General features: G+C 71.8%; 58 protein-coding genes and 4 tRNA genes (1 of these 62 only partly in view). 36 read left to right on the top strand and 26 right to left on the bottom strand.

Annotated elements, in window-relative coordinates; all coding sequences use genetic code 11:
* The 11 genes from fliG to BIU91_RS01650 form a co-directional block, all read left to right on the top strand.
* A protein-coding gene (gene fliG / locus BIU91_RS01695; RefSeq protein ID WP_253183659.1) for a flagellar motor switch protein FliG crosses the window boundary here: on the top strand, window positions 1-941 show its 3' portion. Its footprint begins 112 nt before the window's first position; 941 of the gene's 1,053 nt are visible here — the last part of the coding sequence; the start codon falls outside the window, past its left edge; its stop codon occupies window positions 939-941.
* Window positions 934-1,608 carry a hypothetical protein gene (locus BIU91_RS01690; RefSeq protein WP_071403926.1) on the top strand — a complete coding sequence of 225 codons (675 nt, stop codon included), beginning with the start codon at window positions 934-936 and terminating at the stop codon, window positions 1,606-1,608. Before fliG ends, BIU91_RS01690 begins: the two co-directional genes overlap by 8 nt.
* Window positions 1,605-2,948: a FliI/YscN family ATPase gene (locus BIU91_RS01685; protein WP_071403925.1), complete on the top strand. Its 1,344-nt coding sequence runs from the start codon at window positions 1,605-1,607 to the stop codon at window positions 2,946-2,948. The genes BIU91_RS01690 and BIU91_RS01685 overlap by 4 nt, the downstream gene beginning before the upstream one ends.
* Window positions 2,948-3,379, top strand: a complete 432-nt coding sequence (locus BIU91_RS01680; protein WP_071403924.1) for a flagellar FliJ family protein — start codon at window positions 2,948-2,950, stop codon at window positions 3,377-3,379. Before BIU91_RS01685 ends, BIU91_RS01680 begins: the two co-directional genes overlap by 1 nt.
* Window positions 3,376-4,113 carry a C40 family peptidase gene (locus BIU91_RS01675; RefSeq protein ID WP_071403923.1) on the top strand — a complete coding sequence of 246 codons (738 nt, stop codon included), beginning with the start codon at window positions 3,376-3,378 and terminating at the stop codon, window positions 4,111-4,113. Before BIU91_RS01680 ends, BIU91_RS01675 begins: the two co-directional genes overlap by 4 nt.
* Complete coding sequence (locus BIU91_RS01670) at window positions 4,110-5,522, top strand: flagellar hook-length control protein FliK (RefSeq protein WP_071403922.1); 1,413 nt, start codon at window positions 4,110-4,112, stop codon at window positions 5,520-5,522. The genes BIU91_RS01675 and BIU91_RS01670 overlap by 4 nt, the downstream gene beginning before the upstream one ends.
* A 25-nt stretch (window positions 5,523-5,547) precedes the next feature.
* Window positions 5,548-5,991 (top strand): flagellar hook capping FlgD N-terminal domain-containing protein, encoded by a 444-nt coding sequence (locus tag BIU91_RS01665; protein WP_071403921.1) that lies wholly within the window; start codon window positions 5,548-5,550, stop codon window positions 5,989-5,991.
* Window positions 5,992-6,061: 70 nt separating this feature from the next.
* Window positions 6,062-7,237, top strand: a complete 1,176-nt coding sequence (locus tag BIU91_RS01660) for a flagellar hook protein FlgE (RefSeq protein ID WP_071403920.1) — start codon at window positions 6,062-6,064, stop codon at window positions 7,235-7,237.
* A 210-nt stretch (window positions 7,238-7,447) separates the two neighbouring features.
* On the top strand, window positions 7,448-7,621 hold the full coding sequence (locus BIU91_RS18715; RefSeq protein WP_171907749.1) for a hypothetical protein: 174 nt from the start codon (window positions 7,448-7,450) through the stop codon (window positions 7,619-7,621).
* A gap of 78 nt (window positions 7,622-7,699) precedes the next feature.
* On the top strand, window positions 7,700-8,026 hold the full coding sequence (locus BIU91_RS01655; protein ID WP_071403919.1) for a metalloregulator ArsR/SmtB family transcription factor: 327 nt from the start codon (window positions 7,700-7,702) through the stop codon (window positions 8,024-8,026).
* Complete coding sequence (locus tag BIU91_RS01650; RefSeq protein ID WP_071403918.1) at window positions 8,008-8,697, top strand: cation transporter; 690 nt, start codon at window positions 8,008-8,010, stop codon at window positions 8,695-8,697. Before BIU91_RS01655 ends, BIU91_RS01650 begins: the two co-directional genes overlap by 19 nt.
* A 25-nt stretch (window positions 8,698-8,722) precedes the next feature.
* Here the strand turns inward: BIU91_RS01650 and BIU91_RS01645 are convergent, their stop codons facing one another.
* The 3 genes from BIU91_RS01645 to BIU91_RS01635 form a co-directional block, all read right to left on the bottom strand.
* Window positions 8,723-9,013, bottom strand: coding sequence for a metalloregulator ArsR/SmtB family transcription factor (locus BIU91_RS01645; protein ID WP_071403917.1), 291 nt, complete (start codon window positions 9,011-9,013; stop codon window positions 8,723-8,725).
* A 120-nt stretch (window positions 9,014-9,133) separates the two neighbouring features.
* Window positions 9,134-9,289 carry a hypothetical protein gene (locus BIU91_RS01640; protein WP_017887460.1) on the bottom strand — a complete coding sequence of 52 codons (156 nt, stop codon included), beginning with the start codon at window positions 9,287-9,289 and terminating at the stop codon, window positions 9,134-9,136.
* Between the two features lie 89 nt (window positions 9,290-9,378).
* Window positions 9,379-10,014, bottom strand: a complete 636-nt coding sequence (locus BIU91_RS01635) for an isochorismatase family protein (protein ID WP_071403916.1) — start codon at window positions 10,012-10,014, stop codon at window positions 9,379-9,381.
* Window positions 10,015-10,129: 115 nt separating this feature from the next.
* Between BIU91_RS01635 and BIU91_RS01630 the strand changes: the two genes are divergently transcribed.
* Window positions 10,130-11,077, top strand: coding sequence for a helix-turn-helix domain-containing protein (locus BIU91_RS01630; protein ID WP_071403915.1), 948 nt, complete (start codon window positions 10,130-10,132; stop codon window positions 11,075-11,077).
* A gap of 122 nt (window positions 11,078-11,199) precedes the next feature.
* Here BIU91_RS01630 and BIU91_RS01625 read toward each other — a convergent pair whose 3' ends face one another.
* From BIU91_RS01625 to BIU91_RS01605, 5 genes are all read right to left on the bottom strand, one after another.
* A complete protein-coding gene (locus BIU91_RS01625; protein ID WP_071404013.1) occupies window positions 11,200-12,801 on the bottom strand; it encodes a Na+/H+ antiporter in 1,602 nt (533 codons plus the stop codon).
* 135 nt (window positions 12,802-12,936) lie between these two features.
* A complete protein-coding gene (locus BIU91_RS01620) occupies window positions 12,937-14,070 on the bottom strand; it encodes a DUF475 domain-containing protein (RefSeq protein WP_071403914.1) in 1,134 nt (377 codons plus the stop codon).
* Window positions 14,071-14,216: 146 nt separating this feature from the next.
* On the bottom strand, window positions 14,217-15,785 hold the full coding sequence (locus tag BIU91_RS01615) for a UDP-N-acetylglucosamine 1-carboxyvinyltransferase (protein WP_171907747.1): 1,569 nt from the start codon (window positions 15,783-15,785) through the stop codon (window positions 14,217-14,219).
* 108 nt (window positions 15,786-15,893) lie between these two features.
* Window positions 15,894-16,568 (bottom strand): ABC transporter ATP-binding protein, encoded by a 675-nt coding sequence (locus tag BIU91_RS01610; protein ID WP_071403913.1) that lies wholly within the window; start codon window positions 16,566-16,568, stop codon window positions 15,894-15,896.
* Window positions 16,565-17,650, bottom strand: coding sequence for an ABC transporter permease (locus BIU91_RS01605; RefSeq protein WP_071403912.1), 1,086 nt, complete (start codon window positions 17,648-17,650; stop codon window positions 16,565-16,567). Before BIU91_RS01605 ends, BIU91_RS01610 begins: the two co-directional genes overlap by 4 nt.
* 150 nt (window positions 17,651-17,800) lie before the next feature.
* Here BIU91_RS01605 and BIU91_RS01600 point away from each other — a divergent pair, with 150 nt between their 5' ends.
* Both BIU91_RS01600 and BIU91_RS01595 read left to right on the top strand, forming a co-directional pair.
* The gene (locus BIU91_RS01600) at window positions 17,801-18,979 is read left to right on the top strand and encodes a sensor histidine kinase (RefSeq protein ID WP_071403911.1); all 1,179 of its coding nucleotides are present in this window, start codon (window positions 17,801-17,803) and stop codon (window positions 18,977-18,979) included.
* On the top strand, window positions 18,976-19,596 hold the full coding sequence (locus BIU91_RS01595) for a response regulator transcription factor (protein WP_071403910.1): 621 nt from the start codon (window positions 18,976-18,978) through the stop codon (window positions 19,594-19,596). Before BIU91_RS01600 ends, BIU91_RS01595 begins: the two co-directional genes overlap by 4 nt.
* 76 nt (window positions 19,597-19,672) lie before the next feature.
* Here the strand turns inward: BIU91_RS01595 and BIU91_RS01590 are convergent, their stop codons facing one another.
* The 4 genes from BIU91_RS01590 to BIU91_RS01575 all read right to left on the bottom strand — a co-directional run bounded on the left by BIU91_RS01590 (window position 19,673) and on the right by BIU91_RS01575 (window position 22,579).
* Window positions 19,673-20,482, bottom strand: a complete 810-nt coding sequence (locus BIU91_RS01590; RefSeq protein ID WP_071403909.1) for an anti-sigma factor — start codon at window positions 20,480-20,482, stop codon at window positions 19,673-19,675.
* Window positions 20,479-21,024: a sigma-70 family RNA polymerase sigma factor gene (locus BIU91_RS01585; protein ID WP_071244624.1), complete on the bottom strand. Its 546-nt coding sequence runs from the start codon at window positions 21,022-21,024 to the stop codon at window positions 20,479-20,481. Before BIU91_RS01585 ends, BIU91_RS01590 begins: the two co-directional genes overlap by 4 nt.
* Before the next feature lie 68 nt (window positions 21,025-21,092).
* The gene (locus tag BIU91_RS01580; protein WP_084740419.1) at window positions 21,093-21,725 is read right to left on the bottom strand and encodes a class F sortase; all 633 of its coding nucleotides are present in this window, start codon (window positions 21,723-21,725) and stop codon (window positions 21,093-21,095) included.
* A gap of 14 nt (window positions 21,726-21,739) precedes the next feature.
* A complete protein-coding gene (locus BIU91_RS01575; protein ID WP_071403907.1) occupies window positions 21,740-22,579 on the bottom strand; it encodes a DUF4397 domain-containing protein in 840 nt (279 codons plus the stop codon).
* Between the two features lie 241 nt (window positions 22,580-22,820).
* On the opposite strand from BIU91_RS01575, the gene BIU91_RS01570 reads away from it, so the two are divergent.
* From BIU91_RS01570 to csrA, 13 genes are all read left to right on the top strand, one after another.
* Window positions 22,821-23,117 (top strand): flagellar FlbD family protein, encoded by a 297-nt coding sequence (locus BIU91_RS01570; protein WP_027465534.1) that lies wholly within the window; start codon window positions 22,821-22,823, stop codon window positions 23,115-23,117.
* A gap of 1 nt (window position 23,118) precedes the next feature.
* The gene (locus BIU91_RS01565; RefSeq protein ID WP_071403906.1) at window positions 23,119-23,943 is read left to right on the top strand and encodes a MotA/TolQ/ExbB proton channel family protein; all 825 of its coding nucleotides are present in this window, start codon (window positions 23,119-23,121) and stop codon (window positions 23,941-23,943) included.
* Between the two features lie 2 nt (window positions 23,944-23,945).
* Entirely contained in the window at window positions 23,946-24,875 is a 930-nt protein-coding gene (locus BIU91_RS01560; RefSeq protein WP_084740416.1) for a flagellar motor protein MotB, read from the top strand.
* Window positions 24,876-24,972: 97 nt separating this feature from the next.
* Window positions 24,973-25,851, top strand: a complete 879-nt coding sequence (locus BIU91_RS01555; protein ID WP_084740413.1) for a flagellar motor switch protein FliM — start codon at window positions 24,973-24,975, stop codon at window positions 25,849-25,851.
* Complete coding sequence (gene fliN / locus BIU91_RS01550; protein ID WP_071403904.1) at window positions 25,851-26,555, top strand: flagellar motor switch protein FliN; 705 nt, start codon at window positions 25,851-25,853, stop codon at window positions 26,553-26,555. Before BIU91_RS01555 ends, fliN begins: the two co-directional genes overlap by 1 nt.
* Window positions 26,556-26,562: 7 nt before the next feature.
* Window positions 26,563-27,123: a flagellar biosynthetic protein FliO gene (locus BIU91_RS01545; protein WP_071403903.1), complete on the top strand. Its 561-nt coding sequence runs from the start codon at window positions 26,563-26,565 to the stop codon at window positions 27,121-27,123.
* Window positions 27,120-27,956 (top strand): flagellar type III secretion system pore protein FliP, encoded by an 837-nt coding sequence (gene fliP / locus BIU91_RS01540; protein WP_027465540.1) that lies wholly within the window; start codon window positions 27,120-27,122, stop codon window positions 27,954-27,956. The genes BIU91_RS01545 and fliP overlap by 4 nt, the downstream gene beginning before the upstream one ends.
* Window positions 27,957-27,965: 9 nt before the next feature.
* Entirely contained in the window at window positions 27,966-28,241 is a 276-nt protein-coding gene (locus BIU91_RS01535; protein ID WP_027465541.1) for a flagellar biosynthetic protein FliQ, read from the top strand.
* Window positions 28,241-28,999 (top strand): flagellar biosynthetic protein FliR, encoded by a 759-nt coding sequence (locus BIU91_RS01530; protein ID WP_071403902.1) that lies wholly within the window; start codon window positions 28,241-28,243, stop codon window positions 28,997-28,999. The genes BIU91_RS01535 and BIU91_RS01530 overlap by 1 nt, the downstream gene beginning before the upstream one ends.
* Window positions 29,000-29,003: 4 nt before the next feature.
* Window positions 29,004-30,197 carry an EscU/YscU/HrcU family type III secretion system export apparatus switch protein gene (locus BIU91_RS01525; RefSeq protein ID WP_071403901.1) on the top strand — a complete coding sequence of 398 codons (1,194 nt, stop codon included), beginning with the start codon at window positions 29,004-29,006 and terminating at the stop codon, window positions 30,195-30,197.
* Window positions 30,194-32,248, top strand: coding sequence for a flagellar biosynthesis protein FlhA (locus tag BIU91_RS01520; protein ID WP_027465543.1), 2,055 nt, complete (start codon window positions 30,194-30,196; stop codon window positions 32,246-32,248). The genes BIU91_RS01525 and BIU91_RS01520 overlap by 4 nt, the downstream gene beginning before the upstream one ends.
* Window positions 32,223-33,188, top strand: a complete 966-nt coding sequence (locus BIU91_RS01515; protein WP_071403900.1) for a hypothetical protein — start codon at window positions 32,223-32,225, stop codon at window positions 33,186-33,188. The genes BIU91_RS01520 and BIU91_RS01515 overlap by 26 nt, the downstream gene beginning before the upstream one ends.
* 4 nt (window positions 33,189-33,192) lie before the next feature.
* Window positions 33,193-33,471, top strand: a complete 279-nt coding sequence (csrA, locus tag BIU91_RS01510) for a carbon storage regulator CsrA (RefSeq protein WP_071403899.1) — start codon at window positions 33,193-33,195, stop codon at window positions 33,469-33,471.
* Between the two features lie 91 nt (window positions 33,472-33,562).
* Here csrA and BIU91_RS01505 read toward each other — a convergent pair whose 3' ends face one another.
* Window positions 33,563-35,701: an acyl-CoA dehydrogenase gene (locus BIU91_RS01505; RefSeq protein ID WP_071403898.1), complete on the bottom strand. Its 2,139-nt coding sequence runs from the start codon at window positions 35,699-35,701 to the stop codon at window positions 33,563-33,565.
* Between the two features lie 198 nt (window positions 35,702-35,899).
* On the opposite strand from BIU91_RS01505, the gene BIU91_RS01500 reads away from it, so the two are divergent.
* Window positions 35,900-37,366 carry a peptide MFS transporter gene (locus BIU91_RS01500; protein WP_171907746.1) on the top strand — a complete coding sequence of 489 codons (1,467 nt, stop codon included), beginning with the start codon at window positions 35,900-35,902 and terminating at the stop codon, window positions 37,364-37,366.
* 166 nt (window positions 37,367-37,532) lie between these two features.
* Here BIU91_RS01500 and BIU91_RS01495 read toward each other — a convergent pair whose 3' ends face one another.
* The 5 genes from BIU91_RS01495 to BIU91_RS01475 all read right to left on the bottom strand — a co-directional run bounded on the left by BIU91_RS01495 (window position 37,533) and on the right by BIU91_RS01475 (window position 44,353).
* The gene (locus tag BIU91_RS01495; protein ID WP_139196716.1) at window positions 37,533-37,820 is read right to left on the bottom strand and encodes a hypothetical protein; all 288 of its coding nucleotides are present in this window, start codon (window positions 37,818-37,820) and stop codon (window positions 37,533-37,535) included.
* A 616-nt stretch (window positions 37,821-38,436) separates the two neighbouring features.
* Window positions 38,437-41,805 carry an SbcC/MukB-like Walker B domain-containing protein gene (locus BIU91_RS01490; protein ID WP_071403897.1) on the bottom strand — a complete coding sequence of 1,123 codons (3,369 nt, stop codon included), beginning with the start codon at window positions 41,803-41,805 and terminating at the stop codon, window positions 38,437-38,439.
* On the bottom strand, window positions 41,802-42,590 hold the full coding sequence (locus BIU91_RS01485; protein WP_071403896.1) for a DUF4194 domain-containing protein: 789 nt from the start codon (window positions 42,588-42,590) through the stop codon (window positions 41,802-41,804). The genes BIU91_RS01490 and BIU91_RS01485 overlap by 4 nt, the downstream gene beginning before the upstream one ends.
* On the bottom strand, window positions 42,587-44,167 hold the full coding sequence (locus BIU91_RS01480; RefSeq protein WP_071403895.1) for a DUF3375 family protein: 1,581 nt from the start codon (window positions 44,165-44,167) through the stop codon (window positions 42,587-42,589). Before BIU91_RS01480 ends, BIU91_RS01485 begins: the two co-directional genes overlap by 4 nt.
* Window positions 44,168-44,280: 113 nt before the next feature.
* Window positions 44,281-44,353: transfer RNA gene (locus BIU91_RS01475), tRNA-Val, on the bottom strand.
* Between the two features lie 215 nt (window positions 44,354-44,568).
* Between BIU91_RS01475 and BIU91_RS01470 the strand changes: the two genes are divergently transcribed.
* The 4 genes from BIU91_RS01470 to BIU91_RS01455 all read left to right on the top strand — a co-directional run bounded on the left by BIU91_RS01470 (window position 44,569) and on the right by BIU91_RS01455 (window position 45,422).
* Window positions 44,569-44,640, top strand: a tRNA-Gly gene (locus BIU91_RS01470).
* An 82-nt stretch (window positions 44,641-44,722) separates the two neighbouring features.
* Window positions 44,723-44,796: transfer RNA gene (locus BIU91_RS01465), tRNA-Cys, on the top strand.
* Between the two features lie 47 nt (window positions 44,797-44,843).
* Window positions 44,844-44,918, top strand: a tRNA-Val gene (locus BIU91_RS01460).
* 123 nt (window positions 44,919-45,041) lie between these two features.
* Window positions 45,042-45,422 (top strand): hypothetical protein, encoded by a 381-nt coding sequence (locus tag BIU91_RS01455; RefSeq protein WP_139196715.1) that lies wholly within the window; start codon window positions 45,042-45,044, stop codon window positions 45,420-45,422.
* 190 nt (window positions 45,423-45,612) lie between these two features.
* On the opposite strand, the gene BIU91_RS01450 is transcribed toward BIU91_RS01455, so the two are convergent.
* Window positions 45,613-46,173 (bottom strand): AAA family ATPase, encoded by a 561-nt coding sequence (locus BIU91_RS01450; RefSeq protein ID WP_071403893.1) that lies wholly within the window; start codon window positions 46,171-46,173, stop codon window positions 45,613-45,615.
* A gap of 103 nt (window positions 46,174-46,276) precedes the next feature.
* Here BIU91_RS01450 and BIU91_RS01445 point away from each other — a divergent pair, with 103 nt between their 5' ends.
* Entirely contained in the window at window positions 46,277-47,461 is a 1,185-nt protein-coding gene (locus tag BIU91_RS01445; RefSeq protein ID WP_253183658.1) for an MFS transporter, read from the top strand.
* Window positions 47,462-47,485: 24 nt separating this feature from the next.
* On the opposite strand, the gene BIU91_RS01440 is transcribed toward BIU91_RS01445, so the two are convergent.
* Complete coding sequence (locus BIU91_RS01440; RefSeq protein ID WP_071403891.1) at window positions 47,486-47,881, bottom strand: hypothetical protein; 396 nt, start codon at window positions 47,879-47,881, stop codon at window positions 47,486-47,488.
* A 226-nt stretch (window positions 47,882-48,107) separates the two neighbouring features.
* Between BIU91_RS01440 and BIU91_RS18710 the strand changes: the two genes are divergently transcribed.
* The 3 genes from BIU91_RS18710 (at window position 48,108) to BIU91_RS01430 (ending at window position 50,136) form a co-directional block, all read left to right on the top strand.
* Entirely contained in the window at window positions 48,108-48,254 is a 147-nt protein-coding gene (locus tag BIU91_RS18710; protein WP_163343646.1) for a hypothetical protein, read from the top strand.
* A gap of 76 nt (window positions 48,255-48,330) precedes the next feature.
* A complete protein-coding gene (locus BIU91_RS01435; RefSeq protein ID WP_071403890.1) occupies window positions 48,331-48,837 on the top strand; it encodes a hypothetical protein in 507 nt (168 codons plus the stop codon).
* A gap of 246 nt (window positions 48,838-49,083) precedes the next feature.
* On the top strand, window positions 49,084-50,136 hold the full coding sequence (locus tag BIU91_RS01430; protein ID WP_071403889.1) for a BLUF domain-containing protein: 1,053 nt from the start codon (window positions 49,084-49,086) through the stop codon (window positions 50,134-50,136).
* 3 nt (window positions 50,137-50,139) lie between these two features.
* Here the strand turns inward: BIU91_RS01430 and BIU91_RS01425 are convergent, their stop codons facing one another.
* The 6 genes from BIU91_RS01425 to BIU91_RS01400 all read right to left on the bottom strand — a co-directional run bounded on the left by BIU91_RS01425 (window position 50,140) and on the right by BIU91_RS01400 (window position 55,282).
* Window positions 50,140-50,640 carry a GNAT family N-acetyltransferase gene (locus BIU91_RS01425; protein ID WP_071403888.1) on the bottom strand — a complete coding sequence of 167 codons (501 nt, stop codon included), beginning with the start codon at window positions 50,638-50,640 and terminating at the stop codon, window positions 50,140-50,142.
* A 30-nt stretch (window positions 50,641-50,670) separates the two neighbouring features.
* Entirely contained in the window at window positions 50,671-50,973 is a 303-nt protein-coding gene (locus BIU91_RS01420; RefSeq protein ID WP_071403887.1) for a DUF4190 domain-containing protein, read from the bottom strand.
* 35 nt (window positions 50,974-51,008) lie between these two features.
* Window positions 51,009-51,647 (bottom strand): DUF1345 domain-containing protein, encoded by a 639-nt coding sequence (locus tag BIU91_RS01415; RefSeq protein WP_071403886.1) that lies wholly within the window; start codon window positions 51,645-51,647, stop codon window positions 51,009-51,011.
* A gap of 51 nt (window positions 51,648-51,698) precedes the next feature.
* Complete coding sequence (locus BIU91_RS01410) at window positions 51,699-52,874, bottom strand: zinc-dependent alcohol dehydrogenase (protein ID WP_071403885.1); 1,176 nt, start codon at window positions 52,872-52,874, stop codon at window positions 51,699-51,701.
* Entirely contained in the window at window positions 52,871-53,323 is a 453-nt protein-coding gene (locus tag BIU91_RS01405; protein ID WP_071403884.1) for a hypothetical protein, read from the bottom strand. Before BIU91_RS01405 ends, BIU91_RS01410 begins: the two co-directional genes overlap by 4 nt.
* Before the next feature lie 303 nt (window positions 53,324-53,626).
* Window positions 53,627-55,282, bottom strand: coding sequence for a catalase (locus BIU91_RS01400; RefSeq protein WP_071403883.1), 1,656 nt, complete (start codon window positions 55,280-55,282; stop codon window positions 53,627-53,629).
* Between the last annotated feature and the right edge of the window lie 145 nt (window positions 55,283-55,427).

Here is a 55,427-nt window from a genome sequence, read left to right as displayed (position 1 = left end):
CCGAGGTGATGAAGCAGTTCACCGAGATGGAGGCCGAGGAGATCTCCGCCGAGATCGTCCGGATGCGCCGCGTCGAGGACACCGTCGTCGACCAGACGCTGTCGGAGTTCCACCGGATCACGATGAGCGGCCGCCTGCAGAAGCGCGGCGGCAAGGAGACCGCCCTCGGGCTGCTCGAGGCGTCGTTCGGCGCCGAGCGGGCCGCCGGTGTGATGGACCGTCTGGCCTCGAACCTCGCCGGCCAGTCGTTCGACTTCCTCGACGACGCCGAACCCGGCCAGGTCATCTCCCTGCTCGAGGGCGAGCTGCCGCAGACGATCGCCCTCGTGCTCGCCCACCTGGGCGCCGGTCAGGCCAGTGCCGTGCTCGCCGGGATCGACGAGCGGGTCCGCACCGACGTCGCCCAGGCCTTCGCCACCATGGGCAGCGCGACCCCCGAGGCCGTCGGCATCGTCGCCGGTGTGCTGCGCCAGCGCGCCGGGGCCGTCGTGTCGCCGCGCGAGAGCGTCGAGGTCGTCGGTGGCATCGCGCCCCTGGTCGACATCATCAACCGCTCGGACGTCGCGACCGAGAAGGCCGTGCTCGAGGGACTCGAAGCCCGCGACCCGGAGCTCGCCGAGGACATCCGCTCCCGCATGCTGACGTTCGAGGACATCGTGAAGCTCGAGTCCCGCGACATCCAGCAGGTGCTGCGCGGCATCGACTCGAAGATCCTCGCGACCGCCATGAAGGGCGCAGCCGGGCCGGTCGTCGAGACCATCCGCGCGAACGTTTCCGAGCGCAACCGCGAACTGCTCGACGACGAACTGCAGGCCATGGGCCCGGTCCGCGTCTCGCAGGTCGAGGAAGCCCGTGCCGAGGTCGTCCGCTCCGTGCGCGAGCTCGAGGCCCAGGGCGTCGTCACCGTGCACCGCGCCGAGGAGGACGAGCTCGTTGACTGACACCGTCGTGCACCGCGTCGCCTTCCCGGTGCTCGCCGACCCCGCCGGACGCGAGCGCGCGTCGAGCGCGGACGTCCGCGGGCACGCGGCCGGCTACACCGCCGGCCTGCGGGCCGCGCAGGCCGCGACCGACGCCCTGCGCGCCCGGCTCGAGGCCGAGCACGCCGCGCGGGTCACCGCGCTGCAGGCCGACACGGCCCGCCGGATCGCGGTCCTCGACGCCGCCACGAACGCCATGCTCTCCACGGTCGCACCCGTCCTGGCGGACGCCGAGGCGTCGGTCGCGAGTGCGGCAGTCGATCTGGCCGAGGCGATCGTCGGCAACGTGGTCCGCGCCTCCAGGCCCGCGCACGACGCGACCGTCGCCGACGGTCCTGATGGACAGGGCAGCCGGGAGGCCCGGATCGCGTCCGGCGCCGAGGCCACCGTCCGGCGGGCGCTCGCGTCCGTCGACCGCACGGTCCCGGTGGCCGTCCGGCTGAGCCCGGCGGACGCCGCGCGCGTCGCCGGCCTCGACCTGCCGGTGCCGGTCGTCGCCGACGGCGCCCTGCGCGACGGCGACGCCGTCGTCGACCTGCCGGACGGCATGCTCGACGCGCGCATCGCCACGGCGCTCGACCGCGCCCGCACCGCCCTCGGTGTCGACGCGACGGGAGCCGACCGGTGACCGCCACGCTGCTCCGTCCGCGCGGCCTCGACGAGGCGCTCCTGCGGGCCGCACCCCAGCGGGTCGGTGTCGTCACGAGCGCCGTCGGCCTGGGGCTGACGATCGCCGGACTCGACGCCCGCGTGGGCGAGGTCGTCACGGTCGGCGCCGAGGACGGCGAGCAGACCGCGGTCGAGGTCGTCGCCACCGATGCCTCCGGCGTCCGCTGCATGCCGCTCGGCCGTCTGACCGGCGTGACCGCGGGTACCCCGGCGCGTCCGACCGGCCGCCCGGTGCTCGTGCCGACCGGATCCGGTCTGTTCGGCCGCGTGCTCGACGGACTCGGCCGACCGATCGACGACCGCGGCCCGCTCGAGGGCCCCGGCGGCGAACCGGTCACCTGGGTCCCGCTCGACCACGACACCCCGAGCGCGATGGCCCGGACCCGCATCGACACCCCGATGCAGCTCGGCGTCCGCGTGCTCGACACCCTGACCACCGTCGGCCGCGGGCAGCGCATGGGCCTGTTCGCCGGGTCCGGCGTGGGCAAGTCGTCGCTGCTGTCGATGATCGCGCGCGGGAGCGACGCGGCCGTCAACGTCATCGCCCTGGTGGGGGAGCGCGGCCGTGAGGTGCGCGAGTTCCTGGAGGACGACCTGGGACCCGAGGGGCTCGCCCGCTCGATCGTCGTCGTGTCCACCTCCGACGAACCGGCGCTCATGCGCCTGCGCGCCGCGTTCGTCGCCACCCGCATCGCCGAGTCGTTCCGCGACGCCGGCCAGGACGTCGTGCTCATGATGGACTCGCTCACCCGCGTCGCGATGGCGCAGCGCGAGATCGGGCTGTCGGTCGGAGAGCCGCCGGCCACCCGGGGCTATCCGCCGTCGACGTTCTCGGTGCTCGCCGGACTGCTCGAGCGCGCCGGGACCGACCGCGTCGGCAGCATCACGGGCATGTACACCGTGCTGGTCGACGGCGACGACCACAACGAGCCGATCGCCGACGCGGCCCGCAGCATCCTGGACGGCCACGTCGTGCTCGACCGCAGGCTCGCGATCACCGGGCACTTCCCGTCGGTCGACGCCCTCGGCTCGGTGTCCCGCGTCGCCTCGAAGGTCACCCGACCCGAGCAGCGTGCTGCCGCCACCGTGCTGCGGAAGGTGATGGCCGCCCGAGCCGGAGCCCAGGACCTGCTCGACGTCGGTGCGTACCAGCGCGGGTCGAACCCGCTCGTGGACGCCGCCGTGGACCACCAGGGATCGATCGACGCGTTCCTGCGCCAGGGCATGGACGAGCGGGCCACGGCTGATGCGTCCTGGCAGCGCCTCGGCGGCCTCGTGCAGCAGCTGGGGGTGTCGTGATGGCCCGCCGTTTCCCGCTCGCCGGGCTCCTGCGCCTGCGCCACACCGAACAGGACCGTGCCGCCGCCACACTGGCCACCGCGAACGAGCGCGTCCGCGACGCCGCCGACGCCCGGATCGCCGCACGCCGCAGCCTCGCCGACAGCGAGGACGCCCAGCCCATCCAGGACGCCGCCACCCTGAGCGCCGTCGCCGCAGCCCGTGCCGCGACCCGCGGGATGCTCGAGGAGCTCGACGCCGTGGTGCAGAACCGCCGTGCCGACGCCGACCGGGCGCAGCAGGACTACACCGCCGCGCGTCGCGCCGCCGTCGGCCTCGAGAAGCTCGAGGGCAAGCACACCGAGCAGCAGGCGGCCGAGGAACTCCGGACCGAACAGAACGCCCTCGACGAGATCGCGGCACGACGCCGCACGGAAGGTGGTGCACGATGAGCGTCGAAGCGGTGCTCTCCCGGATCTCGGAGATCCGGTCCCAGATCGACACGCTGCGCGGCGGGACGGCCACGGCTGCCCCGAGCGCCTCCGCCACCAGCGGTGCCGCGGGATCGTCGGCCTTCGCCGATGCCCTCGCCACCGCCGACGGCACGACCGGCGCCGCGAGCGCTGCCGGTGCGACCGCCGCAGCGACCCCGACGGCCACCCGTGCCCCGGCGACCTCGGTCGACGCCGGTGCCGGCACCCTCACCACCGGCAGCGGTGCGACCGGCGCCGATGTGGTGGCCGACGCGAAGAAGTACCTCGGCGTGCCGTACGTGTTCGGCGGGGAGACGACCGCGGGCATGGACTGCTCGGGCCTGGTGCAGACGGTCTTCAAGGACCTCGGGGTCACGATGCCCCGGGTCGTGCCGGACCAGGCGAAGATGGGCGTCGAGGTCGGCTCCCTGAAGGACGCGCAGCCCGGCGACCTGATCATCCCGAAGGGCGAGGGCCACGTCGTCATCTACGTCGGCGACGGCAAGGTGCTGCACGCGCCGCGCCCCGGCAAGGACGTCCGGATCGTCGACAACTGGTACTCCGACGCCGACATCGCAACCATCCGCCGGATCGTCCCCGCCCAGGCGGCTCCGGCGACCGTCGCCGCGCCGACCGCCTCGGCTGCGCGTTCCGCGCCCGACCTGCAGACCGCCGCGCTGCTGTCCATGATGCAGTCCGGGAGCGCCGCATGAGCCTGACCATCGCCACCCAGCCGTCCGTGCCCACCGCACCGGGCTCCACCCGGGGTGCATCGTCCGACCCCGCGGCTGCCGGGTCCTTCGGAGCGGCACTGACCGCCGCCGTCGCGACCGAGCGGCGCCCCGGCGATGGTGCTGCCGGGCGGGACGACGCCGACGGCCGCACGGCGGACGGGTCGGCGGCGACGCCGGGCACCGCCGCTACGCCGTCTGCGTCTGCGTCCACGTCCACGTCCGCGTCCGCGTCGGACCAGTCGGTGCCGAGCGACGCAGCGCCCGTCGACGCGCAGGCGCTGCTCGCCGCCGGACTCGTGGCCGTGACCGCACCGATCGCTCCGGCCAGCCGGGCCGCCGAGACCCCCGACGACGACCCTCACGCCGTCGTGGCCGCAGGGGCGACCGCCGGAGCAATCGACACCACGACCACGACACCGCCGTCGGTGGAGGGGGACGCCTCGACGCCGGTCCCGTCGACCCCGGCGCCGACCACCGCTCCCACAATGGCGACCCCGCAGCAGGCACCGTCGTCGGGCGCGGCACGGGGAACCGCTGCCGCAGCGACGACGGGCGCGGCGACCACCGCCGCGACGACCCCCGCCGTGACACCCGCTGGCACCGCGTCTCCGGCCGCGCCCGCGACGACCGTCGCCGGCGCAACCCCCACGACGACCGCTGCGTCGACGACCGCGGCCGCGACCGACCCGGCGACCACCGCCCCGACGGCAGCTGCCGCGATCGCGGCCCCCGCTGCGACCCGCACCGCCGACGGCGACACCGCCACCGTGACCCCGGGCCAGCCGCCGGTCGTGGCGGCCGCCGCCCCGGCAGCCGGTACCGGCTCCCGAGCCGGCCACGGGACGGAGCAGCAGGCGTCGACGCCGGGTGATCCGGGCCTCCCGGCCGTCGCCCCGACGCGCGGTGGCGAGACGCCGTTCGTCATGTCGACGACGCCGACCGCCGCGCCCGCCGCGCCGACCGCGCCGGCCCCGGCACCGCTCGCCCAGCAGTTGTCGCGACCGGTGTTCTCGCTCGCACAGGCCGGCCCCGGCGAGCACGTCGTCACCGTGCAGGTCGTGCCGGACAGCCTCGGCCCGGTCACGGTCCGCGCGCACGTCACCGCGCACGGCATGCACGTCGAGCTGTTCGCCGCGTCGGACGCCGGCCGCGAGGCCGTCCGCCAGGTCCTGCCGGACCTGCGGCGGGATGCGGCCGGCACCGGTGTGAGCACCACGCTCGACCTGTCGTCGCAGAACCAGCCGCAGGATGCGCCGGGTCGCGACGAGCGTCCGGCCGCGCGTGCGCTGCCTGGTGACCCCGGCCTGGAGGCGCGGGTCACCCAGCGTCCGCAGCCCACCGCCCACACGCCCTCCATCCGCACCGCGGGACTCGACGTCCTCGCCTGATCCGGCTCACGAACAGGAACGCACCATGCCCATCGACGGCATCACCGGCAGCGTCGACCCGACCGCGCAGGCCGCGGCCCTCGCCGCGAACTCCACCGCCCAGAAGTCCCAGACGATGGACTCCGAGGTCTTCATGAAGCTGCTCGTCACGCAGCTGCGCAACCAGGACCCGTCGTCGCCGATGGACACCAACCAGATGATCGGCCAGCAGACGCAGCTCGCGATGATGGAGCAGATCACCAACCAGACCACGACGGGGAACGAGAACTTCTCGCTCCAGATGCGCATCGCCGCAGCGAACCTCGTCGGCAAGCAGGTCAGCTACACCGACGCCGACTCGGGCAAGTCCGTCACCGGGACCGCCTCGGCCGTGTCGTACGCGAACAGCGTGCCCACGGTCACCGTGAACGGGAAGGAGGTCGCTCTCGACGTGATCTCCGGCATCACCACCACCGCTCCGGCGTCCTGACGCCCGCTCGTTCCTTCCTCGTTCCTCCTCGTACTTCCTCGTACTTCCTGCCTCTCCGAAAGGACGCACCATGCTCCGCTCGCTCTACTCCGGGATCTCCGGCCTCCGCTCCCACCAGCAGATGCTCGACGTCACCGGCAACAACATCGCCAACGTGAACACCGTCGGCTTCAAGTCGTCGACCACCGTGTTCCAGGACACCCTGTCGCAGATGACCCAGGGTGCCGGCGGACCGCAGACCGGCATCGGCGGCACGAACCCGGCCCAGATCGGCCTCGGCGTGCAGGTCGCCGGCGTCTCCACGAACTTCTCGCAGGGCTCGGCGCAGGCCACCGGCAAGGCGACCGACCTGATGATCTCGGGCGACGGGTTCTTCGTCACCCGCCTGGGCAACGACACCGTCTACACCCGTGCCGGTGCGTTCGACTTCGACGCCAACGGCCGCCTGGTCACCGCCGACGGCAAGATCGTGCAGGGCTACCCGGCCACGAACGGCGTCGTCAACGAGAACGGACAGCTGTCCGACATCACGCTGCCGCTCGAAGCAGCGGCCCCGGCGGTCCGCACCACCGCAGCCACCGTCGCCGGCAACCTGCCGTCCGAGACCGCCGTCGGCGAGACCATCACCCGCGAGGCCACCGTGTACGACGCCTCGGGTGCCAAGCACACGATGTCGCTCGCCTACACGCGCACCGCCGACGGCTGGGACGTCACCGGGCGCAACGGCCAGGGCACCACGGCGACGACCTCGCTGACCTTCGGCACCGACGGCAAGCTGACCGCCGGCGGCACCCTCGCCGTCGGGGGTATCCGGGTCGACATGGGCGACCTGACCGGGTTCGCCTCGCTCGACACCGCGGCGATCGGCTCGCAGAACGGCCGCGAGGCCGGCGCGCTGCAGGGCTACTCGATCTCGAAGGACGGCACCGTCACCGGCACGTTCTCGAACGGCGCGTCGCTCGCGCTCGGTCGCATCGCCCTCGCCACGTTCGCCAACCCGGCCGGCCTCGAGAAGACCGGGGCGTCGGGCTACCGCGCCACGGCGAACTCGGGCGGCGCGACGGTCGGCGGTCCCGGCTCGGCGGGCGTCGGTTCGCTCGCGGCGGGGACGCTCGAGATGTCGAACGTCGACCTGTCGCAGGAGTTCACGAACCTGATCGTGGCGCAGCGCGGGTTCCAGGCGAACGCCCGCATCATCACCACCTCGGACGAGGTGCTGCAGGAGCTCACGAACCTGAAGCGCTAGGCGCGGGGGCTCGCGGGGCTCGCGGGGGCTCGCGGGCGCGCGTCGCGGGCGCTGCGCTCGCGTCTCGCGTCGCGTCGCGGGCGCTTGGTGAGCAGGAACGGTCGGGTGCGGAAGGGGGACTCGACCGTTCCTGCTCACCATCGTTCGTGGTCCAGGGAGTTCGGCGGCCGATCGTGACGAAAGGGTGCGTCGTGACGTCTCATCGGTGCGATGCACGAGAACCACGACACCGACCACCCGTCCGACCACCGCTGCCGCAGCGTCTTCGACCGCTGGCGGTGTGATCGACCGCGCGGCCACGACGGCGTGCACGAGTCGCGTGCTCCCGGCGGCCGCACGAGCTGGAACGACGCGCTGACCGGGCGGCGGCTCTCGGACGTCTGAGATCGAACGCTGCCCGGGAGCGCGACGCGTCGTCCGGATCGGCGGCGTTCTGGGCGTGGCCCGATGTATGGTCAGCGCATGCTGACCATTGCCTCGCGGTACGACGTGCTGAACCGTCTGGGGCGGGCGCTCTCCGACCCCACGCGTGCGCGGATCCTGCTCCGGCTGCTCGACGGACCCGGCTACCCAGCGCGGCTCGCCGAGGAACTCGAGTTGACGCGGACGAACGTGTCGAACCACCTGGCGTGCCTGCGCGGCTGCGGGATCGTCGTCGCCGTGCCCGAGGGGCGTCGGACCCGCTACGAGATCGCGGACCGCAACCTCACCCGCGCGCTCGAGTCCCTGGTCGACGTGGTGCTCGCGGTGGACGTTGCCGACGACGGCGGATGCGAGATCGAGCGGTGACCACGGCCGCGGTGTCGCTCGCACCGGCTCGTGTCGGCGTGCTCCGGCGACGGATCAGGTGGATCGTCGCGGCGGCCTTCGCCTACAACGTGATCGAGGCCGTCGTGGCGATCGCCGCCGGTTCGGTTGCCTCGTCCACCGCGTTGATCGGCTTCGGGCTCGACTCGATCGTCGAGGTCCTGTCGGCGGCGGCCGTCGCGTGGCAGTTCGCCGGGCGCGACCCGGAGACCCGGGAACGAACGGCACTGCGGGTGATCGCGGTCTCGTTCTTCGGGCTCGCCGTCGTGGTCAGTGTCGATGCCGTCCTGACCTTCACGGGTGTCCGGTCGCCGGAGCACAGTCCGGTCGGCATCGTGCTGGCCGCGGTGAGCCTGGCGGTCATGCCGTTCCTGAGCCTCCTCGAACGGCGGACCGGACGCGAACTCGGTTCGGCGTCGGCGATCGCCGACTCGAAGCAGACGTTGATCTGCAGCTACCTGTCGGCGGCGGTGCTGCTCGGCCTGCTGGCGAACAGCCTGTTCGGCTGGTGGTGGGCCGATCCGCTCGCAGGACTCGTCGCGGTCGTGTTCGCCGTGCGCGAGGGGCTCGAGGCCTGGCGCGGCGACGCGTGCAAGCAGCCGGTGTCGGCGCTGACGGGGGAGCGCGAGGGCGACGGCTGCGACTGCTGTTGAGCGAAGTCTGCCCGCGGCCGGCGGTTCAGTCGGCTTCGGTCTCGCGGACGTGGCTGACCGCATCGCCGACGATGTGCGCGATGTGCTCGTCGTGCAGCGAGTAGACCGCGTTCCGCCCGATGCGCTCGACCTGCACGATGCCCGCGAGCCGCAGCGTGCGGAGGTGCTGGGACACCAGGGGCTGCGACAGCTCGGTCGATTCGGCGAGGGAGCCGACGTCGGAAGGCTGGGAGATCAACGCCGACAGGATCCGGAGTCGGGCGGGCGAGGACAGCGCCTTGAAGAGTTCGGCTGCTGCTTCGATCCCGTCTGACATGGACTCATGTAAGCGCACGCGCATACGTGCATGCAACACGACGGCCCCGGCGCGGTGCGTCGGGGCCGTCGCGCAGGTCCGTCGATCGGTGCTGATCACGGGCCTGCGCTGATCAGGAGATCAGTGCTCGTCGTAGTGGTCGCCGTGCTGGGCGTGCTTGTGTCCGTCGTGGACGAAGTCGACGTGGTCCTCGTGCTGGACCGTCTCGTGGCCGCAGCCGTCCTGGTGGGTGTGCTCGGCGACGGTGTGCTCTGCGCTGTTCTCGTGCTCGGCCATGGTGACCTCCTGCTGATCGTCGGTTGGGATGCCCTCAGCGTAGATCCCATATGCAGAAGTAGCAATACATTTATAGATGAGAACGGATGTCAGCCCAGGAACCGCTGGGTTCCCGCGACGGCCGACGTCGGCAGCGCGTCCCCGGGGATCGCGACTCCGGCGGTGAGTGCCGACGTCCACTCCGCGGTCGGTGCGACCGCGGCGAGGTTCGACTGCAACAACGCCATCAGCGTGCGGTGCACCGTCTCGGCGGACACGGCCCCGCCGGCGTTGACGATGTTGATCGCGCCGGTCGCGTCGGACAGCACCTCGACCGAGACGCCGAGCGCCTCCGCCTCGGCTGCCGAGGCGATGATGCAGTTGTTCGTCATGAAGCCGACCAGGGTGACCGTGTCGATCGACCGCTCCTGCAACCAGGCGAGCAGGTCCGTGTGGGCGAAGACGGAGCTGAACTGCTTCGTGACCTGACGCCACTGGGGCGTCCGTCGTCGCTCGATCTCGGGGTGCAGGGCGAACGCCTCCGTCGTCGGGTTGAACACCGGCGCAGCGTCACCGGCGGTGTGCTGGACGACGACGATCGGCGTGCCGGCAGCCGTCGCGGCGTCGATCGCGGTCGTGATCTGCGCGAGCGCGTCGCGGACGGGCGGGAACCGGACCTCGAGTGGACCGCTGAAGTACTCCAGCTGGATGTCGACGAGGACGAGGGCGCGCTGGGGATCGGACACGGGAGCTCCTTGGGTCGGTGGGCGTACTCGACGATCCTCGTCCGTCGATGCGCTCGGTGCGATTGGCACGCGTGCGTCGGTACGATGGATCCAGGCCAAACCGGAGGAGTCCCGCGTGCGGATCGCCATCTACGCCTTCGACGGCATCACGATGTTCCACCTGTCGGTCCCGCAGATGGTGTTCGACGAGGTCACCCGGCTCGGGCTCGCCGACTGGGAGACCGTCGTCTTCTCCGACCGGCGCGGTTCGGTCCGGACCGCCGAGGGGCTGACGCTCGGTCCCGTGCAGGGGCTCGACGCCACGGCGGACGCCGACCTGGTCGTGGTGCCGTCCTGGACCGACGACGGCACCCGACTGCCGGCACCGACGGAACGGGCGGTCGTCGACGCGCACGCGCGGGGATCGGTCGTGGTCGGTCTGTGCCTCGGGTCGATCGCGGTCGCCGGTGCCGGGCTCCTCGCGGGACGCAGCGCCGTCACGCACTGGCGCGAGGTCGACCGGCTCGCCGCCGCACACCCCGACGTCACCGTGGACGCCGACGTGCTCTACGTCGACCACGGTGACGTGCTGACCTCGGCGGGCACGGCGTCCGGGCTGGACGCGTGCCTGCACGTCGTGCGGACGCGGCTCGGTGCCGGGGCAGCGAACCGGGTCGCGCGGAGCCTGGTCGTCGCGCCGCACCGCGAAGGCGGGCAGGCCCAATACATCGAGCGGCCGGTCGTGCAGCGTCGGGGCGACGACCCGGTGGCGACGGCATCGGCCTGGGCGGTGGAGCACCTGGACGAGGAGCTCGGCGTCGACCGACTCGCTGCGGCGGCCCACATGAGCCGCCGCAGCTTCGTCCGGGCCTTCAGGGCGTCGACCGGCACCACCCCGGCGGCCTGGGTACGGAGTCGCCGTCTGGACGAGGCCCGTCGGCTGCTCGAGACCACCGACCTGCCCGTCGACCGGATCGCCGCAGCGTGCGGGTTCGGCAACCCGGTCACGCTGCGGCAGAACTTCGCCGTGGCGTTCGGCAGCACACCCTCGAGCTACCGCCGACGGTTCGACGCGAGGCCCTGACCGGCCGGCTGAACGAGCGCGTTCCATCCCCTGACGGCTGCAATGGGAACGCGGAACGGGCATCCCTGGTCAGAACGACAGACCGAGTACGCCCGATTCGACCAGGCATGCCCGGAGTCGCCCTACGACGACGTGGGCGGCGATGCCACCGATTCGATGCCGTCCAGCCGCGCCTCTTCCGCGTCGTACCCGGCGCGCACCTGACGCAGCACCAGGTCGTCGATCTCGTCGGCGTCCCGCAGGCGCAACAGGGTGTTCGCCTTGTGCTGGACGAGTGCGAGCTCGAGGGCGACCGCGTTGTCGTGCCGCTGCAGCGCGGGGTGGTCGTCGTCGTCCCCTTCGCGGGCCTCGATCACGTCGAGGTGCGCCTCGTACTCCTTCCGCAGGCGATCGACGGTGGCACGATCGGCTCCGGTCGACCGTGCGAGACGGGGGAGTGCATCGAGCGCCTCCTCGATGGCGGTGCGCTCGGCGTAGCGACGTTCCTCGCTGACGGACTCGTCCTCGGGGAGCGCGGCGCGGCGCAGGACAGCCGGCAGCACGAGGGCCTGCCCGACGATCGTGACGATGACCACGCCGGCGGTGACGAAGACGATGAGGTCCCGCTCGGGGAAGTCACCGCCGGACTCGAGGGTGCGCGGCACGGCGACGGCCATGGCGAGCGACACCGCGCCCCGGAACCCGGCGAACCCGCTGACGAGCCGGTCGCGGTGCCCCTCGCGGGGTTCTCCGCCGGTGCGTCGGGTGACGAGCCAGATGGTCCCGCCCGCGGCGTTGAGGAACGCAAACCGCACGATGACGAGCAGCACCGCGACCGCGAAGACGATCCCGGTCCCGCGCAGCAGGTCGGCGGGGTCGAGTGCGCGTGCGGCGACCATCGCCTCGATGCCGACCAGGACGAACAGCGCGCCGTTGAGCAGGAAGGTCAGGAACGACCAGAACGCGCGCACCTGCTGGCGGGTCTCGGCACGGTCCAGCTTCGGGCCGACCTGGCTGACGACGATGCCGGCCGCCACGACGGCGAGCACGCCGGAGGCACCGATGGCCTCGGCGGCCAGGAAGGCTGCGAAGGGCACGAGCAGGGTGACGAGGTTCTCGAGCACGACGGTGTCGACGCGCCGCAGCACCATCGTCCCGATCCACGCGGCCGCGAGCCCGGCGGCGACCCCGCCGATGTAGGACAGGACGAGCATGCCCGACACGCCCCAGAACGTGAGCTCCTGCGTGCCGACGGTGACGGCCACCGCGATGCCGTAGACGACGAGGGTGGTGCCGTCGTTCACCAGGCTCTCGGCGCGGAGCACCGTGACGTTCCGCCGCGGCAGCATCTTCGTGAGCACGCCGACCGCGGTCGCGTCGGTCGGGGCGACCGCGGCGCCGAGCACCCAGGCCGGCCCCCACGGCATCCCGAGCAGGTGCAGCAGCACGGCGACGGCGCCGGCGGTCACCACGACGAGCAGGGTGCCCATCAGGACGATGCCGCGCAGGTTCTTCCGGATCTCGCGGAGCGACGTCGTCAGGCTCTCCCAGTAGAGCAGCGCCGGCAGGAACAGCAGCAGCACGGCCTCGGCGGGGAGCTCGACGTCCGCGAACTCCGGCACGAGCCCGAGCAGCGCGCCGAAGACCAGGAGCAGCACGGGTGGTGCGATCCGGATCCGGTCGGCCACGGCCGCCGTCAGTGCGATGGCGAGGCCGAGCACGACCACCAGTTCCGGTCCCAGCACGTGCACTCCGATCGTCGTCCGACCCGCCAGTCAACGCCGATCCACGGTGGATCCTTCCAGAACAGCCGGACGACGCGCCGCACACAGCCGGACGACGCGCCGCACCACACCGCACGACGCGTCACGACCCGCCGCTCACACCGCCCGCGGCCGCCGCACTACCCGCCGCCACCACGCGCGCCACGGCAGGGAACTCACCAGCGCCGACCCGATCACGACGGTCCCGAACCACCCCACGACGACGCCCGGGATCGGCACGAGCAGACTCGCCCACAGCAGCACCGACAGCACCCCGAGGACGTACGCCGCCCCGGCCTTCAGGTACCGCAGCCGCTTGAGCCCCGCAGCCTGGTCGACCCGCGAGGTCAGGCGGGCCAGGAACACCGCGCCCACCCCGATCGCCCCGATGGCGACCGCGGCCTGCTCGAGCGCCCCGAGCCCGTCCGACCCGAGCGGCCCGGACCCCGACAGGCTGTACACGCCGTCGAGGATCTCGAAGAGCATGAACACCACGAGCCCCCGCTCGAACACGACCGTCGACGCGTACAGGTGGATGCGCCAGGCTCCGCGGCCGACCCCGATCGACGCCGTGTCCGACCCGCCGCCACCGGGGCCGCTGCGCAGCGCCCACGCCGCGGTCCGCTTCGACACGAGGTACGCCGCGATACCGGCCACCCCGCCGAGCGCGACCGGCAGCAGCGCACCGGCGGCCCAGCCGGAACGCGACCCGACGAGCACGGAGGTCACGACGACCCCCGTCGCAGCGGTGACCAGCGACCAGACGCGCGGTCGCGCGACGGAGGCGAGCCGCGCCTCCAGGCTGCCCAGCCACGACCTGCGTGACGCGCGGTCGGTGTTGAACAGGTACTCGGCGAAGACCTGCCAGATGAACGCGGCGCCGAAGGCGGCGAGGGCGGGACGCACCTCGGCCAGGTGCGCGGAGAACGAGCCGGGCGCGAAGACGGCTTCCTCCACCGAGCTGGCCGGGTCGGTCGCGTCACCGACCGCGACGGCGGCCGGCGGCAGGAGCAGGCGCATCGCGAGCACGCCCGCGACGATCCCGAGCGACAGGAACAGCCGCCGGGCGGGGGAGTGCAGCCGGCCGGCGATGCCGGCCATCGGCACGGACGAGTCCGCGGCCATCGCGATCTCGAGGAACGCGAGGGCGACGAAGGCGAGCGCTGCGGCGGGGCCGAGCACCAGCCAGGTCGCCGCGGCGGCCGCGACGGTGATGAGCAGGGGGACGGTCAGGAGTGATCTCGTGGCCATCTGCCCATCCAGCACGGTCGGGCTGGGCGGCGCATGGAGCGCTCCTGGGCATCGGCCTGGAGGCCCGTGGGGACCCCGCAGAACGGGTGACGGCCCGTCCCCACTTGCGGGGACGGGCCGTCAGGTCGCGCGGGCGGGTGGTCGCGTCAGTCGTGGAACGTCTCGATGGACGCACCGAGCGAGTTGAGGCGCTCCTGCAGCTGCTCGTAGCCACGGGCGATGATGCCGACGTTGCGCAGGACGCTCTCGCCCTTCGCCGCGAGCATCGCCAGCAGGATCACCACGGCGGGCCGCAGCGCCGGCGGGCAGCTGATCTCGGCACCCGAGAAGTGCGTCGGGCCGGTGACGTCGAGGCGGTGCGGGTCACGCAGGGTGACGCTCGCGCCCAGGCGGGTGAGGTCGAGCAGGTGGATCGCCCGGCCCTCGTAGACCCAGTCGTGCACGAGCGTGGTGCCCTCCGCCATGGCCGCGATGACGACGAAGAACGGCAGGTTGTCGATGTTCAGGCCGGGGAACGGCATCGCGTGGATCTTGTCGATCGGCGCGTGCAGCTCGGACGGGTACACCGTGATGTCGACGAGGCGGGTGCGGCCGTTGGCGGCGGCGTACTCCTCGGTGACGTCGAAGCGCAGGCCCATCTCGGCCAGGGTCGCGAGCTCGATCTCGAGGAACTCGATCGGCGCCCGGGTCACGGTGAGGGTCGACGCGGTGACGATGCCGGCGGTCAGCAGGCTCATCGCCTCGACCGGGTCCTCGCTCGGCCAGTAGTCCACGACCTCGTCGATCTTGCTCTTGCCGGTGATGCGGAGCGTGGTGGTGCCGATGCCCTCGATCTGCACCCCGAGCAGCTCGAGGAAGAAGCAGAGGTCCTGCACCATGTAGTTGGGGCTGGCGTTCCGGATGACGGTCTCGCCGTCGCGGGCCGCGGCGGCCAGGATCGCGTTCTCGGTCACGGTGTCGCCGCGCTCGGTGAGCACGACCGACTTGGTGGGGACGGCCTGGTTCGCCACGTCGACCTCGTACCAACCGGAGGTCGCCTCGACGTCCACCCCGAACGGACGGAGCGCGATGAGGTGCGGCTCGACCGTGCGGGTGCCGAGGTCGCAGCCGCCGGCGTAGGGCAGGCGGAAGGACTCGTACCGGCCGCTGAGCGGGCCGAGGAACATGAGCACGCTGCGGGTGCGGCGGGCGGCGTCGGCGTCGATCGCGTCGAGGTGCAGGTCGTCGGGGGCGACGATCTCGAGGGTCTCGCCGTCCTCCGACCAGGTGACGCTCGCGCCGAGGCTGCGGAGCACGTCGATGATGCGGTCGACCTCGACGATCCGGGCGACCTTGTGCAGTCGGGTCACGCCGCGGTTGAGCAGCGAGGCGCAGAGCAGTGCCACGGCGGCGTTCTTGCTCGAGTTCACCGCGATGGAGCCGCTGAGCTTCCGGCCGCCCTGGACGCGCAGGTGGGCACGCTGCGGGGCGCCGCCGATCGAGACGATCTGCTGGTCGAGGGCGTCGCTGATGCGGGTGAGCATCTCGAGGGACAGGTTCTGCCCGCCCTGCTCGATGCGGTTGATGGCGCTCTGGCTGGTGCCGACGCGTTCGGCGAGCTGGGCCTGCGTCATGCTGCGGCCCTTGCGGGCGCCCCGGATCAGGGCGCCGACCTCACGGAGGGGTGCTGCGGTCGCCGGAGATGCCGGCGAGACGACGGTGGTGGTGTCGGTCATGTGCGCCACGCTAACACGCTCATGAGATAAAGCAGTGGAAGATCGACACCCGTTGCGCGTCCTGAGGTCTCGAATACGTCACAGTTGGGAATTTCGGGGGACGAACGCTCAGGCATCGGTCAGGCGGCCGTCGACGACGGTGACCAGGCGGTCGAGCGCGTCGCGGTGGACGAGATCGTGCGTGACGAGCATCGTCGCCGTGGCCTGCTCGTGCGTGAGGCGCGCGATCAGGGCCATGATCTCGGCGCCTCGCTCCTGGTCGAGCGCGCTGGTGGGTTCGTCGACGAGCAGGACGGACGGGGTGTTCACCAGGGCGCGGGCGATCGCGACCCGTTGCCGCTGGCCGCCGGAGAGCTGCGCGGGTCGCTTGCCGCGGTGCTCGGCGAGACCGACCGCTGCCAGCAGCGCACCGGCACGGGTGCGCACCGCGGTCCGGTCACGGTGGCCGCCGCCGAGCTCCGCCATGACGAGCAGCTGCTCCCGAGCGGTGAGCGACTCGATGAGGTTCGACTGCTGGAACACGATGCCGATCTGTCCGCGGCGGAGCGTCGTCGCCTCGTTCCGGGTCAGGGTCGCTGCGTCGACGTCGTTGATCCACACGTGCCCGGAGTCCGGGCGGATCAGGGTCGCCGCGACCGCGAGCAGTGAGGACTTCCCGGAGCCGGAGGGCCCGGTGATGCCCGTGACGACCCCGCTCGGAGCGGTCAGGGACACGCGGTCCACCGCCGTGACGCGGGAGTCGCCGTCGGGGAAGGTGAGGGTGACGTCGTCGAGGGTGATCATCGGTTGCTCCCGAGTGCGGCGAGGGGGTCGGCCCTGGTGACGGTGCGGAGTGCGACGGCGGCACCGGCGAGGCCGAGGACGACCATCACGGCGGCCGGCAGCAGGGTGGTGAGCGGGCTGAGCAGGAACGGCAGGACACCGTTCGCGAGCGTCCCCAGGACCGACACGAGACCGATCCCGACCCCGACCCCCGCGGCCAGGACGACGAGTGCTTGGCCGAGGGCATCGCGGACGAGCGACGCGTCGGAGGCGCCGAGGGCCTTCAGGACGGCGATGTCGTCGGCACGCTGCAGCGTCCACACGGTGAAGAACGCCCCGACGACGAGCGCGGAGACTCCGAAGAGCATCACGATCATGAGTCCGAGGGACCCGACCTCCGACTTGAACGTCTCGAGCGCGGTGAGGCTGGCGAGCGGCGACACGGCGACGGTGCGCGTGCGGTCCGCCGTGCTGCCCCAGTCCGGCGAACCGGAGACGGCGAGCACGGTCGCTTCGCCGTCCCCGCCGAGGCGCCGGTCGGTCGACGCCCACGCCGTCGGGGAGAGTGCGACGACGGGGGTGTGGCTGTACCAGGCGTCTCCGCCGACGGTGGCGACCCGGTAGGTCGTCCCGGTGATCGTGACGGCGTCCCCGACGGCGACGTCGAGGTCCTTCGCTGCGCCAGCGGACAGGCCCACCGTGTCGTCGGACCGCGGAGCCAGGTCGGTGACCGTCGACGCGGGGGCTCCCCGTGGGACGCCGAACAGGGCGACGGCGACCGCTGGTGCGGCTTCGGCGTGCACGGCGGCGCGCCCCTGTGCGATCCCGATCGGCGTGACGTGCTCGACGCCGGAGGACTCCCGCCACGCGGACACCGTCGCGGCGTCGATCGCCGACTGCGAGAACGATGGTTGCCCGGTCGAGGGCTCCTGCAGGACGAGCCGGTTCCCGGGGATGCCGAGGACCGCGGACACGTTCTGCGCGGCGAGGCCGCCGGTCAGGCCAGCGAGGAAGCCGACCAGGAGGGTGATCAACGACACGACGGACCCGATGAGCACGAACCTGCCACGGGCGGATCGGAGGTCGCGCCAAGCGACGAACACGATGGTTCCTTCCGACGGCAGGGACGCTCCCTGCCGTCGAGACGAGCCTCGCCGTCGCGGGGCCCGGTGCCATCGCCGGGAGGTTGACTGCTCTCGTCCGACTTCTGGTTGATGTCCGGTGGGTCGTGGCCGCCGTACGCTGCAACGGACATGGCACACAGCACCCTCACGCCCGTGTTCGTCGGGCTCCGCACCGGACTGCACGTGCTGTTCGCCGCGCTCGTGGCACTCGTCGTCGTCCGGGTCCTCGTCGTCCGTGACCCGACCATGTGGGCGGCGATCGCCCTGGTGGTCGGGTTCGCCGTCCTGTACCTGCTCGGCGCCGGTGTCGCCGCCGCGCCGGAGGCACGCCGAGCCGTGGTGGGAGCGGCCTGGATCACCGCCTTGACCGTCGTGTGGGTGGCGTTGCTCGTCCTGGTGCCGGAAGCGGCGTACCTGGTGTTCCCGTTGTTCTTCCTCTACCTGCACGTCCTGCCCCGGATCGTCGGGCCGGCCGCCGTGGTCGCAGCGACCCTGATCGCGGTCGTCGCCCTGGGCCTGCACGGCGGCTTCACCGTGGGCGGGGTGATCGGGCCCCTCGTCGGTGCCGGGGTCGCGTTGCTCATCGGCCTCGGCTACCGGGCGCTCGCCCGCGAGTCCGTCGAGCGGGAGGCACTCCTGGCGGAACTCCTCGCCACCCGCGACCGACTCGCCGCGACCGAACGGCAGCAGGGGGTCCTCACCGAACGCGCCCGCCTGGCACGCGAGATCCACGACACCGTCGCGCAGGACCTCTCCAGCATCCAGATGCTCCTCCACGCCGCCGAAGCAGCCGACGGCGGCCGGCGGGGCATCGAGCACATCCGCCTCGCACGCGCCACAGCGGCCGACGGCCTCGCCGACACGCGGCGCTTCATCCGGGAGCTCGCACCGCCGTCCCTCGATGCCGGCCTCCCCGCGGCACTGCGCCGCCTCAGCGACCAGTGGCACCGCGAGGGGCTCGGCATCACCGTGACGGCCGCACCCGAAGCGTCGGAGTTGACGATGGACGTGCAAACCGCTCTGCTGCGCATCGCCCAGGGGGCCGTCGCGAACGTCGCCCAGCACGCCGGCGCCACGACCGTCGACATCACCCTCGACGTCACCGCGACGCACGCGTCCCTGCGGGTGCAGGACGACGGCTCCGGCTTCGACCCCGACCGTGTCGGCACCCGCTCCGGCACGTCCGACGCGTTCGGGCTCCGCGCGATGGGTGAACGTGTCGACCAGCTGGGTGGCCGTCTCACCATCGACAGCGCACCCGGGGACGGCACGACCATCACCGCGACCGTGCAGGTCGGTCGCCCGTGATCCGACTCGTCATCGCGGATGACCACCCTGTCGTCCGCGCCGGCCTGCGCGCGCTCCTCGACGGGGCGGTCGACGTCGACGTCGTCGGGGAGGCCGCGACACCCGACGAAGCCGCAGCGCTCGTGGCGTCCCTGGCCCCCGACCTCGTGCTCATGGACCTGCAGTTCGGGCAGGACCGCACCGGTGCCGACGCCACCCGGCAGATCCGGTCGACCGACGCCGCGCCGTACGTCCTCGTCCTCACCAACTACGACAGCGACGGCGACATCCTGGGCGCTGTCGAAGCGGGGGCCAGCGGGTACCTGCTCAAGGACACGCCGCCCGACGAACTGCTCGCCGCGGTGCGCGCCGCAGCCGCCGGTGAGAGCGCCCTCGCGCCGGCGGTCGCGAGCCGCCTGATGGCGCGGATGCGTGCGCCACGGGTCAGCCTGTCCGCTCGCGAGATCGAGGTCCTCCGGCTCGTCGCCGAGGGTGCCTCGAACGTCGATGTTGCGGCACGCCTGCACATCACCGATGCGACCGTGAAGTCACACCTGGTCCACGTGTTCTCCAAGCTCGGCGTCGGATCCCGGACCGCCGCGGTGTCCGAGGCCCGGGCGCTCGGCATCCTGCGCTGACGGAGCCGACGGAGCCGACGGAGCTGACGGAGCCGACGGAGCTGTCCCGCTCGCGGACACCAGTGCCCCGCACTGCTCAGGGATCGGTCAGGGTGCCCCGGACGATCGAGTCACCGGAGTGCGCCGGATCGCCGTCGTCGGCCTCGGCCGAGACGTCCACGACCGGGAACTCCGCGGTGTCGACGCCGTCGGGCACCGTGAAGCGGCCCTGGTCGCCGTCGAGGTAGCCGACGCTCACCAGTCCGCCGAGGTCCGACCGCATCATCCAGACCTCGCGGAGCGGACCGGTGCCGGAGCGACCGCGCTCTCCGTGCAGGTCGACGAGCAGGGTCACCCGGCCGTCCTGGTCACGTTCGAGTTCGGCGCGGCCGGTCGTCCCCGACCAACCGGGCAGCGCTGCGAGCTCGGTGTTCGCCAGGACGGTCTCGGTGTCGCCGCGGGGGAGTCCGGGGACGACCCCCGACGCCACACCGATGCCGAGGACGACGGCGAGCACGCCGACGCCGGCGATCACCAGCGCCAGGACACGGCGACGACGCGGACGGGATCGGGGTCGGCGGGCCACGGCGTGGTGCTGCGCGTCGGACCGGCTGCCGCCGGCTGCCCCGCCGCACGTGCGTTCAGCCGCTCGTGCGGGATCGGTCGCCGGCGCCGCAGCCTGCTGCGGCGTCCGGGCGACCTCGGCCGCGATCCGGTCCCACACGTGCTCCGGGGGCGCGGCCAGCGTGACGTCCTCGGACGCCCGGGTCACCGCGGCGACTCGCTGCAGCGCGGCGACCTCGTCGCGGCACCGGTCGCAGGACGCCAGGTGCTCGGCGACGTCGTCCGCGGCGACCTGGTCGGAGACCGCGAGCATCGCCAGCGTCTCGTCGTCGACGTGCTTCATTCGATCACCTCCAGACGTGTTCGGAGCCGAGCCAGACTTCGGTGGATGTGGCTCTTGACGGTGCCCAGCGGCAGTTCGAGCCGTTCGGCGATCTCACGATGGCTGAGGTCGTCGTAGAACGCCAGTCGCATCACGCGCCGTGGGACCTCGTCGAGCCGCTCGAGCTCGCCGGCGACGAGTGCCCGTTCGGCCAGGTCGAAGGCCGGTTCCGGCGCCGGGGTGGTCTCCTCGACCACGTCCGGGTCGGCGGCGCTGGCGTGCCGTCGGCGCTCGTTCTGCGCGTCGGCGATGCAGTTCCGGGTGATGCCGACCAGCCATGCGCCGAGCGGGGCACGGCCGGGGTCGTAGCTCGTGCTGCGCTGCCAGGCCTTCACGAAGACCTGCTGCGTGACGTCCTCCGCGGCGGCCGGGTCGGCCAGGGCGCGCAGGGCCAGCGAGTACACGAGCGACGACCACCGTTCGTAGACGGCTCGCAGGGCGTGCTCGCCCCCGGCGCGGAACGCGTCCGAGAGCTCGCTGTCGTCCGGGAGGATGGTCGTCACGTCTTCCTGTCGCTGGCGCGGTCGTCGTCGACCACGATCCGATCGTAGGGGGCGGATCGTCGCCACGGTCAGGCCGGGACCGCGGTGACGATGAGGTTGCTCTCGTAGTGTCCGGTGGCTGCGTCGAACGTCCCACCGCAGGTCACCAGGACGAGCCGTCGTGGTCCGTCTTCGCGGAACACCTCGCCCCAGGGGAGTCCCTGCTTCTCGAGCATGCTGACGGAGTCGATCCGCCACGCGGTCTCGGCACCGTCCGCGTCGGTCAGGGTGACCCGGGTGCCGGTCGGGGCGTCGCCGAGCCGGGAGAACGGGCCGATGCCGTAGCCGACCGCGTCGACGTGGGCCGCGATGACGACGGTGCCCTCGGTGGACGACGGTGCGGCACCGAACCGGTACCAACCCGCGGTGGCCGGGTCGGGCGGGAGCGCCATGGCGCCGTCCTCGTCGACCCCCTCGGGGCGGATCGGCGCGCGGATGCCGGCGTGGTCGACCGTGATGGTGGTGGGGGCGGGGGCGTCCCGGACCGGGGGGATCGTGGCGGCCTGCTGCGGGACCTCGGTCGAAAACGCCGACGGGACCGGTGAGGGGGTGGTGGTCGGCAGGACGGACGGCTGCCCGCCGGGGGCGGTCCCGGCCGACGAGCACCCGGTCAGGGCGGCGGCCGCCACGGCGACGACGAGCGTCACCGTGGCGGACCGCACGGGGCGTGGCACGTTCAGCGGCGGGTCGCTGCGTGCCGGCGGCGGAGCACCACGGCCCCGATCGCGGCAGCGGCGGCCAGTGCGGCCGCCGCTGCGCCGACCAGGGGCAGGGGGTCCTGGTCGTTCGTGGCCACGAGACCGGCGTTCCCGGCGGGGACGCCGTTCGGCGTGCCACCGAGGTCCGCGATCGTCTGCGTGGCGAGGGCGAGGTTGTCGTCGTCCAGGCTGCCCCAGGCGTAGACGATGGTCGACGAGCCCGCGGTGACCGCGACGTCCGCCGGGCCGATCACGGGGTCGGTGGTCCCGGTGGCGGCGACGGTCGCCGACACGGTGCCGGCCGGCAGCTCGAGTGCCTGCTCGTCGGGGTTCGACAGGTTCGACACGACGGCCTTCCCGCCGGCGAGGACGTCGACGGCCGGTGCGGCGGCGACGTGCCGGACGACCAGACGTCCCTGGCCGGCCGCGACGGCCGACGTGTCGTTGGTGAACACCGTGGCGGTGGGTGACCCGTCCGTGGCGTCGTGCGCGACGGCGGTGTAGTTGCCGCCGGCGTCGAACGAGACGTCCGCCGGGCCGATGATCGGCTTCGACGCGTCGGTGGCGTCCGAGGCGGTGATCGCGAGCTGGTGCGCACCGGCCGGCACCATCATCGGGCCGGCGAGGGTGCCCGGGGTGAAGTCGTCGATGGCACGTTCGCCGTCGAGGTAGACGTCGACGGTGACGTCGGGGACGGCGTGGAGGACCGAGAGCGTCGCCTCGCCGGTGGCGGCGGTCGCAGCGGTCGCGGGCAGTACGGCCGCAGCGGCGGCGAACAGGACACCGGCGCTGAGGCCGGTGGCGAGTGTCTTGCGCATGACGTGTCTCCTTCGGGCCTGTCCGGGCCGGTGCGGACGACGTCGTCCTCGACGTCGTACCCCCACTACCGCCGGAGCACCCCGATCGGATGCAGCGATTTCCTGGGGATCAGCTGAGACGGCCCGAACGCGTCGCTAACGCACCCGTCACACCCGCCGATAGTCCTCCGTGCAGGCCCACGGACGGGCCCGCATCCCGCCCCACGGACGGCGGCGGGACGATCGAGAACCAGGACGGGCCATGATCGTCGTCACACGACTGAACGGCAGCGGATTCGCTGTGAACCCCGATCTCGTGGAGCGCATCCAGGAGACGCCGGACACGACGCTCATCATGGTCGACGGCGCGAAGTACATCGTGCGGGAGTCGATGGCCGACGTCATCGACCTGATCGCCGCGTACCGCGCACGCATCGTCGGGATGGCCTACGGCACCGACCAGGCCCCCCGCACGAACACCGGCCCGCAGCCGACGCTCGCCCCGGTCGCCGCACTCCGCTCCACGCAGCACGGTCGCGCGCTGGACGGGGGTCGCTGACGTGGACATCGCAACGATCGTCGGCATCCTGCTCGCCTTCGGCGCCCTGTTCGGCATGGTCCAGATGGAGCACGTCGAGCTCGGTGGACTCTTCCTGCCCGCCCCGATGCTGCTCGTGTTCGGCGCCACCATCGGCTGCGGCATCGCGAGCACCACGCTGAAGGACGCGATCGCCAGCTTCAAGGCCGTGCCGAAGGCGTTCACCGGCAAGGTCACCCCGCCGGCGTCGGTCATCGACGACGTCGTCGGGCTCGCCGAGACCGCCCGCGCCAACGGCCTGCTCGCCCTCGAGCAGGAGGCCGACAAGCACGACGACCCGTTCATGAAGAAGGCGCTGCAGAACATCGCGGACGGCACCGACGGCGACGAGCTGCGGATCCTGCTCGAGGACGAGATCGAGTCGAACGCGGCACCGACCCGGAGCGCGAGCGCGTTCTTCATGGGCCTCGGCGGCTTCGCCCCGACCGTCGGCATCATCGGCACCGTGGTCTCGCTGACCCACGTGCTCGCGAACCTCGGCAAGCCCGACGAGCTCGGACCGCTGATCGCCAGCGCGTTCGTCGCCACCCTGTGGGGCCTGCTGACCGCGAACTTCATGTGGCTGCCGATCGGCGGCAAGCTGCGCAAGCTCGCCCAGCTCGAGTCGGACCGCCAGACGCTCCTGATGGAGGGGCTGCTCGCGGTGCAGGCCGGCAGCCAGCCCCGTCTGCTCGGCGAGCGGCTGAAGGCCATGGTCCCGCCCGCCGCCCGCGCCGACACGGGCGGCAAGGGCGGCAAGGGCGGCAAGAAGGTCGACGCGGCCGACGACCAGCAGCTGGCGGCCTGACCGTGAGTGCCAACCCCCGGGGCCGCGGCCGCGGTCGCGCGAAGAAGTCCCACGACGAGGCCGAGCACCCCGACGAGCGTTGGATGGCGTCGTACATGGACATGATCACGGTGCTGATGTGCATGTTCCTCGTGCTCTTCGCGATGTCCACCGTCGACCAAGAGAAGTACATCCAGCTGAAGCAGTCGCTCGCCACCGGCTTCGGCGAGGTCGACTCGCAGAAGATCGACACCGCGAGCGGCACCGTCGTGACGAAGGACCAGGTCGAGGACGGCTCCGGCTACTCGACGGACAAGTCCCAGGCGGACCACTCGACCGCCTCGTCGGGCACGAAGGACACCAACGTCGACCCCGCGTCGACGGTGGTGCCGACGACGGCGAGCAAGCAGGACCTCGCCGAGGCGAAGCGCGAGCTCGACGACCTGACGAAGCTCGAGCGTGCGATCCAGCGCAACCTGGCGAAGGCGGGGCAGACCGAGAACGTCCAGTTCACCGTGGACGCCCGCGGCCTGATCGTCCGGCTGATCGGCAGCGAGACGTACTTCGGCACGAACAGCGCGGACCTGTCCGACCAGGCGCGGTCGATCATGGACGCCATCGCGCCGGTGCTGAAGACCTCCGACCACGACGTCAGCGTCGAGGGCCACGCCGACCAGCGGAACTCGACCGCGCCGTACGCCACCAACTGGGAGCTCAGCGCGGCGCGGGCGACCGGGGTCCTGCGCGACCTGGTCGAGCGGGGCGGGATGCCCGGCGACCACGTGCAGAGCGTCGGGTTCGGGTCGAGCCGGCCGCTGGCGAAGGGCGGCACGGACCGGGACCTCGCCCTGAACCGGCGGGTCGACATCGTGGTCCTGTCGAACGCCGACCAGGACGTCAGCGCCCTCATGCCGGCGCTGGCGAAGGCACAGGACGGAGCACAGCAGGGCTGAGACACGCAGCGGGCGGAGCGCACCAGCGCTGCCGCCACCGCCCCACTACGGGGTACAGCACTGACGGGTGCCCCACAGGTGACCGATAGACGCACCCGTGACCGAGACCCTGCCAGCGCCCGAGGTGTACGACTTCGCGCGCCCGTCGACGCTGGCCCGTGAGCACGCCCGGGTCCTCGAGCTCGCCTTCGAGACGTTCGCGCGCCAGTGGGGCACGCAGCTGACGGCGAAGGTCCGCGCGGTCAGCCAGGTCACCTGCGAGCAGGTGGAGATGACGACGTACGACGAGTACGCCGCGTCGCTGCCCGCACTCACCGGCATGGTGCTGCTGCCGATCACCGGCCTGACCCCGAAGGGCGTGCTGCAGGTCCCGCTCGACGCCGCGCTGACTTGGGTGTCGCACGCGCTGGGCGCCTCGAAGCCGCTGCCGACGCCGGACCGCACCTTCACGCCCATCGAGCAGGCCCTGGTCCGCAAGATCGTCGAGGACGCCCTCGACGACCTCCGCTACTCGTTCGGCGGGCTGCTCGCGCAGGACGTCACGGTCGGCGGGTTCCAGTTCAACAGCCAGTTCGCCCAGGCCGCGCAGAAGGGCGACCTGATGATCGTCGCCTCGTTCTCGATCCGGGTCGGCGACCGCATCGCCCCCGGCACGCTGGCCCTGCCGGCCGAGGCCGTCCTGCCGCAGCTCGGCGAGGCCGCCGCGCACGTGTCGCCCGCCGACGCCCGAGCCCTGCTCGACGCGCAACTCGAGAGCGTGCCCGTGGGCGTCAGCCTGCGCTTCGCCCCGGCCGCGGTCCTGCCGACGCAGGTCCTGCGGCTCGCCGTCGGCGACGTCCTGCCGCTGCCGCACCCGCAGCACCGGCCCCTCACCATCGCGGTCGACGGCGAACCCGTCGGCACCGCCGCGGTCGGCGCGAACGGCTCGCGCCTCGCCGGCATCGTCGTCACCACCACGAGCACGGAGCAGCACTGATGACCGAAACGACCACCCTCCACACCGCAGCGGCCGAGTCGCTCGCGGCGCAGCTCCCGACGGCCGCCCCCCTGACCGCGGTGCTCCTGCCTGGAGGCGCGACACCGGTCGTGCTCGACGCGGCGACGGACGCCGTGGTCGCCTCGTTCGTCGGCGGCCTGTCGGCCGACCTGGCGCTCGTGCTCACCGACCTCGAGTCGATCACGGCCGCCGGAGGCACCGACCACGGCATCGTGGCCGTCACGGACGTCCTGCGTCCGTCGCTCGAGGCCGCGGCCGGGGTCCTCGGCGTCGGGGTGCTCGGCGAGGCGAACCGCGAGTCGGCCGCGTCGCTGCTGGCCGACCCGGACACCGTCGTGTTCGAACTGACCGCCGGTGGCCTGCCCGCCGGGTGGTTCGGCATCCGGGTCCGCGAGAACGGCACGGTGTCCGCGCCCGTCGTGGCGAACCTGCCCGCCGGCAACCTCGGCCGGATCAACAACGTCGAGATGACCCTGACGGTCGAGATCGGCCGCACCCGGATGTCGGTCCGCGACGTGCTCGGCATGGAGCCCGGCGCCGTCGTCGAGCTCGACCGCAGTGCCGGTGCCCCCGCCGACGTCCTGCTGAACGGCCGCCTCATCGCGCACGGCGAGGTCGTCGTCGTCGACCAGGACTACGCGGTCCGGATCACCCGCATCCTCGACGTCGCCGAAACGGTCTGACCCGCACGTGGACACCCTCGTCGTCACCCTCCGCGTCGCGCTCTCGCTCGGCGTCGTGCTCGCCCTCATGTGGGTGCTGCACCGCGCGAGCCGCAAGCGCTTCTCGGGCAAGCCGTCGGGCCGTCGTGCCGCGACCGTCGAGGTCGTCGGTCGGCAGGGCATCGGCGGCAAGGCGAGCGTCGTCGTGGTCGACGTCGAGGGGGAGCGGCTCGTGCTCGGCGTGTCCGAGCACGGGGTCAACCTGCTCACCAGCGGGCAGGCGCCCGCGCCGGAACTCACCATCGTGACCGGACCGGTGGCGCTGCCCGTGCGTCCCGCCCCGTCGGCCGACGCGTTCGGTCGGGAACTCGCGCAGCAGTCGGACGCGACCACGGGCCTCCCGGCAGACACGGACGACGTGACCCGCACGACCGACGCGACCAGCGCCGTCGCGCCGCTGCCGATGCGCCCACGCAACCGTCGCCCGCAGCGCGCCGTGCCGAGCGCGCAGCAGCTGCAGGGCTCGATCCTGTCGGTCGACACCTGGCGCCAGGCCGCCGCCGCGCTGCGGAACCGGCGGGCCGGGTGACCGCGGCAGGGCCGCACCGGCTGGCACGGTCGGGTCGACTCGTCGCCCTCGTCCTGCTCGGCCTGGCGGTCGTGGCCGGGTTCCTGATGCTCACGACGACGGGTGCGCACGCCGCCGGTGTCGTCGAACCCACCGCCCCGGCGACCCCGACCGCCCCCGCGACCGGTGACTTCAGCGTCAGCGTGAACGGCCCGGACGGCACCCCGTCGTCGGCCGTGGTGACGCTCATCGGCATCACGCTGCTGAGCGTCGCGCCCGCGCTGATGCTCATGATGACGTCGTTCACGAAGATCTTCGTCGTGCTCGCGATGACCCGGAACGCGCTCGGGCTGCAGTCCATCCCGCCGAACCAGGTGATCGCCGGACTGGCGCTGTTCCTGTCGCTGTTCGTGATGGCACCGGTGCTCGGGCACATCAACGACGACGCCCTGCAGCCCTACCTGGCCGGGCACCTCGACTTCAACCAGGCCGTCGAGATCGGCACGAAGCCCCTGCGGACCTTCATGCTCCACCAGACCCGCGACGAGGACGTCGCCCTGATCACCCGCGCCGCCGGGCTCGACAACCCGAAGTCGATGGCGGACGTGCCGATGACGACGGTGATCCCGGCGTTCATCATCTCGGAGCTCCGCAGCGCGTTCATCATCGGGTTCGTCATCTTCATCCCGTTCCTGGTGATCGACCTCGTCGTCTCCGCAGCCCTGATGTCGATGGGCATGATGATGCTCCCGCCGGTCATGATCTCGCTGCCGTTCAAGATCCTGCTCTTCGTGCTGGTCGACGGCTGGGGCCTCATCATCACGTCGCTCATCGAGAGCTACCACGTTGTCTAGGGGGCACGCATGAACCAGCAGGCAGTCATCGACCTCGTGCTCCAGGCGCTCCTGGTGTCCGGCAAGCTCGCCGCCCCGGTGCTCATCACCTCGCTCGTCGTCGGCTTCGCGATCTCGCTGTTCCAGTCGGTGACGCAGATCCAGGAGGTCACGCTCTCGTTCGTGCCGAAGGCCGTCGCCGTCGCGATCGCCCTGGTGGTCTGCGGCAACTGGATGATCTCGGAGATGATCGCGTTCACGCACGTCGCCTTCGACATGATCCCGAAGCTGCTCGGGGCCGGTTGATGGAGCTCAGCATCGACGCCGACCGTCTGGAGGCGACCATGCTCGCAGGCGTCCGGCTCGTCGCGTTCTTCGTCATCGCGCCGCCGTTCTCGTACCGGGCGTTCCCCGGCACCGTCAAGGTGATCCTCGGGCTGGGGCTCGCCATCGGCGTCGCCCCGCGCGTCGCCGTCGGCTACGAGTCGCTCGACACGGGGCCGTTCCTGCTCGCCCTGCTCACCCAGCTCGTCGTCGGGCTGTCCCTCGGGTTCCTGGTGTTCCTGGTGTTCGCCGCCGTCCAGTCGGCGGGTGCGCTCATCGACCTGTTCGGCGGGTTCACGCTCGCGCAGGCGTTCGACCCGCAGTCCCAGGTCAACGGCGCCCAGTTCACCCGCCTGTTCCAGATGACCGCGCTTGCGCTGCTCTTCACCTCGGGCGGCTACCAGCTCATCGTCGGTGGCCTGGTGCGGTCGTTCGACGCCGTGCCGCTCACCGGCACCTTCGCGGTGGACGGGCTCGCGTCGATGCTCGTGACCGCGATGTCGCAGATGTTCCTCGCCACCCTGCAGATCGCCGGACCGCTCGTCGTCGTGCTGTTCCTGGCCGACGTCGGCCTCGGGCTGCTGACCCGCGTGGCACCGGCGCTCAACGCGTTCCAGATGGGCTTCCCGATCAAGATCGGCCTGACCGTCCTGTTCGCCGGCGCGCTCTTCATGGCCCTGCCCTCCGTGGTGTCCTCGCTGACCGGCGACGCCGTCGAGGCGATCACGGGACGGGGGTGACGACGTGTCCGACAGCGGAGAACGTTCCGAACAGGCAACCCAGCAGCGGATGCGCGAGGTCCACGAGAAGGGCCAGATCGGCCGCTCGCAGGACCTCGGCGCGTGGATCGGGATCGCCGTCGCGGCGCTCATGATCCCTGCCGCGATCGGCAACGCCGCGGCCGCCGGACAGGACCAGCTCCTCGCCGTGCAGCGGGTCATCGAGGACCCCGAGCTCGGTGCCGTGCAGGCCCTGCTCGCCGACGCCCTCGGTTCGATGGGTGCGACCCTCGGCCCGATGCTCGCGGTCGTCGCGGTCGCGGTGCTCGCCGCCGCCGTCACCCAGGGCGGGGTGCACTTCCGCAAGATGACGCCGCAGCCCGACCACTTCGATCCCGTCGCCGGGCTGAAGCGCGTGTTCGGCACCCAGGCGCTCTGGAACGGGGCGAAGGCGCTGCTGAAGACCGCCGTCGTCGGGCTCGTCCTGTGGTTCGCGGTGCAGGGGCTCATGCCGGTCCTGATGACGAGCGGCTCGCTGCCGCTGTCGGCCGTGCTCGAGGCCGCCGCCGCCGGGTCGGGCACCCTGCTGCGCGCCGCGATCGTCGCCGGGCTCGTCCTGGCAGCCCTCGACGTGTTCGTGGTGATCCGCCGCAACCGGAAGCGCACGATGATGACCAAGCGCGAGGTCAAGGACGAGAACAAGCGGAGCGACGGCGACCCGCTGGTGAAGTCGCAGCGCCGCTCCCGTCAGCTCGCGATGAGCCGCAACCGGATGATCCAGGCCATCGGCACCGCGGACGTCGTGATGACGAACCCGACCCACTACGCCGTCGCGATCAAGTACGAGCCGGGGAAGTCCGCGCCCCGGGTGGTCGCGAAGGGGGCCGGCCCGGTCGCCGACGTGATCCGCGCCCGTGCCGAGGACGAGCGCGTGCCGATCGTCCGCGACGTCCCGCTCACCCGGGCACTGCACGCCGCGTGCGAGCTCGGGCACGAGATCCCCGTCGACCTGTACACGCCGGTGGCCCGCGTCCTGTCCTTCGTGATGGCGCTCAAGGCCCGCGGCACCGCCTCCGGCACGCACGCACCGCCGCGGCCGACCACCCCGGACGAGGTCGCGAGCGTCATCGACCCCGCCACCCTGACCGGTGACCTCCGCCCCCGCAAGCTCCGCACACCGCGCACCGCAGAGAACCAGACCGAAGGACTCCCCGCATGAACCGCAAGGACCTGCCGAAGCTCGTCGTCCCGGTGTTCATCGTCGGCATCATCCTGCTGCTGATCCTGCCGGTGCCGTCGTTCCTGCTCGACTTCCTGATCATCATCAACATCCTGCTGGCGCTGGTGATCCTGCTCACGACGCTCTTCGTGAAGAAGCCGCTCGACTTCTCGGTGTTCCCGTCCCTGCTGCTCGTCGCGACGCTGTTCCGGCTCGGCCTCAACGTGGCGTCCACCCGGCTGGTGCTCGGCGAGGGCTTCGCCGGTGACGTCATCCAGGCGTTCGGCCACGTCGCCGTCTCCGGGTCGATCATCATCGGCGCGGTCATCTTCCTCATCCTCATCGTCATCCAGTTCGTCGTGGTGACGAAGGGTGCTGAGCGCGTCGCAGAGGTCGGGGCACGCTTCACCCTCGACGCGATGCCGGGCAAGCAGATGGCGATCGACGCCGACCTGAACGCCGGGCTCATCACCGACCAGGAAGCCAAGGAGCGCCGCGCCGCGGTGTCCGCCGAGGCCGACTTCTACGGCGCGATGGACGGTGCGTCGAAGTTCGTCAAGGGCGACGCGATCGCCGGCATCCTGATCATCATCATCAACCTGATCGGCGGCATCGCGATCGGCATGCTGCAGAACGGACTGTCCGCCACCGACGCCCTGTCGAAGTACGGCATCCTGACGATCGGTGACGGCCTGGTCACGCAGATCCCGGCGCTGCTCATGGCGGTGTCCACGGGCATGATCGTCACCCGGTCCGGTGCGGAGTCCGAGATGGGGTCCTCTGCCGCGACCCAGCTGTCGCAGTCGCGGAACGCCCTGATGATCGCCGGTGTCGCCGCGATCGCGATGGGCTTCATCCCCGGCATGCCGATCCTGCCCTTCCTGCTCGTCGGCGCGACCCTGCTCTTCACGGGCTGGCGCATCGGCCGGAACGCCGCCCGGGCCGAGGCCGACGCCGCCCAGCAGCAGGCACTCGCGGCCGCCGCACCGACCGGCGACACCCCGGAGGACCTGCTCGAGCAGATGCGCGTGCACGCCCTCGAGATCCTGCTCGCCCCCGACCTGGTCGACATGGTCTCCGGCGCCTCGGACGACCTGCTCGGCCGGGTGCGTGCGCTCCGCCGCAAGATCGCGATCGACATGGGCATCGTCGTCCCGCCGGTCCGCACCCGCGACTCGATCGACCTGCCGCCGTCGACGTACGCCATCCGCATCGCCGGCGTCGAGGCCGGTCGGGGCACCGCGCCCGCCCGCAGCGTCCTGGCGCTCGGCGACCACCTGGACGGCCTGCCCGGCACCTCCACCGTCGAGCCGGTGTTCGGCCTGACCGGTAAGTGGGTGCCCGCCGAACTGCGGCACGCCGCCGAGATGACCGGAGCGACCGTGATCGACCGGGTCTCCGTGCTCGTCACCCACCTGCAGGCGGTCATCGGCGACAACGCCGCGCGCCTGCTCACCCGCGAGGACGTCAAGGTCCTGACCGAGGGCGTCAAGCAGGTCAACCCCGCCGCGGTCGAGGAGCTCGTCCCCGGCATGCTCTCGATGGCCGAACTGCAGCGGGTGCTGCAGGGCCTGCTCGCCGAGCGCGTGCCGATCAACGACCTCGGCCGGATCTGCGAGGCCCTCACGCTCCGCGCCAAGGTGTCGACCGACCCCGAGGGGCTCGTCGAGTCCGCCCGTGCGGCCCTCGGCCCGGCCCTCGCCGCCCGGCACACCGACGCCGGCACCCTGCGCGTCATCATGATCGACCCGATGCTCGAGCAGTCGATGCTCGAGGGGCTCCGGCCGTCCGAGCAGGGCAGCCAGATCGTGCTCGACGCGCACCGCATCGAGCAGGTCCTGGGCTCCGTCCGCGACGCCGTGCGCTCCGTGGAGGACCAGGGGCTCTCCGCCGTCCTGGTCTGCGCACCGCAGCTCCGCCCGGCCGTGCACCGCATGGTCGCCGCCCAGTCGAACGGGCTCCCGGTGCTCTCGTACCAGGAGGCCACCGCCGCGGGCTCCACCATCGAGACCGTGGGAGTGGTCCGTGCCGCCGACCCGATTGCAGCGTAGCGGCGCCACGCTCGAGTCCGTCCGCGACGCGGTCCGGACCGAGTTCGGTGCGGGTGCGCGGATCGTCGCGGCCGAACGCGTGACCACGCCGGGCTTCGGCGGGCTGTTCCGCAAGGCGCACGTCGAGGCCACCGTCGAGGTGCCGGAACCGGCGGACCAGCCCACCGCCCGGGTGATCATCGCCGACTCGCCCGTGCAGCGCGTCGGCATCGCCGCGCTGCTCGCCGACGCCGAGGCAGCCGAGGCACGCATCGCCGGCACCGACGGCACCGCGACGACGCGGGCCGACGCCTTCGCGTCGGTGCTCGACGGGTTCCAGGCGGACGGGATCACGCCGCGCGACCCGCGCCCGACGCGCGCGCCGGCCGAGCCGGACGTGCCCGCCGGGGTCGACCCGCGCCTCCAGGCCGCCGCCGACGCGCAGACGGTGGTCGACACGCAGGCGGTGGCCGTCGCGCAGCCGGTCGTCGAGACCCGGTCGGGAGGCCCGTCCCGCGTCCTCGACGCGCCCTCGCCTGCTCCGGTGGCCCGGTCCACCGCGCCCGCCGTGCGGTCCGCGGACGGTGACCTGGTGCTCCTGGTCGGGCGGCCGAACGACGTCGACGCCGCCGCCGGGCTCTTCGCGGTGCGGCACGCGCTCCGCCCGACGGACGCCGCCGACCGCCGTGCCGCGATCCTGGCGCGGGCCGACGGTGTCCGGGACGGTCACGCGGTGCTCGCCGTCGCCGCGTGGGACGACCGGGCGACCGGCGACGCGCTGCAGGCCGACCAGGTGTGGGTCGTGGTCGACGTCGGGCGGAAGCCCGCGGACTCGGCCGCGATGGTGTCCGCGGTGGCCTCGCGGCTGCCCGTGGTCGGTGTCGTGGCGATCGGTGCGGGGGAGACCGCCACGCCCGGGTCGGTGGACCTGCTGGGGCTGCCCGTCGTGTCGCTAGGCTGAACCGGTGCTGGTACTCACGCGGAAGGTCGGCGAGCGGATCCTCGTCGGCGACGACATCGTCATCACGGTGCTCGACTCCCGGGGCGACGGCGTCCGGATCGGCATCGACGCCCCGCGCGGTGTGAAGATCCAGCGCGAAGAGGTCGTGCGTGCGGTCGCCGAGGCGAACGCCGAGGCCGCCGCTGCCGGTGACGACGCCGAGGCGCAGCTGCGCGCGGCGCTCGGAGCGCGTGGCGGGGCTGCCGCGGACGGCTCGACTCCGTCGGGACCGACCGACTCCTAGCCGTCCGACGCAGCCACGCCCGTCACGGGCGCGGCTGCTCGTCGATCACGGCTGCGGCTGTGTGTCCGTCACGGGCGGGGCTGCACGTCCGTCACGGACGGGGCTTCTTCTCCTGTTCGGGCAGCCGGCCGGCGGCGGCCTCGGCGGCGAACCAGGCACGGGCCTCGTCCTGTCGGGCCTGCTCGGCACCGAGCGCGATCGGCGCCCGGACGTGACCGGGCTCGTACCCGAAGGTCTCGACCAGCTGCGGCACGATGGGCCGGACCCGGGCGACGAGCCGGTCGATGTACGCCGAGACCGCACGGGCACGCTGCGCCGACAGCCGACCGTGCAGCAGGTACCAGTCCAGGTGCTGCTCGAGCAGGCCGAGCGCGAACAGGTCGCGCAGCCAGACGAGCACCCGTCGGGTGTCGCCCTCGGTGACCTCGTCGAGCGCCTCGGTGAAGGCGTCCCACTGCATGAGCTCGGCGTGCGCCTTCGACGCCTCGATGAGCTCGTGCTGCGAGCGGTTCAGCAGTCGGGCGGCGCGGGCTCGGTCCTTGCCGGCCGACGCCAGGCGCATGCCGATCTCGGCGACCATGGTGTCGACCCGACCGGCGAGCAGTTCGCGCTGCGTGCGGGGGTCCTGCAGGTCGGCGACGCTGGCGGCCAGGGACCCGCGGTCGGCCACGGTCTGGCCGAGGCGACGGATGCCGGACGCATCGGCCAGCTTCGACGCCGCGACGGCCGCCACGAACTTCGCGGTGGACGCCGGGTCCTTCGGCGCCTTCGCGCGGAACTCGGTGAGCAGGCGCTTGCCGACGAGCTGCAGCAGCACGGTGTTGTCGCCCTCGAACGTCACGTAGACGTCGAGGTCGGCGCGGAGCCCGGTCAGACGGTTCTCGGCGAGGAACCCGGCACCGCCGCAGGCCTCGCGGGCCTCCTGCAGGGTGTCGAGCGCCGACCAGGTCGACATCGACTTGAACGCCGCGGCCTGGGTCTCCAGGTCCTCCCGGCGCTCCGGGGTGTCTTCACGACCGCTGAAGACGTCGTCGAAGGTGCGCAGGAGCTTCTCGTGCGCGAACGACTGCGCGAACACGGTCGCCAGGCGCGGGATGAGCCGGCGCTGGTGCCGGCCGTAGTCGAGCAGCACGCCTTCGGTGCCGTCACCGGTGGGGAACTGGCGGCGCTGCATGGCGTAGGTCAGGGCGATCTGCAGCGCGATCTTCTGGGCGACGACCGCGGCGCCGTCGAGCGACACCCGGCCCTGCACCAGGGTGCCGAGCATCGTGAAGAACCGGCGGCCGGGCGAGGCGATCGGCGACGAGTAGGTGCCGTCCGCGGCGACGTCGCCGTAGCGGTTCAGCAGGTTGGTGCGGGGGACCCGGACGTGGTCGAACGCGAGCCGGCCGTTGTCGATGCCGTTCAGCCCGCCCTTGGGGCCGTCGTCCTCGCCGCTGACCCCGGGCAGGAACGCACCCTCGGCGTCGCGGAGCGGGACGTAGAACGCGTGCACGCCGTGGTCGACACCGGCGGTCACGAGCTTCGCGAACACGACGGCGGCGTGGCCGTGCAGGGCCGCGTTGCCGATGTAGTCCTTCCACGCACCGCGGAACGGCGTGTGGATCTCGAACTCCTCGGTCGCGGGGTCGTACGTCGCCGTCGTGGCGATGCTCTGCACGTCCGAGCCGTGGCCGGTCTCGGTCATCGCGAAGCAGCCGGGGACCTCGAACGAGACGATGCCCGGCAGGAACTCGCGGTGGTTCGCCTCGGTGCCCAGGTGGTGCACGGCGGACCCGAACAGTCCCCACTGCACCCCGGCCTTGATCTGCATCGACGGGTCGGCGACGACGAGCTCCTCGAACGCCGCCAGGTTGCCGCCGTGGTTGTCCTGGCCGCCGAACTCGGCGGGGTAGGGACGCTGGATCGCCCCGGCGTCGACCAGGGTCCGGAGCTGCTCGAGCACGCGTGCCCGGTGCTCGGGGATCGGCTGGCCCTCGATCTTCTGCATCGCGGGGTCGAGCGCGAGCCGCCGGGAGATCCGGCGGTCCTCGGCCCAGCGTCCGAGCAGGAGCTCCTGCACCAGCTCGACGTCGATGCGGACGTCGGTGTCCGTGCCGGCGGTCGGGGTGCCCGCTGCCGGGTCGCCGGCGGCGTCGGCGTTCGGCGCGGCGTGCTGCGCGGCGACGTCCGGCGCGGTGTCGCTTCCACTGGCGGGGGTGGTGCGCTGGGCGGGTGCGGTGTCGACCATGGGCGGAGTCCTCCTGAACTGCGGTGTCCGTGTTGCACCGTCCACGCTAGACACCGGTGCCGACAGTGGCGGGAACGCCGTGCGGGCCGCACAACCCCGTGTCGCCGGTGCCGTCACGAGGTCGTGGGAACCCTCCAAAGACATGAGCGGGGTTCGACGATTGGGCGTGCCCACCCGGCCAGGGGCAGACTGGCCGCCATGTCACGTACCACCCCCGCGGACCGCGAAGGCCGTCCCGGACGCACCTTCTTCGGGCAACCGTTCGAGCTCTCCACACCGTTCGCCGTGGAGCTCTGGGAGCGGTTCTCGTTCTACGGGATGCAGGGCATCGTCCTCATCTACATGTACTACACGGTCACGCAGGGCGGCCTGGGGATCGACAAGGGCATCGCCACCGGCATCATGGGTGCCTACGGCGGCGCGGTCTACCTGTTCACGATCATCGGGGCGTGGATCGCCGACCGGCTGATCGGTGCGGACCGGACCCTGTTCGGCAGCGCGATCGTCGTGATGCTCGGGCACATCGCCCTCGCGCTCATCCCCGGGGTGGCCGGGGTCGGGGTCGGCCTCGTGCTCATCGCGCTCGGCTCCGGCGGGCTCAAGGCCACCGCCACCACGATCGTCGGCGGCCTCTACAGCCGCGAGGACCCGCGCCGCGACGCCGGCTTCTCGCTCTACTACCTCGGCGTGAACCTCGGGGCGTTCTTCGGACCGCTGCTCACCGGGCTGCTGCAGAGCTCGTTCGGCTTCCACTGGGGCTTCGGCCTGGCCGCCGTCGGCATGGCGGCGGGCCTGGTGCAGTACGCGATCCGGCGGAAGAAGCTGCCCGAGGTCGTCCGCCACGTGGCGAACCCCGTCGACCGCCGCCGTCTGCCGCTCATCGGTGCCGGCGTCGTCGTCGCGCTCGTCGTCATCGTCGTCGCCGTGCTGACCGGCCTGCTCAACGTCGGCAACCTGCCCACCGTCGTGGTGGCGGTCGTCGTGCTGGCCACCATCGGCTACTTCGTGGTCATCCTGTCGAGCGGCATCACCCGTGACGAGCGGTCGCGGGTCTTCGCGTTCATCCCGCTGTTCATCGGCAGCGCCGTGTTCTGGTCGCTCTACCAGCAGCAGTTCACCGTCGTGACGGTCTACTCCGACGAGCGCCTCGACCGCTCGCTGTTCGGCTGGGAGATGCCGGTGTCGTGGGTGCAGTCGATCAACCCGGTCTTCATCATCGTGCTGTCCGGTGTCTTCGCGGCGCTGTGGACCAAGCTCGGTGACCGCCAGCCGTCCACCCCGACGAAGTTCGCTCTCGGCACCGGGATCATGGGGCTCGCGTTCCTGCTCTTCCTGCCGTTCACCGGATCGGGCGAGAACGGCACGCCGCTGCTGGCGCTCGTCGGCATCCTGCTGGTCTTCACGCTCGCGGAGCTGCTGCTCTCGCCGGTCGGCCAGTCCGTCGCCACGAAGCTCGCACCGCCGAAGTTCCAGACCCAGATGGTCGCGCTGTTCTTCCTGTCGGTGTCGCTGGGCACCGCCGTCACCGGGGTGCTGTCCCGCTACTACGACCCGGCGAACGAGGCCCCGTACTTCACGATCCTCGGCCTGGTCGCCGTCGTGGTGGGCATGGTCCTGCTGCTCCTGGCCAAGCCGGTGCTGCGGCTCATGCGCGGCATCCGGTAACCTGAGCGGAGCCACACGCCGACGCAACCAAGGAGTCACCACCCATGCTCGAACTCATCGCAGGGATCATCATCGGCGTCGGCGTCCTCGGTGGCGTCGGGTGCTGCATGGCCGTCGCGGCCATGATGAAGAGCGGCTCCGAGGAGTACTGAGTCCCTGACCCGGACTACTCGCCGCTGCCGGTCGTGACCGGCACCAGCTGACGACTCAGGACGGTCGCGCGCTCGAAGGGGCCGCGGCCGTCCTTCGTGTACGCGGGCTCATCGAAGGCAACGGTCCACGTGCGCTGTGTCCCGCCGATCTGACTCCCGCCGGGAGCCACGATCACCCCGATCGGCTCGTCGGCCCACTGCTCGCCACCCCGATCGGTGTCGATGACCTGCACGAGGGCACCGATGCCGAGACCGGGAGCGTCGTCGGGGCGGGGATTGGGGGAGCGGCGGCGTCCGAACACGCCATCACCGTAGCGTCGCGTGGTCATGGAACGTCTGTGCGGCACCTGGCGACACGCTGACGGCCCGGCCGCCGCGTGGTCAGGACACCACGCCTGCGGCGCGTCGAGTGGTCACGAACTGTCGGCTGCGGCGCCGCCAGGCGACGCGTCGTGACCGCTCGGCGGAGGTGAGCGGGGTGTTGCGACCGGCGGGAGGACGGCCGGGAGGCCCGTGGCGGCCCCGCACCGCGCCTCCAGGCCGCTGTCGGTCGCGTCCAGAGCGCGGGCCGGGTGGTCGGGACACCCCGCCTGCCGCGCGTCGAGTGGTCACGAACTGTCGGCTGCGCCGCCGCCACCCGACAGTTCGTGACCCCTCGGCGGAGGTGAGCGGGGTGTTGCGACCGGCGGAAGGGCGGCCGGGAGGCCCGTGGCGGGCCCGCACCGCGCCTCCAGGCCGCTGTCGGTCGCGTCCAGAGCGCGAGCCGGGTGGTCAGGACACCCCGCCTGCAGCGCGTCGAGTGGTCAGGAACCGTCGGCTGCGCCGCCGCCATCCGACGGTTCGTGACCCCTCGGCGGACCTGAGCGGGGTGTCTTGACCAGCCGACCGCCCCGCGACCGCCACCAGACCCGGCCCGCGTCAGACGGCCGCCGGCTCCACCCGGGCGATCTCGGTGATGGACGAGTGGCCCGTCTCGGGGTGCTTGCGCATCGACAGGAGCCGCTCCATCGACGGTTCGAGCGCCGTGACCTTGTCGAGCGGCGCACTCACGACGAGCTGGAACCCGAGCCGGAGCCACGCGGTGACCGCACGGCCGGCGAACTCCGAGTCCGCCTTGATGAACGCCTCGTCGAGGAACACCGGCGCGAACCGGGGCCGTGGGCGGGTCTCGTCACCGAGCTGGTAGCGCAGCGCGGCGCCGACGATGAACGCCACGAGCTCCTGCGTCTCACCACCGGACTTGTCGCCGAGCGACGAGTACACGCCGAGGTCGTTGCCGTCGGTGTCGTACCGGACGGCCGTGATCTCCATGTGGCGCCGGACGTCGAGCACCGCGTCGCGCTGGGTGGTGCGGCCGCGGGCGGCGTCCGAGTCGGGCCGGATGACCGCCATGAAGCGCCGGAGCCGTCGGAACCGGGTCTCCAGCACGTCGTCGGTCAGCTCGGTGTCGACCGAGGCCGACAGGGCGCGGAGCTCACGGCGGAAGGCGGTGACGTCCTCGCGGGTGACCCGGCGGATCTGGATCTTCAAGCGGTCCCGGTTCGCGCCGAACGGCAGCTCCCGCAGGATCTCGTTGACCGGCTCGAGGCGCTCCTCGATCTCGACGACGGCGCGGTCGAAGGCGCCGGCGAGCGGGACGAGGTCCTCGCCGCTCCACTGCGACAGGCGCCGACGCCACTCGCTCCGACGCGCGTGCAGGCCGGTCGCCACGATCTGGTCGAGGATCGCGTGGTAGTCCGGGTACGACGCGACGCCGGTGCCGAGGTTCGGGTCGGGCCAGGCGTCCTGGTACCGCTGGAACGTCAGCGTCAACGAGGTCGAGGCCGCCGCGGCACCGTCGAGCGCCTGCGTGAGCCGCTCCTCAAGCCGGCGCTTCAGGCGTCGGGTCGCGTCGTCGAACCCGTCGACGCCGTCCGGGGCGCCGATCTCCTCGAAGGTCTCCTCGAGCAGGCGGGACTGCTGGTCGTCCGGCAGCGAACCGGGCGAGGACTCGAAGCGCTCCAGGATCTCGGCGGCGGCGTCCTGGCCGTCGACGAGCACCGCGTGGCGCTCCTCGAGCCGCTGGACGGACAGCCGTGCGGCGGAGCGACGGTCGGCCGCTTCGTCGAGGGACTTCCGGAGCCGGGCGACCGAGGCCCGGAGCGTCCGCAGGCCGTCGTCGGCGGCGAGCAGCGCCTGCCGTTCCTCGTCGAGCCGGGCGAGGGACGTCCCGAGCCCGTCGACGTCGATCGCGGCCCACGTGACGTCGACCACGTGCTGGTGCGCGGCGCGGATCACGTCGAGCGCGGTGAGGTCCTGCGCGACGTCGGTGCGGCGGGCCTCGAGCGTCGCGAGGTCCTGCGCGATCGAGGCGAGCTCCTGCTCGACCGCGGCGACGCGGGCCTCGTTCGTGAAGCCGATGACGTTCGACTGGCGGCGGTCACCGTGCGCGCCACGACGGCCGTCGCGGAGCTGCCCGGACTCGGTGACCCGGCGGCCACCTCCGCCGAGGTCCGACGCCGAGGCGACGCAGCGGGCGTCGGTGCGGTCGGACTCGATCCGCTCGCGCACCCAGGTGCTGAACGGCGACGGCTTGATGGCGAGCTTGCCGGACACCATCGCCGGGTCGCCGTCGAGGTCCAGGTGCGGGCCGGTCGGCACACCCTCGAACTGCACGCGGACGGGCAGGCGCAGTGCGTCGATCGCCTCGCTGAAGTCGCCGAGGCGGTCCTGGTCGACGAGCAGCGTGCGGGCGACGGGCGCCAGGACGGACTCGATGGCCGTGCGCCAGCGCTCCTCGCCGGGCAGCACGTCGAGCAGTTCCGCCACGAAGGGCAGTTCGGCCGGGTCGATGCCGGTGGCACGGGCCATCGCGAGCCGGGCTTCGTGCATGGGCAGCGGCATGGCGCCCTGCCGGTGCTCGAGCGACTGGCGCTCCTGCCGCAGGGACCGTTCGCGGTCGAGGAGCGGGTACTCCTCGCGGGTCAGGGCGTCGCGGCGCTCGTCGAGGGCGGTGCGCGCGTCGGCGTACGACCCGAGGAACTCGTGCGCGGCACGCTGGATCCCGGTGAAGTCCTGTTCCGAGGAGACCGGGACCCCGAGCACCGCCGTGCGCTCGTCGAAGGTGGCACGGGTGCGGACCACGGCGTCGCGCTCGCGGGTCAGCCGTTCGATGCGGTCCTCGAGCTGGGCGAGCGCGTTGCCGCCCTGGTCGCGGAGCCGGGCCTCGGCGTCGCGCAGCTCGATCTCGACCGCGGCGTGCCGGGCCTCGGCCGCGGCGACCTCGGCGCGCGATGCCGTGCGTTCGCGGGCGTTGCGCGACACCTCGGCGTCGAGCAGGTCGCGCTTCCGCGAGGCCGTCCAGTGTGCGAACGGCGACACCTCGGCGCCGGTCGCGATGCCGTCCAGGGCCGCTGCGGCTTCGGTCGCGCGCGAGATCTCGTCGTGCAGGTCGGTGATGGGGGAGAGGATGCGGACCTTGCGCTCCTCGGTGTCCATCGCCTCGTACGCCTCGTCGAGGGCGGAGAAGTGCGCGAGGGCGCGGTCGGCGGCCTCGTAGGTGCCCGGGGTCTCGAGCACGAGCGACTTGTACAGCGCGTCGACCGTCGGCAGGTGCTGCCCGGCCTGGATGCGCGCGAGCAGACGCATCGCCCGGTTGCCGCCGCCGGAGTCACCGATGCCCAGCCGGGTCTGCAGCGTGTACGCGAGCTCCTGGTAGGTGTCGCGGATGACGAGCCCCGGCACACGGCCGGTCAGCTCGAGGTGGTGGAACCGCGACGGCACGAACTCCTCGAGCCGACGCAGGTCGAAGGTGTCGTCGACCGTCGCCATGGTCATCTGGATGTCGCCGACCCCGCGGGCGCGCTTCGGCACGATGTACGCCCGCAGCACCGTGAAGCGCCGCTCGTCGTCGTTCCGGAACGTGACCGCCGCCGCGCCCCAGGTGGTCTGGTCGTCGCCGCGCAGGTTCACGTCGCGCAGGCTGCCGGTCTCCGGGTCGCGCCGGGTGTCGACCTTGCCGCGCAGGTACGTGAGCAGGTTGCGCTGGTCGGCGCTGCGGGCGCGGCCGGTGGTGGCGTCGTTCGAGGCGCCGTTGAACGGCACGTCGGACGGCATCATCACGGCCAGGTAGGCGTCCATCAGCGTCGACTTGCCGGTGCCCGAGGCGCCGGAGATGAGCGTCGCCGTGCCGGACAGCTCGACCTGCCGGTGGCCGTGGAAGCCACCCCAGTTGACGACCTGCATCGACTCGGCGCGCCACTGCGCGACCGTGTCGAAGAGCGCCGGGATCTCGAACGTGTCGGTCACGCTTCCGTCTCGCCTTCGTCGTCGGTGTCGGTCTCGGCTTCGCCGTCGGTCGGGAGGCCCGGGTCGTCCCCGTCCGTCGGCTCGCCGCCCGGGGTGGTCGCGTCACCCTGCGCGGTGGTGGTCCGCAACCAGGCGTCCAGTTCGAGCAGGCGCTCCAGGGGAAGCAGCACCTCGACGACGCTCGCCACCCGGAAGCGGTCCGGGTCGGAGGTGCGGATCAGGATGCGTGCGGTCACGAGGCGCTCGATCGCCTTCGCGACCCGGCCCTCGTCGCGGGTGCGGTCGGTCGCGGTCGCCGGACGGAAGCCCGCCACGTGCCCGAGGATCTCGGACCGGTCGACGACGACCTGGTCCGGGCCCGGCCGGGCGTCGGCGCGCAGGCGCATCCGCAGGTAGACGAGGACGATCGTCTCCTCGCGGGTGTACGGCAGGTCGCGGAGCAGGGTCGGGAACGTGCGGCGCTGGCTCTCCGACCGGGCCTGGCGCTTCCAGGCGACCTCGCGGTCACGGTCGACGTGCAGCTCGAGGAACAGGTCGTTGAGGCGGGACCGCAGCTGGTACTCGGCGTCGAGCACCGCACGCCACTCGTCGGGGTGCGTGCGGGAGCTGACGTACGAGTGCCGCAGCAGGGCCACCAGGGCGCGTCGCTGGTGCTCGTCGAGCCGGCCCTCGTCGCCCTCGAAGAGGGCGAAGCTGGACTCGTCACGCTCGTCGTCCTGCATCACGGATGCGGGGTCGTCGTAGGGGACCGTGTCGTCGACCGGTGCCGGCGTCGTGTCGCTCACCGTGCCTCCTGTGCGTTCTCGTCGTGTGCGTCGCCGACCGGAGTGCGCTCGTCGTCGAGCGCAGCGGTGGGCATGTGGAAGGTGATCGCGGTGCCGTCGGGGCGGACCGTCCGGTGCTCGGCGACGTGCGCGGCGGACTCGAAGTCGTCGCGCCCCGTCAGCAGGTGCGCGAGGCCGAAGAGCTCGACCGGTCGGCGCTGCTCGGGCGGCAGCCCGTGGAACGCGTCGACGCTCGAGTCGGCCTCGGCGAAGCGGAGTGCCGCGCGCAGCTCGGTCAGGAGCGGCCCGCCGTGCATGCGGAGCATCTCGACGTCGAGGTCCTCGAAGACGTCGTCGTCGGGTTCCTCGATGGGCGGCGGCACGGACTCGGCGTCCGGGTCGTAGAAGCGCTCGCGCAGCGTGCCGACCTCGGCGGCCGCCGGCAGGAGCGGCAGCGGGATCCGGTCGCGTGCGCCGCCCTGATCCATCAGGGTGGCGAGGCCGCGGTTGATCGAGCGGAGCACCGCGTCGAGCTCGCGGTCGCGCACCACGTCGTGGGCGACGATCTGGTCGCGGAGCGTGGCGGTGAGCTGACGGCGCTGGGCGAGGACGTCCTCGATGCCCTGGCGCAGGATCGTCACGGTGTTGCGGAAGGCCCGGCGCTCGCCCGCTCCGAGACCCTGCGCGAACGGGTGCGCCAGGATCGTCGCGATGTCGTCGCGGAGCCGCAGGAGCAGGGCGTCGTCGCGCAGCAGTTCGAAGGCGCCCTCGAAGGCACGGCCCTCGGGCGTCGCTTCCATCAGGTTGTCCGTGCGCGCCAGGTAGTCGTCGAGGATCTCGCCGATCGGGCGGACCTCTTGCCGGAAGTCCTCGACGATCGAGCGGTGCATCGTCGCGACCGCTTCTTCCACGCGCTTGAAGTCACTCGGCAGCTGCCGGATCAGGTCGGAGATGTTCGTGTACCCGTCGCGCATCCGGTCGTCGTCGACGGCCACGACGTCGTCGCCGTGCTCCAGGCGATCCCGCTCGGCCTGCAGCTCGGCGATCTGGGCGTCGATCCGTCGGATCTGCACGTCGGGGTCGGGTTCGGCGCGGGCGGCCCACCGGTGCACCGCGTCGACGATCATCGCCAGCCGGCTCTCGCTGATCAGGGCGCGGTCGGCCGACAGGGCGTCGACGAGGCTCAGCGCCTCGAGCGCGTGGCTCGTCAGGGAGTACTGCTCGTCGCCGTCGGGGGAGTTCGATCGGACGAGCCACTGGGCGCCGACCCACTCGCGGCACAGCGCGCGGCCGTTCGGGCGGGCCTCCTGCTCGCCCTCGGCCTGCTCGCTCTCGGCCTGCGCGCTGTCGGCCTGCGCGCTGGCCGCCGGCATCGGCTGGTCGCTCGCGGGCACGCGGGCGCCCGCAGCCTGCAGGCGCGCGACGTGTTCCTCGACCTGCAGGTGCATGCGGTCGGCGGGGACGTACTGCACGTCGCGGTCGAAGACCGTGCGGAACACGGCGAGGACCGTGGCGCTGGTCGGCCGGGACATGAGCCGCAGGGTCGGACGGTCGAGGACCGCTCGGACCCGGGCGAACTCGAGGTCGACGTCGGTCATGCGCCCCTTCGTCCGATCGTGCTGGTGGTCTGGCCCGCGTGCTGCGGCCTGATGAGATGACAAGAGCCCGACGCTGCTGCGTCGGGCTCTTGTCGGTGGTGTGTGTTGCTGTGTGGGCGATACCAGACTCGAACTGATGACCTCTTCGGTGTGAACGAAGCGCGCTACCAACTGCGCCAATCGCCCCCTGCACTGTTCGTGCGGATCGATACTAGCGGAAGTCCGGCGGTGCATCGAACACGTCGCGCGGCCCGGGTGTGGCGCGCTGTCCACAGGGGGTGTCGAACCGCCCCCATCCGCATGAACTCGGGGGACACGCCCGGTGAACGGGGAGGATTTTGGTGGAAGTGCCCCGGTGCGTATAGAGTTTACGTCGTCGCCGCGACAGCGGAACGACAAGTGCGGATGTGGCGCAGTGGTAGCGCATCACCTTGCCAAGGTGAGGGTCGCGAGTTCGAATCTCGTCATCCGCTCGAGTGTGGGTCTTCTCGAAGGCCCGCGACTCACCAGAGGGTATCCCACCGTTCGGGTACTCACGGAGACGTGAACCTCGATGGTGGGGTGGCCGAGAGGCTAGGCAGCGGCCTGCAAAGCCGTCCACGCGGGTTCGAATCCCGTCCCCACCTCCAGATCCACCCTCCAAGACCTTGATGGACTCCGGTCCACGCAGGGACTTGGGCGATTGGCGCAGCGGTAGCGCGCTTCCCTGACACGGAAGAGGTCACTGGTTCGATCCCAGTATCGCCCACCACCACGAAGCCCCCGGCAGGACCACCAGGTCCGGTCGGGGGCTTTCTTCGTTCCGGTCTGCTCGTCGTTCCCAGTCCGCCAGGACCGCGATGTTCCGTGGACCCCGCCGGGTACGGTGGTGGTCATGCAGATCGGCCGGAGGCGGAAGCGTGCCCGACGCGGCACCACGCCGGTGCTGTTCCACAAGGTCTGCGAGTGGCAGCGGAACGATCGGGACCCCGGTGACGTCGTCGTCGAACGAGGAGTCTGGCTGGCGTTCACCGCGCGCCGAGTCGCCGTCTACGAGTTCGACGGCCGTGACACCCACGCTGCCGTGCTCGAACTGGACGAAGTGCTCGGCACGACGTGGCAGGAGATGATCGACGAGGCGCCGGCAGACTGGCTCCTGACACACCTGGAACGATTCGCGAGCGGTGTGGACGTCCGCCGGGCGGTGTTGGACGACTACGCCCTCCGACACGGCGGCGGAGCACCGCCGACCATCGAGTGGGCGATCCGGCTGTAGCGACGGAGTTCCCTCGAGGCCATCCGGGATGGTTCAGACCGAGCCGATGATCCGGCGCCTCAACAGTGCTGAGATCTCGGCGTCGATGGATTGGCTGGCCGGCTAGGACTCCGTCGTCGACGCTGCCGCTGGGGTTTCGCCGGCGGACCTGCGGGCCTTGCGTCGTTCCCGTTCACCGGCCCCGCGCCGCTCAGCTGACCGGGTTCCTGCGCAGCAGGAACGTGCCTGCCTCGATGGCGGCGCGGATCGCGGCGAGTGTCTCCGAGGGTGCCTGTCCCGTCGTGTCGATCACGTGGTGTTCGAGCGTTCGGAGGGCGGAGAACTGCTCCCACATCGCGAGGATCGGTGCCTCGTCGACGAGTGCGTCCGGCTCGGTCCGGCCTCGCGCACGTCGCAGGGTCTCGTCGCGGGAGGGGCGGAGGACGACGTAGTGCAGCGGCGGCGTGCCGCGGATCGGGCCGGGGTCCAGGAAGTGGTGCAGCATCCACGGTCCGACGATGCCGTCGACGACGACCACGAACCCACCGGCGGCGTACGCGGACGCCGCAGTGCTGATCACCCGCATGACCGTCTGGTTCTGCTCGTCCGCCTCTGGTCGGTACGGCGGGACCGAGCCGGAAACGATCGCGTGCCAGAAGTCGTCCGTGTGCAGGTGCACCGAGCGCGGCAACGAAGCAGCGACCGCCCGCGCCGTCGTCGACTTCCCTGCGCCGGGTGGACCGGTGATGATGACGACAGCAGCAGCGTCCATGACCTCGGACGCTAGCCGCTGCCACGAGCCAGCACACGGGGTCATCGGAGGTCGGACACGCCCGACGTTGGCGGTGCGGTCTGTGGTCAGCCAGGGTGGGCACGTGACCGCCCTGTCGACGACCACGCCCCCTCGGCTCGCTCCGCTGTACGCCGCGGGGTTCGTGACCGCCTTCGGGGCGAACGGCATCGCCGCAGCGGTCGGCGGCGAGCACCTCGAACTCGGCCTGACGCTCGCGTGGCTGGGGCTCTTCCTGGCGCTCTACGACGTCGCCGAACTCGTCCTCAAGCCGGTCTTCGGCGCACTGTCCGACCGCATCGGCCCGCGACCGGTGATCGTCGGCGGACTCGTCGTCTTCGCGGCAGCTTCACTCATCGGCGTCTTCGGGACCGGTCCGTTCTGGCTCGGGCTCGCCCGTCTGCTGCAGGGTGCCGGCGCCTCCGCGTTCTCGCCGGCATCGTCCGCCGCAGTTGCCCGCCTCGTGCCGGCGCACCGCCGCGGGACGTACTTCGGTCGGTACGGCTCGTGGAAGGGTCTCGGCTACGCCGGGGGACCGGTCATCGGTGCACTCGTGGTGCAGTTCGGCAGCACGCAGTGGCTCTTCGGGATCCTCGTCGTGATGGCCCTCGTGACGGCAGTGGCGGTGCTCGTCGCCGTCGAACCGATCGTGCCCCTGCCCCGGCAGCGGGCCACGCTCGCCGTGATGGTCCGAGCGGCCACGGACCGCCAGTTCCTGATCCCGGTCGTCGTCCTGGCCGTCGGCAGCGCTGCCATCGGCGCATTGACCGGGATGCTCCCCGCGCTCGGTACCGAGCTCGGCATCCCGCTCCTGGTGTCGACGCTCGCGGTCGCCGTCCTCGCGGTGACGTCGTCGCTCGTGCAGCCCGTCGCCGGCCGACTGCACGACGCCGGGCGTCTCGGTACCGGGGTGGCGGGTGTGGCCGGGACGGCCGCGGTTGCCGCGGCCTTCCTGGTGGTCGCCGTCGCACCCTCGGCGGTGGCCGTCTTCATCGCGGCCCTGCTCGCCGGGGCCGGTGTCGCCACGCTGACACCCGTCGCGTTCGCGCACCTCGCCGGAACGACTCCGCCGGATCGGCTCGGTCGCACCATGGGCTCAGCGGAGCTCGGGCGTGAGACCGGGGACGCCGTCGGACCACTCGTCGTCGGTGGTGTCGGCAGCGCGATCGGGCTGCCGTTCGGGTTCGCGGCGTTCGCTTTGGTGGCGCTGGTCGGGACGCTCGTGGCATCGCGGTTGCCGTCGAAGACCGAATCGGCACGGGACGCGTAGGGGACAGACGAAGCCCATCGGGCGCTACGCATACGGGTCAGCGGACACCGTCCCGTACACATCGGTCCGACGTCGACGATCGCGGTGGGCAGCGACCCAGCGAGCCACCGCGAGCGCGAGCAGCGCGGCGGACACGCCGGCGAGCAGCCACAACCACCCGTCGTCGTCCTCGATGAGCAACCGCAGGGCCAGCAGCCCGAGCGGTGCTGCTACCAGGATCCGTCGGAGCTCGCGCCACGACGGCTTCCACAGCGTGGTCGGGCCCTTCTTCCACCGACCGACCACGACGTACGCGATCACACATCCTGGGATGCAGAGGCCGAGCCACTTCACGATCGCCTCGACCCCGTCGTCGTAGAACGGATGCGCCACTTCGCGGAGGACGCCGCCAGCAGCAGCCGCGACGAGCAGCACCCACATGCGCGCTTCCCAGCGGCGAGGGTGCCACCAGGGCGTGCGCCACAACGGCACTCGCTCGCGGACCAGCGGCATCGCGACTCCTCCCCGGTCGGGCGTCCAGCCTATGCGCGACGTCGATCGACAACGGGACCGAGAGGCTGCCGTCCCTGGCGGGAATCCGGCGTATCCCCGTACGGTGTGACTGGACGAGGCCGACACCGCAGGTCGGTCCGACGAGGGGGGCACCATGAGGATCTTGAGCACCGTGGCACGAGGGCTCGGCTGGTTGCTGACGACGGTCGCGAAGACGCTGGGCGGGATGCGGGGCGCGAAGCCGTACACCGATTCGCACGCGGCGCAGGTCCCGCCACGTCGCGAGGACTACCGCCCCTAGGCAGCGAGACCGTCGTTCCGCCCCCTCACCGTAGGATCGTCGAGCCGCATCCAGCGGAACGACGGGGGAGCACCTGATGGAACACCACACCGAACAGCGCACGCGACCGCGGGTCGTCACGATCGCCGTGGCGCTCTGGTGGGCGTCCGTCATCATCAGCCTCGTGGCCGCCGCGCCCGGCATCGTCGTGTCCATGCGCGAAGCCGGCGGCGCGATCATCGGAGCGTCGCTCGGGCTCGTCCTCGTCCTCGCCTGGTCGGCACTGTTCCTGTGGCTGGCAACGCGGATGGGACGAGGCTCCGGGAACGCGCGTCTCTGGCTCGCCATCATCGCCGGGCTGACTGCCTGCAGCACAGTGTTCGCCATCACCATCGCCACCGCCACCGACGGCGTGGACTGGAGCCTCGTCCACGCCGTCTGCGTCGTCGTCGCCGCGGTGCTCAGCTACCTGCCCAGCGCCCGTCCGTTCTTCCCGCGGGACGAACGACGCCCGCGTTCAGCGGAACCCCGCACCATCGGGTGGGACCCGACGACGGGCGAGCGCATCTTCGAGACGCCCCCGTCGGGCGACCGCGCGCACTGACGCTCGCCCCGGAATGCGGCCGGAGAACGTGCGTTCCCCGTTGTGGGGGTACCGCCGGACTCGGGCAGATGGTTCCATTCAGAGGTCGGCATCCTCCGGGTGCCGAACAGCCACGGACCGTCTTGCGTCGCAGTGAAGGTGGTCGCCGCTGGTTACGGTGACCACGAGGTGCCGTCGAGTCGATTCGGGTTCGACACGGCGGCGCCTCCCACACACCGGGGGACCGTCCGACCAGGAAGCAGCACCATGCGATCGCTCGTCTACACCAGCACCCAGACCCGTCCGATCACGGATTCCGAACTCGCCCAGATCCTGGCGGTCGGTCGCGAGAAGAACACCCGGCTCGGCATCACCGGCATGCTCGCGCACCGCGACGACAACTGCATCGGGATCATCGAGGGCGAGGACGACGTCGTCCGCGAGCGCTTCGACCAGGTCCAGGCCGACCCGCGACACACGAACGTCCGGGTGCTGCTCGACGAGCCGATCGCCCAGCGCTCGTTCCCGGACTGGTCGATGGCGTTCCAGTCCCTCGACCCGCTGATGCACGACGTGCCGGGGTTCAGCGACCTGTTCAGCCCGGGTCGCCCGACTGATCCGGCGTTCGGGGCCTCCCGCGCTCGCGCACTCCTGGACTGGTTCCGGAAGCACCCGCTGGCACCACTGACGAACCAGAACGCCGCCGACGAGGAAGTCCCGCGCACCCGGGCGATCAACGGTGCCATCGCGGTCCTCCACGACGGGGGACTGTCACGCTTCTCGCTCGAGGGCGTCGCGTCCCGGTCGGGGATGCGGCAGGCCGAGCTCCTCGACCTCTTCCCCTCCGAGCACGCACTGCTGGCCGCCGCGGTGATGCGGTGGACCCGTGCGGTGTCGGCACCGCTGCTGCCACTCGCCGGCGAGAAGGGCACGGTGGCGTTCCTGCACGCGCTGCTCTCCGCCCACGCCGAGGACCCGTCCCTCATGCGTCTGATCGCCGCGACGCTGGCCATCTCGACCGACCCGTCGACGGACGGGGCCGACTACTACCGGTCTGCGTACCTGCAGTTCCGCGAGACCGTCCGCACCGCGCTCCAGGAGGACGTCCGCGCCGGCCGCGAACCGGCGACGATGGACCCGATCCGCGGGGCACAGCAGCTGCTCGCCCTCTACGACGGCATCCGCCTGCAGGCGCTGCTGACGCCGGACACCGACGTCGTCGACGCGTTCGACCGTGCCGCCGCCCGCATGCGCCGCGGCTGGTCCGAGCAGTACGAGGAGACCACCGTGTGGGACATCTCCGCGCCGGCCGTGGACTGACGTTCAGCGCACCAGACGCACGGTCCGGGGGATAGGCCCGAACGCCGACTCGGCACCGTCGGGCGTGAAGCCGTTCCGCCGGTAGAAGGCGTGCGCCCGCGGGTTGTCCGCGGCCACCCACAGCGACGCCGGACGATCGGCGAGCACCGTGTCGAGGAGTGCCTGGCCGGCTCCGGTCCCGTGCGCACGTGCCAGGACGTAGAGCGTCGTCAGCTCCTCGGGGCGGACGGCATCCGGCTCGGGGGTCGTCTGCGCCGCGGCGAAGCCCACGACGCCGGTGCTGTCGAGGGCGACCCGAACGGCTCCTCGGGCGTCAGGGCTCGCGAGCGTCGACCGCCACATGTCGACCCGGCGACCCGCGTCGAACCACGGGCTCGTGTCCGGGTCGTCGACGAACCGGCCGTAGGTCTCTCGCCACGACACCGTGTGCACGTGGGCGATCGCATCCGCATCAGCGAGCGTGGCCGGGCGGATCAGCGTCGAGACGTCGTCATCGTTCCCCACTCGATCAGGGTAACGACCGGCGTCCGGTGCTCAGAGCTGGAGGTCCAGGTCGAAGAACCCGGCACCGCCGAGGAACAGCGGCACGATGACCCCGAACAACGTCAGCGTCGCCCCGATCAGGATCGCTGCGAACGCGATGCCGTCGCCCCGCTCACCGGTCAGCCGCACGTCGCGCCGCGCGATGAACCCGACGACGAGACCGCCGATCGGTGCCACGAACGCGAGGGCGATCGCCACCACCGCGAGCAGGCTGAGGGGCGGTACCGGCACGGCTGCCGATGCGGGGGACCCGGCGGCGCTCGGCGCGGTCTGGTCAGGAGCGAGGTCGGTCACGCCGGTCAGCCTAGGGGCGACGAGGATCCCTCCGCTCACCCCTGACCGAGGTTCGTCACCAGGTTGATGGCGACCGCGATCAGCACCGTCCCGAAGAAGTACGACAGCAGCGCGTGCGGCAACGCCTTCCGCCGGGTCTCGCTGTCGTCCGGCTCGACCTCTGGTGCCGCGTACGACATGCCGATCGTGAAGGCGAAGTAGGCGAAGTCGCTGTAGGTCGGCCGCCCGTCCTGCTTGACGTCGAACCCGCCGCCCCGGTGGTCGAGGAAGAACATCCGGGCGTACTTCAAGGCGTAGACCGTGTTGACCAACGCCCATGCCACCATCGTGCCGAGCACGCCCAGGATGACCGCCGCGACCGAGGCCGGATCTCGCGCCTGGCTGGCTTCGCTGAGCGCCAGCACGACGGCGGCGAGACTCGCGAAACAGGCCACGATGAGCGCGTTGTCACTTACCCGTGTCTCGGACTCCTCGCGTGCGAGACGCTCGGTGCCGTCGGCGTCCTGGCGCCAGCACTTGTGCCAGACCTGGACCAGCGCGATCAGGCCGGCCGTGCACCAGGCGGCGAGCGGCCCGAGGGACGGAGCCCCGGTGAAGGTCAGCGCGACCCCGACCAGGACCCCGATCCCCACGATGACGAGGGCCCGGCGCGTGGAGAGTATCCGATCGTTCATCGTCGTGCCTTCACGATCGTTCCTTCCCCCTGTCCGCTGCGTGGTCGGTCGTCACACGCCGGGGGTGAAGACGGCGCGGACGCAGCCGTCGTCCTTGTTCTTGAACATCTCGTACCCGCGCGGCCCTTGCGACAGTGGCATCACGTGCGTGGCGAGGTGCTCGGTGCTGATCTCTCCCGCGGCGATGCGGTCGAGGATCATCGGGATGTAGCGGTGCCCGTGCTGCTGAGCGCCGCGGACCGTCATGCCCTTGTTCATGATCGCGCCGAACGGGAACTTGTCGACGAGCCCACCGAAGACCCCGAGCGAGAACAGGCTGCCGCCCTTCCGGCAGGCGTAGATCGCCTCGCGCAGGGCGGTCGGCCGGTCGGTCTGCAACCGCAGCTGCTGCTTGGCCTGGTCGTACAGGTACAGCGGTCCGGTGCCGTGCGCTTCCATGCCGACGGCCTCGATGCACACGTCGGGACCGCGACCGCCGGTGCGTTCCTTGAGTTCCGGGAGCACGGCGTCGCTCGTGTAGTCGAGCGTCTCGGCACCGATGTGCTCGCGCACCTGTCGCAGCCGTTCGGGCAGACGGTCGATCACGATCACCTGCTCGGCGCCGAGGAGCATCGCTGCACGAGCGGCCATCTGGCCCACACCACCGGCGCCCCACACTGCGACGGCGTCACCCGGTGTGATCCCGGCCAGGTCGGCTCCGGTCCACCCGGTGGGTGCGGCGTCGGAGGCGAACAGGGCGGCCGTGTCGGACACGCCGTCGGGGACCGTGAACGCCCCCTGATCGGCGTAGGGCACGCGGACGTACTCGGCGTGGCTGCCTGCGAACCCGCCGAGCGCGTGACTGTAGGCGAAGCAGCCGCCGATCGACGACCCCCACATCGCCTCGGTCAAGCCCGGGTTCGGGTTGCCGTTGTCGCAGAGTGAGAACTGTCCGTGGGTGCAGTACCAGCACTGCCCGCAGGCGATGAACGAGCAGACGACGACCCGGTCGCCCACCTTGTGCTTCGTGACGGCCGATCCCGTCTCGACGACCTCGCCCATGAACTCGTGTCCCAGGACGTCACCTGATCGCATGGTCGGGATGTACCCGCCGAGCAGGTGCAGGTCCGAGCCGCAGGTGGTGCTCAGATGCACCTTCAGGATCACGTCGTGATCATTGAGGATCTTCGGGTCCTCCACCGTCTCCACCGCGGTCTCGTTGACCCCGGTCCAGCAGAGCGCCTTCACAGCACACCCTCCTCGTTGCTCCGTTTCGTCGCCACGTCAACCAACGCGCCGGTGGGTGTGGCCTTCCGTCGGCCGTGGGGGACCGGATCCACCCGGAGCACCTCGCCGACCTCGATGAGTTGCTTCGCCTCACGCAGAGCGGCCCGCAGCCGACCCCGTGAATCCGGGCCGCCGCCTCGGAACCGGGCACGGAGCTCGGTGCCACGATCGCCGGGCGCGGGACGGGCCTCCACCTCGACGTCCTGCCCGAACGCCGTGAGCGGCGCGGGGATCCGCCCGCCTGGCAGCACCTCGTCCTGCCCGCGGTTCACCGTGACCGCGTGCCAGCCGGAACGCGGTTCGGCCAGCACCTTCCGTACGGGCCCGGGTGCGCCGCGTCGGCGGCGCGAGACGACGACGCCGACGGCAGCCGTGACCATCGCAGCAGCGGCGAGGTTCCGGGCCCTCATCGTGGTGTCCTGGCGAGGAGTCGGTGGGCAGCAGACGCGTTCGCGCCACACCGCCGGGGAGTCGTGTGTTCCATCGCGGCCTCCTTGGGTCGCATCGGTGCGGATCAACGGGACGGGAGCGACGACCGCGCGATCGTGCCGGTCGGGACCACGGAGTCGCTCCTGTCGATCCACGATGAGCGTGGCCTCCCTGGCGCCGTCCCGGGTTGTCCGTGATGCGCTGCGGCAGGTGACGGCAGCGAGACGGACGGGAGGCCCGGTGCCAGCTGGCACCGGGCCTCCCGTCCGTCCTGGGGTCGCGTCTCAGACGCGCACGGCGCGTTCGTCGGGGACGCAGTGCGTCATCATCAGGCCCTCGACGTCGCGGGAGCCGTTGTGGCCGAGGTTCGCCAGGCGGGCGAGCTCGTCGTCGCTGAGCGTCTGGGACTGCAGCGGGGGCAGGTCCTTGACCTCGTCGAGGGTGATGCCGAGCCCCTCGCCGACACGACGCCCCAGGTCGTCCTCGACCATGTAGAAGTGCCAGAGCATGCGCTCCTGCACCGGACGGGCCGCCTGCGAGATGAGGTCGACGAAGTTCGCGACCAGGTCGTCACGCTCCCAGTCCTGCAGGAGCAGGTACCGCTGGCCGGCCTGGGTGTAGTCGTTCGTCCGGGGGATCCGCTTGCGGGTGAGACGCCCGACGATCTCCGGCCCCTGGTCGTCGTGGGTCGGGTACTCCGCCTCGCGCAGGCCGCCGGTGATCGACGGCTCGTAGTTGACGTGCGGGTTCTCGCCACCGTGGTCCTGGTGGTACGCCATCTGTCCGTCGCGCTGGTTGGTCGCGACGGCGCCGTTCTTCGGGGCGTTCACCGGCAGCTGCAGGTAGTTCGGGCCGACGCGGTAGCGCTGCGTGTCCGAGTACGAGAACGTGCGGCCGACGAGCATCTTGTCGTCGGAGAAGTCCAGGCCGTCGACGAGCACGCCCGTGCCGAAGGACAGCTGCTCGTTCTCGGCGAAGTGGTTCGTGACGTTGCGGTTCAGGACCATCTTGCCGACGGGCTTCGGCGGGAACTCGTTCTCCGGCCACACCTTCGTGTCGTCGAGCGGGTCGAAGTCGAGCTCCGGGTGCTCGTGGTCGTCCATGAGCTGCACGCGCAGCTCCCACTCGGGGTACTCGCCACGCTCGATCGCCTCGTACAGGTCCTTCGACGCGTGCCCGAGGTCGCCGGCCTGCACGGCGGCGGCGTCGGCCTCGGTCATCGAGGACACACCCACCGACGGGATCCAGTGGTACTTGACGAGCTTGGTGTCGCCGTCGGCGTTCACCCACTTGTAGGTGTTCACGCCGAAGCCCTGCTGGGTGCGGTAGTTCGCGGGGATGCCACGTGGGCTGAACAGGTTGACGAGCATGTGCATCGACTCGGGGGTCTGCGACATGAAGTCGAAGATGCGCGCCGGCTCCTGCCGGAAGGTCACGGGGTCGGGCTTGAGGGAGTGGATGACGTCGGGGAACTTGATGGCGTCGCGGATGAAGAAGACGCCGAGGTTGTTGCCGACGAGGTCCCAGTTGCCGTCCTCGGTGTAGAACTTCACGGCGAAGCCGCGCGGGTCGCGGGCAGCCTCGGAGGAGTCTCGGCCGCCGATCACGGTGGAGAACCGGATCGCCAGGTCGGTTCGCTTGCCGGGCTCCTGGAACAGCTTCGCGCGGGTGTACTGCGCGATGGGTTCGTCACCCCACGTGCCGGTGGCCTCGAAGTACCCGAAGGCGACGGCACCGCGCGCGTGCACGACCCGCTCCGGGATCCGTTCGCGGTCGAAGTGGCTGATCTTCTCGAGGAACTGGTAGTTCTCGAGCGTCGCCGGGCCACGGGACCCGACGGTGCGCTGGTTCTGGTTGTCGGAGACGGGGTGGCCCTGGCGGTTCGTCAGGATGCGGCGGTCGTCGCCCTCGGCGGGCGGTTGGCTGGAGACGTCGGTCATGTCTCGTCCTCTCTGCGGTCGCGGTCGGCTCGGGTTCCCGACCGAGTGTGGACCGGGGCGCGGGCACGCCCTCTCAGCGGCGTCGAGGAAGCGGACGAGGGCCGGTCGCCGGTGCGTTCGCCACGGACGGTCCGTCAGTACTTCG

Source organism: Curtobacterium sp. MMLR14_002 (genome assembly GCF_001864975.1).
GTDB lineage: Bacteria > Actinomycetota > Actinomycetes > Actinomycetales > Microbacteriaceae > Curtobacterium > Curtobacterium flaccumfaciens.
This window is presented reverse-complemented; position numbering and strand designations above follow the sequence as displayed.

Excerpts from the sequence above, each read along its gene's own strand:
- BIU91_RS01680 (WP_071403924.1), top strand. The coding sequence starts at position 2,948 with ATGGCCCGCCGTTTCCCGCTCGCCGGGCTCCTGCGCCTGCGCCACACC.
- BIU91_RS01675 (WP_071403923.1), top strand. The coding sequence starts at position 3,376 with ATGAGCGTCGAAGCGGTGCTCTCCCGGATCTCGGAGATCCGGTCCCAG.
- BIU91_RS01670 (WP_071403922.1), top strand. The coding sequence starts at position 4,110 with ATGAGCCTGACCATCGCCACCCAGCCGTCCGTGCCCACCGCACCGGGC.
- BIU91_RS01665 (WP_071403921.1), top strand. The coding sequence starts at position 5,548 with ATGCCCATCGACGGCATCACCGGCAGCGTCGACCCGACCGCGCAGGCC.
- BIU91_RS01660 (WP_071403920.1), top strand. The coding sequence starts at position 6,062 with ATGCTCCGCTCGCTCTACTCCGGGATCTCCGGCCTCCGCTCCCACCAG.
- BIU91_RS18715 (WP_171907749.1), top strand. The coding sequence starts at position 7,448 with ATGCACGAGAACCACGACACCGACCACCCGTCCGACCACCGCTGCCGC.
- BIU91_RS01655 (WP_071403919.1), top strand. The coding sequence starts at position 7,700 with ATGCTGACCATTGCCTCGCGGTACGACGTGCTGAACCGTCTGGGGCGG.
- BIU91_RS01650 (WP_071403918.1), top strand. The coding sequence starts at position 8,008 with ATGCGAGATCGAGCGGTGACCACGGCCGCGGTGTCGCTCGCACCGGCT.
- BIU91_RS01645 (WP_071403917.1), bottom strand. The coding sequence starts at position 9,013 with ATGTCAGACGGGATCGAAGCAGCAGCCGAACTCTTCAAGGCGCTGTCC.
- BIU91_RS01640 (WP_017887460.1), bottom strand. The coding sequence starts at position 9,289 with ATGGCCGAGCACGAGAACAGCGCAGAGCACACCGTCGCCGAGCACACC.
- BIU91_RS01620 (WP_071403914.1), bottom strand. The coding sequence starts at position 14,070 with ATGGCCACGAGATCACTCCTGACCGTCCCCCTGCTCATCACCGTCGCG.
- BIU91_RS01615 (WP_171907747.1), bottom strand. The coding sequence starts at position 15,785 with ATGACCGACACCACCACCGTCGTCTCGCCGGCATCTCCGGCGACCGCA.
- BIU91_RS01610 (WP_071403913.1), bottom strand. The coding sequence starts at position 16,568 with ATGATCACCCTCGACGACGTCACCCTCACCTTCCCCGACGGCGACTCC.
- BIU91_RS01600 (WP_071403911.1), top strand. The coding sequence starts at position 17,801 with ATGGCACACAGCACCCTCACGCCCGTGTTCGTCGGGCTCCGCACCGGA.
- BIU91_RS01590 (WP_071403909.1), bottom strand. The coding sequence starts at position 20,482 with ATGAAGCACGTCGACGACGAGACGCTGGCGATGCTCGCGGTCTCCGAC.
- BIU91_RS01575 (WP_071403907.1), bottom strand. The coding sequence starts at position 22,579 with ATGCGCAAGACACTCGCCACCGGCCTCAGCGCCGGTGTCCTGTTCGCC.
- BIU91_RS01570 (WP_027465534.1), top strand. The coding sequence starts at position 22,821 with ATGATCGTCGTCACACGACTGAACGGCAGCGGATTCGCTGTGAACCCC.
- fliN (WP_071403904.1), top strand. The coding sequence starts at position 25,851 with ATGACCGAAACGACCACCCTCCACACCGCAGCGGCCGAGTCGCTCGCG.
- BIU91_RS01535 (WP_027465541.1), top strand. The coding sequence starts at position 27,966 with ATGAACCAGCAGGCAGTCATCGACCTCGTGCTCCAGGCGCTCCTGGTG.
- BIU91_RS01530 (WP_071403902.1), top strand. The coding sequence starts at position 28,241 with ATGGAGCTCAGCATCGACGCCGACCGTCTGGAGGCGACCATGCTCGCA.
- BIU91_RS01520 (WP_027465543.1), top strand. The coding sequence starts at position 30,194 with ATGAACCGCAAGGACCTGCCGAAGCTCGTCGTCCCGGTGTTCATCGTC.
- BIU91_RS01505 (WP_071403898.1), bottom strand. The coding sequence starts at position 35,701 with ATGGTCGACACCGCACCCGCCCAGCGCACCACCCCCGCCAGTGGAAGC.
- BIU91_RS01500 (WP_171907746.1), top strand. The coding sequence starts at position 35,900 with ATGTCACGTACCACCCCCGCGGACCGCGAAGGCCGTCCCGGACGCACC.
- BIU91_RS01480 (WP_071403895.1), bottom strand. The coding sequence starts at position 44,167 with ATGACCGACGTCGACCTCGAGTTCGCCCGGGTCCGAGCGGTCCTCGAC.
- BIU91_RS01455 (WP_139196715.1), top strand. The coding sequence starts at position 45,042 with ATGCAGATCGGCCGGAGGCGGAAGCGTGCCCGACGCGGCACCACGCCG.
- BIU91_RS01450 (WP_071403893.1), bottom strand. The coding sequence starts at position 46,173 with ATGGACGCTGCTGCTGTCGTCATCATCACCGGTCCACCCGGCGCAGGG.
- BIU91_RS01440 (WP_071403891.1), bottom strand. The coding sequence starts at position 47,881 with ATGTGGGTGCTGCTCGTCGCGGCTGCTGCTGGCGGCGTCCTCCGCGAA.
- BIU91_RS18710 (WP_163343646.1), top strand. The coding sequence starts at position 48,108 with ATGAGGATCTTGAGCACCGTGGCACGAGGGCTCGGCTGGTTGCTGACG.
- BIU91_RS01435 (WP_071403890.1), top strand. The coding sequence starts at position 48,331 with ATGGAACACCACACCGAACAGCGCACGCGACCGCGGGTCGTCACGATC.
- BIU91_RS01430 (WP_071403889.1), top strand. The coding sequence starts at position 49,084 with ATGCGATCGCTCGTCTACACCAGCACCCAGACCCGTCCGATCACGGAT.
- BIU91_RS01415 (WP_071403886.1), bottom strand. The coding sequence starts at position 51,647 with ATGAACGATCGGATACTCTCCACGCGCCGGGCCCTCGTCATCGTGGGG.
- BIU91_RS01405 (WP_071403884.1), bottom strand. The coding sequence starts at position 53,323 with ATGAGGGCCCGGAACCTCGCCGCTGCTGCGATGGTCACGGCTGCCGTC.
- BIU91_RS01400 (WP_071403883.1), bottom strand. The coding sequence starts at position 55,282 with ATGACCGACGTCTCCAGCCAACCGCCCGCCGAGGGCGACGACCGCCGC.